This window comes from Streptomyces sp. CNB091, assembly GCF_000377965.1.
The window spans coordinates 283,509-338,832 of record NZ_KB898997.1 but is presented as its reverse complement, the minus strand read 5'-3'; the positions used below and the strand labels follow the sequence as shown (position 1 = coordinate 338,832).

56 protein-coding genes and 2 pseudogenes (1 of these 58 running past the window's edge) are annotated in these 55,324 nt (G+C 72.3%); 21 read left to right on the top strand and 37 right to left on the bottom strand.

Annotation, left to right across the window (positions count from 1 at the left end; genetic code table 11):
- The 4 genes and pseudogenes from D581_RS0116760 to D581_RS0116745 all read right to left on the bottom strand — a co-directional run.
- Nucleotides 1-421, bottom strand: partial view of a DUF4303 domain-containing protein gene (locus tag D581_RS0116760; RefSeq protein ID WP_018958376.1) — the 5' portion only. It extends 161 nt beyond the left edge of the window; the window shows 421 of its 582 coding nt (coding positions 1-421); it begins with the start codon at nt 419-421; its stop codon lies off the left edge, out of view.
- Nucleotides 422-661: 240 nt separating this feature from the next.
- Nucleotides 662-1,468 (bottom strand): annotated as a pseudogene (gene xdhC, locus D581_RS0116755) (xanthine dehydrogenase accessory protein XdhC); the annotation flags it as partial.
- 1 nt (nt 1,469) lies between these two features.
- The gene (gene xdhB / locus D581_RS0116750; RefSeq protein ID WP_018958374.1) at nt 1,470-3,887 is read right to left on the bottom strand and encodes a xanthine dehydrogenase molybdopterin binding subunit; all 2,418 of its coding nucleotides are present in this window, start codon (nt 3,885-3,887) and stop codon (nt 1,470-1,472) included.
- Nucleotides 3,884-5,347: a xanthine dehydrogenase small subunit gene (locus D581_RS0116745; RefSeq protein WP_018958373.1), complete on the bottom strand. Its 1,464-nt coding sequence runs from the start codon at nt 5,345-5,347 to the stop codon at nt 3,884-3,886. Before D581_RS0116745 ends, xdhB begins: the two co-directional genes overlap by 4 nt.
- 860 nt (nt 5,348-6,207) lie before the next feature.
- On the opposite strand from D581_RS0116745, the gene D581_RS0116735 reads away from it, so the two are divergent.
- The 3 genes from D581_RS0116735 to D581_RS0116725 are packed head-to-tail and all read left to right on the top strand — an operon-like array spanning nt 6,208 to nt 9,808.
- The gene (locus tag D581_RS0116735) at nt 6,208-7,536 is read left to right on the top strand and encodes a uracil-xanthine permease family protein (RefSeq protein ID WP_018958372.1); all 1,329 of its coding nucleotides are present in this window, start codon (nt 6,208-6,210) and stop codon (nt 7,534-7,536) included.
- A complete protein-coding gene (locus tag D581_RS0116730) occupies nt 7,533-9,101 on the top strand; it encodes an amidohydrolase family protein (protein ID WP_018958371.1) in 1,569 nt (522 codons plus the stop codon). Before D581_RS0116735 ends, D581_RS0116730 begins: the two co-directional genes overlap by 4 nt.
- On the top strand, nt 9,098-9,808 hold the full coding sequence (locus tag D581_RS0116725) for a sulfite exporter TauE/SafE family protein (RefSeq protein ID WP_018958370.1): 711 nt from the start codon (nt 9,098-9,100) through the stop codon (nt 9,806-9,808). The genes D581_RS0116730 and D581_RS0116725 overlap by 4 nt, the downstream gene beginning before the upstream one ends.
- On the opposite strand, the gene D581_RS0116720 is transcribed toward D581_RS0116725, so the two are convergent.
- Entirely contained in the window at nt 9,792-10,835 is a 1,044-nt protein-coding gene (locus D581_RS0116720; protein WP_018958369.1) for a LacI family DNA-binding transcriptional regulator, read from the bottom strand. The two genes, D581_RS0116725 and D581_RS0116720, sit on opposite strands and share 17 nt — an antisense overlap.
- A 275-nt stretch (nt 10,836-11,110) precedes the next feature.
- Between D581_RS0116720 and D581_RS0116715 the strand changes: the two genes are divergently transcribed.
- Both D581_RS0116715 and D581_RS1000000139725 read left to right on the top strand, forming a co-directional pair.
- Nucleotides 11,111-12,643 (top strand): sodium-dependent transporter, encoded by a 1,533-nt coding sequence (locus D581_RS0116715; protein ID WP_026290583.1) that lies wholly within the window; start codon nt 11,111-11,113, stop codon nt 12,641-12,643.
- Nucleotides 12,643-12,780, top strand: coding sequence for a methionine/alanine import family NSS transporter small subunit (locus D581_RS1000000139725; protein ID WP_018958367.1), 138 nt, complete (start codon nt 12,643-12,645; stop codon nt 12,778-12,780). The genes D581_RS0116715 and D581_RS1000000139725 overlap by 1 nt, the downstream gene beginning before the upstream one ends.
- Nucleotides 12,781-12,812: 32 nt before the next feature.
- Here D581_RS1000000139725 and D581_RS0116705 read toward each other — a convergent pair whose 3' ends face one another.
- Both D581_RS0116705 and D581_RS0116700 read right to left on the bottom strand, forming a co-directional pair.
- Entirely contained in the window at nt 12,813-13,619 is an 807-nt protein-coding gene (locus tag D581_RS0116705) for a potassium channel family protein (protein WP_018958366.1), read from the bottom strand.
- A gap of 164 nt (nt 13,620-13,783) precedes the next feature.
- Nucleotides 13,784-14,524, bottom strand: coding sequence for an SDR family NAD(P)-dependent oxidoreductase (locus tag D581_RS0116700; protein WP_018958365.1), 741 nt, complete (start codon nt 14,522-14,524; stop codon nt 13,784-13,786).
- A 100-nt stretch (nt 14,525-14,624) separates the two neighbouring features.
- Between D581_RS0116700 and D581_RS0116695 the strand changes: the two genes are divergently transcribed.
- Nucleotides 14,625-15,245, top strand: coding sequence for a TetR/AcrR family transcriptional regulator (locus tag D581_RS0116695; protein ID WP_018958364.1), 621 nt, complete (start codon nt 14,625-14,627; stop codon nt 15,243-15,245).
- Between the two features lie 51 nt (nt 15,246-15,296).
- Here the strand turns inward: D581_RS0116695 and D581_RS0116690 are convergent, their stop codons facing one another.
- Nucleotides 15,297-15,554: a hypothetical protein gene (locus D581_RS0116690; RefSeq protein ID WP_020679211.1), complete on the bottom strand. Its 258-nt coding sequence runs from the start codon at nt 15,552-15,554 to the stop codon at nt 15,297-15,299.
- Between the two features lie 108 nt (nt 15,555-15,662).
- On the opposite strand from D581_RS0116690, the gene D581_RS1000000140740 reads away from it, so the two are divergent.
- Nucleotides 15,663-16,477, top strand: a protein-coding gene (locus D581_RS1000000140740) for an IS5 family transposase (protein ID WP_199787803.1) whose coding sequence is annotated in 2 segments (ribosomal slippage) — nt 15,663-16,002 and nt 16,002-16,477 — 816 coding nt in all. Because the reading frame shifts where the segments join, the coding sequence is not laid out codon by codon here.
- Nucleotides 16,478-16,701: 224 nt separating this feature from the next.
- Here the strand turns inward: D581_RS1000000140740 and D581_RS0116680 are convergent.
- The gene (locus D581_RS0116680) at nt 16,702-17,313 is read right to left on the bottom strand and encodes a GNAT family N-acetyltransferase (protein WP_018958361.1); all 612 of its coding nucleotides are present in this window, start codon (nt 17,311-17,313) and stop codon (nt 16,702-16,704) included.
- Nucleotides 17,314-17,606: 293 nt separating this feature from the next.
- On the opposite strand from D581_RS0116680, the gene D581_RS0116670 reads away from it, so the two are divergent.
- On the top strand, nt 17,607-18,872 hold the full coding sequence (locus D581_RS0116670; protein ID WP_018958359.1) for an MFS transporter: 1,266 nt from the start codon (nt 17,607-17,609) through the stop codon (nt 18,870-18,872).
- A 225-nt stretch (nt 18,873-19,097) separates the two neighbouring features.
- Here the strand turns inward: D581_RS0116670 and D581_RS0116665 are convergent, their stop codons facing one another.
- The 3 genes from D581_RS0116665 to D581_RS0116655 form a co-directional block, all read right to left on the bottom strand.
- The gene (locus D581_RS0116665; RefSeq protein ID WP_018958358.1) at nt 19,098-20,447 is read right to left on the bottom strand and encodes a carboxyl transferase domain-containing protein; all 1,350 of its coding nucleotides are present in this window, start codon (nt 20,445-20,447) and stop codon (nt 19,098-19,100) included.
- Nucleotides 20,437-22,002 (bottom strand): acyl-CoA synthetase, encoded by a 1,566-nt coding sequence (locus D581_RS0116660; RefSeq protein ID WP_018958357.1) that lies wholly within the window; start codon nt 22,000-22,002, stop codon nt 20,437-20,439. Before D581_RS0116660 ends, D581_RS0116665 begins: the two co-directional genes overlap by 11 nt.
- A 190-nt stretch (nt 22,003-22,192) precedes the next feature.
- On the bottom strand, nt 22,193-23,416 hold the full coding sequence (locus tag D581_RS0116655; protein ID WP_018958356.1) for a nitrate/nitrite transporter: 1,224 nt from the start codon (nt 23,414-23,416) through the stop codon (nt 22,193-22,195).
- A 127-nt stretch (nt 23,417-23,543) separates the two neighbouring features.
- Between D581_RS0116655 and D581_RS0116650 the strand changes: the two genes are divergently transcribed.
- Nucleotides 23,544-23,975, top strand: a complete 432-nt coding sequence (locus D581_RS0116650; RefSeq protein ID WP_018958355.1) for an Lrp/AsnC family transcriptional regulator — start codon at nt 23,544-23,546, stop codon at nt 23,973-23,975.
- Nucleotides 23,976-24,078: 103 nt separating this feature from the next.
- On the opposite strand, the gene D581_RS0116645 is transcribed toward D581_RS0116650, so the two are convergent.
- The 3 genes from D581_RS0116645 to D581_RS0116635 all read right to left on the bottom strand — a co-directional run bounded on the left by D581_RS0116645 (nt 24,079) and on the right by D581_RS0116635 (nt 27,587).
- Complete coding sequence (locus D581_RS0116645) at nt 24,079-25,737, bottom strand: GAF domain-containing protein (RefSeq protein WP_026290582.1); 1,659 nt, start codon at nt 25,735-25,737, stop codon at nt 24,079-24,081.
- A 49-nt stretch (nt 25,738-25,786) separates the two neighbouring features.
- The gene (locus D581_RS0116640) at nt 25,787-26,824 is read right to left on the bottom strand and encodes a rod shape-determining protein (protein WP_018958353.1); all 1,038 of its coding nucleotides are present in this window, start codon (nt 26,822-26,824) and stop codon (nt 25,787-25,789) included.
- A 193-nt stretch (nt 26,825-27,017) separates the two neighbouring features.
- Nucleotides 27,018-27,587, bottom strand: coding sequence for a hypothetical protein (locus D581_RS0116635; RefSeq protein ID WP_018958352.1), 570 nt, complete (start codon nt 27,585-27,587; stop codon nt 27,018-27,020).
- A 124-nt stretch (nt 27,588-27,711) separates the two neighbouring features.
- Between D581_RS0116635 and D581_RS0116630 the strand changes: the two genes are divergently transcribed.
- On the top strand, nt 27,712-28,575 hold the full coding sequence (locus D581_RS0116630; protein WP_018958351.1) for an SCO2400 family protein: 864 nt from the start codon (nt 27,712-27,714) through the stop codon (nt 28,573-28,575).
- Nucleotides 28,576-28,627: 52 nt separating this feature from the next.
- On the opposite strand, the gene D581_RS0116625 is transcribed toward D581_RS0116630, so the two are convergent.
- Nucleotides 28,628-29,059, bottom strand: a complete 432-nt coding sequence (locus D581_RS0116625; protein WP_018958350.1) for a MarR family winged helix-turn-helix transcriptional regulator — start codon at nt 29,057-29,059, stop codon at nt 28,628-28,630.
- Between the two features lie 132 nt (nt 29,060-29,191).
- On the opposite strand from D581_RS0116625, the gene D581_RS0116620 reads away from it, so the two are divergent.
- From D581_RS0116620 to D581_RS0116605, 4 genes are all read left to right on the top strand, one after another.
- The gene (locus D581_RS0116620) at nt 29,192-30,211 is read left to right on the top strand and encodes an MDR family NADP-dependent oxidoreductase (protein WP_018958349.1); all 1,020 of its coding nucleotides are present in this window, start codon (nt 29,192-29,194) and stop codon (nt 30,209-30,211) included.
- Between the two features lie 181 nt (nt 30,212-30,392).
- The gene (locus D581_RS0116615; protein ID WP_018958348.1) at nt 30,393-30,821 is read left to right on the top strand and encodes an organic hydroperoxide resistance protein; all 429 of its coding nucleotides are present in this window, start codon (nt 30,393-30,395) and stop codon (nt 30,819-30,821) included.
- 144 nt (nt 30,822-30,965) lie between these two features.
- Nucleotides 30,966-31,781: an EI24 domain-containing protein gene (locus D581_RS0116610; RefSeq protein ID WP_026290581.1), complete on the top strand. Its 816-nt coding sequence runs from the start codon at nt 30,966-30,968 to the stop codon at nt 31,779-31,781.
- Nucleotides 31,778-32,386, top strand: coding sequence for a LysE family translocator (locus D581_RS0116605; protein ID WP_018958346.1), 609 nt, complete (start codon nt 31,778-31,780; stop codon nt 32,384-32,386). The genes D581_RS0116610 and D581_RS0116605 overlap by 4 nt, the downstream gene beginning before the upstream one ends.
- 65 nt (nt 32,387-32,451) lie before the next feature.
- Here D581_RS0116605 and D581_RS0116600 read toward each other — a convergent pair.
- Nucleotides 32,452-32,676: pseudogene (locus tag D581_RS0116600) on the bottom strand (galactose-1-epimerase); the annotation flags it as partial.
- 11 nt (nt 32,677-32,687) lie between these two features.
- Nucleotides 32,688-33,596 (bottom strand): SGNH/GDSL hydrolase family protein, encoded by a 909-nt coding sequence (locus D581_RS0116595; RefSeq protein ID WP_018958344.1) that lies wholly within the window; start codon nt 33,594-33,596, stop codon nt 32,688-32,690.
- Between the two features lie 400 nt (nt 33,597-33,996).
- On the opposite strand from D581_RS0116595, the gene D581_RS0116590 reads away from it, so the two are divergent.
- Nucleotides 33,997-34,491 carry a DUF3145 domain-containing protein gene (locus tag D581_RS0116590; RefSeq protein ID WP_026290580.1) on the top strand — a complete coding sequence of 165 codons (495 nt, stop codon included), beginning with the start codon at nt 33,997-33,999 and terminating at the stop codon, nt 34,489-34,491.
- Between the two features lie 106 nt (nt 34,492-34,597).
- On the opposite strand, the gene fabF is transcribed toward D581_RS0116590, so the two are convergent.
- The 5 genes from fabF to D581_RS0116565 form a co-directional block, all read right to left on the bottom strand.
- A complete protein-coding gene (gene fabF, locus D581_RS0116585; RefSeq protein ID WP_018958342.1) occupies nt 34,598-35,860 on the bottom strand; it encodes a beta-ketoacyl-ACP synthase II in 1,263 nt (420 codons plus the stop codon).
- Nucleotides 35,861-35,936: 76 nt separating this feature from the next.
- A complete protein-coding gene (locus tag D581_RS0116580) occupies nt 35,937-36,185 on the bottom strand; it encodes an acyl carrier protein (RefSeq protein WP_018958341.1) in 249 nt (82 codons plus the stop codon).
- Nucleotides 36,186-36,249: 64 nt separating this feature from the next.
- Complete coding sequence (locus tag D581_RS0116575; RefSeq protein WP_018958340.1) at nt 36,250-37,281, bottom strand: ketoacyl-ACP synthase III; 1,032 nt, start codon at nt 37,279-37,281, stop codon at nt 36,250-36,252.
- 9 nt (nt 37,282-37,290) lie between these two features.
- Nucleotides 37,291-38,205, bottom strand: a complete 915-nt coding sequence (locus D581_RS0116570) for an ACP S-malonyltransferase (protein ID WP_018958339.1) — start codon at nt 38,203-38,205, stop codon at nt 37,291-37,293.
- 89 nt (nt 38,206-38,294) lie between these two features.
- Nucleotides 38,295-39,494 carry a PucR family transcriptional regulator gene (locus D581_RS0116565; protein ID WP_018958338.1) on the bottom strand — a complete coding sequence of 400 codons (1,200 nt, stop codon included), beginning with the start codon at nt 39,492-39,494 and terminating at the stop codon, nt 38,295-38,297.
- Nucleotides 39,495-39,711: 217 nt separating this feature from the next.
- On the opposite strand from D581_RS0116565, the gene D581_RS0116560 reads away from it, so the two are divergent.
- Nucleotides 39,712-40,371, top strand: coding sequence for a pirin family protein (locus D581_RS0116560; protein ID WP_026290579.1), 660 nt, complete (start codon nt 39,712-39,714; stop codon nt 40,369-40,371).
- Between the two features lie 171 nt (nt 40,372-40,542).
- Complete coding sequence (locus D581_RS0116555) at nt 40,543-40,932, top strand: hypothetical protein (protein ID WP_026290578.1); 390 nt, start codon at nt 40,543-40,545, stop codon at nt 40,930-40,932.
- Nucleotides 40,933-41,097: 165 nt separating this feature from the next.
- Here the strand turns inward: D581_RS0116555 and D581_RS0116550 are convergent, their stop codons facing one another.
- Nucleotides 41,098-41,442 (bottom strand): hypothetical protein, encoded by a 345-nt coding sequence (locus D581_RS0116550; protein WP_486585838.1) that lies wholly within the window; start codon nt 41,440-41,442, stop codon nt 41,098-41,100.
- 85 nt (nt 41,443-41,527) lie between these two features.
- On the opposite strand from D581_RS0116550, the gene D581_RS0116545 reads away from it, so the two are divergent.
- On the top strand, nt 41,528-41,869 hold the full coding sequence (locus D581_RS0116545) for a hypothetical protein (RefSeq protein ID WP_018958334.1): 342 nt from the start codon (nt 41,528-41,530) through the stop codon (nt 41,867-41,869).
- Between the two features lie 41 nt (nt 41,870-41,910).
- Here D581_RS0116545 and D581_RS0116540 read toward each other — a convergent pair whose 3' ends face one another.
- The 7 genes from D581_RS0116540 to D581_RS0116510 all read right to left on the bottom strand — a co-directional run bounded on the left by D581_RS0116540 (nt 41,911) and on the right by D581_RS0116510 (nt 46,832).
- The gene (locus D581_RS0116540; protein ID WP_018958333.1) at nt 41,911-42,624 is read right to left on the bottom strand and encodes a DinB family protein; all 714 of its coding nucleotides are present in this window, start codon (nt 42,622-42,624) and stop codon (nt 41,911-41,913) included.
- Between the two features lie 105 nt (nt 42,625-42,729).
- The gene (locus tag D581_RS01000000137325) at nt 42,730-43,194 is read right to left on the bottom strand and encodes a hypothetical protein (RefSeq protein ID WP_020679210.1); all 465 of its coding nucleotides are present in this window, start codon (nt 43,192-43,194) and stop codon (nt 42,730-42,732) included.
- A 46-nt stretch (nt 43,195-43,240) separates the two neighbouring features.
- Nucleotides 43,241-43,744, bottom strand: a complete 504-nt coding sequence (locus tag D581_RS0116530) for a GNAT family N-acetyltransferase (RefSeq protein WP_018958331.1) — start codon at nt 43,742-43,744, stop codon at nt 43,241-43,243.
- Between the two features lie 30 nt (nt 43,745-43,774).
- Nucleotides 43,775-45,196, bottom strand: a complete 1,422-nt coding sequence (locus D581_RS0116525; RefSeq protein ID WP_018958330.1) for an MFS transporter — start codon at nt 45,194-45,196, stop codon at nt 43,775-43,777.
- A gap of 159 nt (nt 45,197-45,355) precedes the next feature.
- Entirely contained in the window at nt 45,356-45,634 is a 279-nt protein-coding gene (locus D581_RS0116520) for a hypothetical protein (protein ID WP_018958329.1), read from the bottom strand.
- A gap of 120 nt (nt 45,635-45,754) precedes the next feature.
- A complete protein-coding gene (locus D581_RS0116515; protein ID WP_026290577.1) occupies nt 45,755-46,024 on the bottom strand; it encodes a DUF397 domain-containing protein in 270 nt (89 codons plus the stop codon).
- Complete coding sequence (locus D581_RS0116510; protein ID WP_018958327.1) at nt 46,008-46,832, bottom strand: Scr1 family TA system antitoxin-like transcriptional regulator; 825 nt, start codon at nt 46,830-46,832, stop codon at nt 46,008-46,010. The genes D581_RS0116515 and D581_RS0116510 overlap by 17 nt, the downstream gene beginning before the upstream one ends.
- Nucleotides 46,833-46,914: 82 nt before the next feature.
- Between D581_RS0116510 and D581_RS0116505 the strand changes: the two genes are divergently transcribed.
- Nucleotides 46,915-47,388: an ATP-binding protein gene (locus tag D581_RS0116505; RefSeq protein WP_018958326.1), complete on the top strand. Its 474-nt coding sequence runs from the start codon at nt 46,915-46,917 to the stop codon at nt 47,386-47,388.
- Here D581_RS0116505 and D581_RS0116500 read toward each other — a convergent pair.
- The 6 genes from D581_RS0116500 to D581_RS0116475 form a co-directional block, all read right to left on the bottom strand.
- Nucleotides 47,357-48,169, bottom strand: a complete 813-nt coding sequence (locus D581_RS0116500) for a serine hydrolase domain-containing protein (RefSeq protein WP_018958325.1) — start codon at nt 48,167-48,169, stop codon at nt 47,357-47,359. The genes D581_RS0116505 and D581_RS0116500 overlap by 32 nt on opposite strands.
- 139 nt (nt 48,170-48,308) lie before the next feature.
- Nucleotides 48,309-49,532 (bottom strand): glycerate kinase family protein, encoded by a 1,224-nt coding sequence (locus D581_RS0116495; RefSeq protein ID WP_018958324.1) that lies wholly within the window; start codon nt 49,530-49,532, stop codon nt 48,309-48,311.
- Nucleotides 49,529-50,962, bottom strand: coding sequence for an SLC13 family permease (locus D581_RS0116490; protein WP_018958323.1), 1,434 nt, complete (start codon nt 50,960-50,962; stop codon nt 49,529-49,531). The genes D581_RS0116495 and D581_RS0116490 overlap by 4 nt, the downstream gene beginning before the upstream one ends.
- Nucleotides 50,963-51,176: 214 nt before the next feature.
- On the bottom strand, nt 51,177-51,836 hold the full coding sequence (locus tag D581_RS0116485; protein WP_018958322.1) for a response regulator transcription factor: 660 nt from the start codon (nt 51,834-51,836) through the stop codon (nt 51,177-51,179).
- Nucleotides 51,833-53,257: a sensor histidine kinase gene (locus D581_RS0116480; protein ID WP_106434397.1), complete on the bottom strand. Its 1,425-nt coding sequence runs from the start codon at nt 53,255-53,257 to the stop codon at nt 51,833-51,835. Before D581_RS0116480 ends, D581_RS0116485 begins: the two co-directional genes overlap by 4 nt.
- Nucleotides 53,247-53,540, bottom strand: a complete 294-nt coding sequence (locus tag D581_RS0116475) for a hypothetical protein (RefSeq protein ID WP_018958320.1) — start codon at nt 53,538-53,540, stop codon at nt 53,247-53,249. The genes D581_RS0116480 and D581_RS0116475 overlap by 11 nt, the downstream gene beginning before the upstream one ends.
- 199 nt (nt 53,541-53,739) lie before the next feature.
- Between D581_RS0116475 and D581_RS0116470 the strand changes: the two genes are divergently transcribed.
- Entirely contained in the window at nt 53,740-54,240 is a 501-nt protein-coding gene (locus D581_RS0116470) for a MerR family transcriptional regulator (protein ID WP_032752776.1), read from the top strand.
- Nucleotides 54,240-55,268 carry an aldo/keto reductase gene (locus D581_RS0116465; protein WP_018958318.1) on the top strand — a complete coding sequence of 343 codons (1,029 nt, stop codon included), beginning with the start codon at nt 54,240-54,242 and terminating at the stop codon, nt 55,266-55,268. The genes D581_RS0116470 and D581_RS0116465 overlap by 1 nt, the downstream gene beginning before the upstream one ends.
- The last annotated feature ends 56 nt before the right edge of the window (nt 55,269-55,324 follow it).

Here is a 55,324-nt window from a genome sequence, read left to right as displayed (position 1 = left end):
CCAAGTCCGTCATCGCCTGTGAGATCGAGTCCCACACCCCCGTGCGGAACGCGTGAAGGCCCGGCACTGCGACGGGGTCGGCGCCCGCACCGGTGAAGCGTTGCCGCGCCCGTTCTGCCTCGGCGCGGATCGGCCCCAGTGGGTCGTCGATCCCCTGAACCCCGGCGTTGTCCAGATCCCACTCGCCGAGGTGCCATTTCACGTCGATGGCGAACTCCGGTTCCTCGGAGATCATCGCGTCGAGATGATGCCGCGAGTGCGCGAAGGCGACGATCGACGTGGCGCCGGCGTCGGTCGCGATGCCGACGCCGACCACGTCGTCCGCCGGTGACTGCCCTGCGACCGCCAGGACGGCCCGCTCGAACGCCGGTCCGAGGCGATCGGACCAATCGCGCGCCCACGCGCGGAGCTCAAGATCCATGGCGCCATTGTCGACTCTCTCCGACCGGATCTCGCCCGCGTCGACGCAGATACCGACGCCGACCGTGAACCCGGCGGGGCCCCGACGAAGCCACCCGAGCGCACTCGGTGCCTACCCATCCGCATGAGGTGACTTCTCGGTGAAGGTACTGCTGAACGCGCCCCGGGCGGCCGCGTGGGCCTTCTCGCCGAGGCCGGCGTCCAACGGCTCGTCGCGGTGGGGTTCCCGCTCCTCGCTCCCCTCGGCCTCGGCCTCGAAGGCGCGCAGCAGATCGGCCGCGACGCTCACTGCGATGGTCGCGGGGTCCTTGCCGGTGATGTCGGCCAGCCCGATCGGCGTCTTGATCCGGTCGACGGCCGCCTCGTCGTGACCCCCCTCCGCGAGGAGGCGCTTGCGGAACCGCACCCACTTGGCCGCCGACCCGATCAGCCCGATCGAGCCGAGGTGAGGTGTCCGCAGGGCGGCGTCGCAGAGAGCGGCGTCCTCGGCGTGATCGTGGGTCATGATCAGGACGTGGGTGCCGCGCGGCAACGCGTCGAGGACCTCCTCGGGCAGCAGCGGAGTGTGGTGTACCCGCACCCCCGCCACCGCGTCCGCGAGGACGGCGAGCCGCTCCTCGGCGAGGATGTCCGAGCGGCTGTCGATCAGATGGAGGTCGAGGTCCTGCCGTGCCAGGACGCGCGCCAGCTCCATCCCGACGTGCCCGACGCCGAAGATCGCCACCGCCCGTACCACCGGGAGCGGTTCGAGCAGCACCGAGACCGTGCCGCCGCAGCACTGGACGCCGTGCCGGTTGGTCACCTTGTCGTTCAGGGCGAAATCCAGCAGCTCCGGTTCGGTCGCGGACGTGGCGATCAGCTCCCGGGCCCGGTCGATCGTGACCGCCTCGACGTTGCCGCCGCCGATCGAGCCCCAGGTCTCGCTCCGCCCCACGACGAGTTTCGCACCGGCGTTGCGAGGGGCGTGGCCGCGCACGGTCGCGACGGTCACCAGCACGCCGGCCTCCCGGCGTGCTCGCAGCCGCGCGACCGCGCCGAACCAGGTCATGTCAGGCACCGCTCAACGCCGCTGTCCCGGTCGGAGTCCCGGCTGCGATGGCGAACCCGTCGCCGGCGTGACCGTTCGGGGAGGGGACGGCCCGACGGCTCGCCTCGATCGCCCAGTACACCGCCTCCGGCGTGGCGGGCGAGGCGAGTTCCACGCTCACTCCGGGCGGCCCGAACGCCGCGGCGGCCTGCCGCAGCGCCTCCCGTACCGAGAACGCCAGCATCAGCGGAGGCTCACCCACGGCCTTGGACCCGTAGACCGCGCCCTCCTCGGTGGCGTTCTCCAGCAGCCGTACGTGGAACTCCTCCGGCATCTCCGAGAAGCTGGGCAGCTTGTACGTACTGGCCGCCTGGGTCAGCAGCCGGCCGCGGCCCGGCCCGTCACCGGTGTCCCAGCGCAGGTCCTCCAGCGTCAGCCAGCCCGCGCCCTGCACGAAACCGCCCTCGACCTGGCCGATGTCGATCATCGGGGAGAGGCTGTCGCCGACGTCGTGCACGATGTCCACCCGCCGGATCCGGTACGCGCCGGTGAAGCCGTCCACCTCCACTTCGGCCGCGGCGGCACCATAGGAGAAGTACTTGAACGGTGAGCCCTGGAACGCCTTCGCGTCCCAGTGCAGTCCCTCGGTCCGGTAGAAGCCCGCCGCCGACAGCTGCACGCGCTGGAGGTACGCGGTGCGCACCAGGTCGTCCCAGGCCAGCTCGTCGTCGCTGCCGAGGGCACGCGCGACGCCCTCGACGATGCGCACGTCCGAGGCGTTCGTCCCCAGCCGGCCACCGGCCACCTGGAGCAGCCGCTCGCGGATCTGCTCGCAGGCGTTCTTCACCGCCGCGCCGTTGAGGTCCGCCCCCGCGCTGGCCGCGGTGGCGGAGGTGTTGGGCACCTTGTCGGTGCGTGTCGGGGCGAGGCGCACCTTGTGCGGCGGGATGCCCAGCGTCGTCGCGGCCACCTGGAGCATCTTGGTGTGCAGGCCCTGACCCATCTCGGTGCCACCGTGGTTGATGAGGACCGAGCCGTCCTTGTAGACCAGGACCAGCGCGCCGCCCTGGTTGAAGGCGGTGAGGTTGAACGAGATGCCGAACTTGATCCCGGTGACCGCGAGACCCCGCTTGGTGTTCGGGTGTGCGGCGTTGAACGCCGCGATCTCCCGCCGCCGGTCGGCGACGCGGCCGTCGGCGCACACCTGCCGCCAGACGGTGGAGATCCGTTCGGCGTGCGTGACCACCTGCCCGTACGGCGTCGCCTGCCCCTGCCCCGGCCGGTAGAAGTTGCGCTCCCGCAGCTCCATCGGGTCCAGGCCGAGCAGCGGCGCGCACCTGCCCATGATGTCCTCGATCACCAGCATGCCCTGGGGTCCGCCGAAGCCGCGGAAGGCGGTGTTGGAGACCTTGTTGGTCCGGGCGATACGGCCCGCGACCCGGGCGTTGGGGATCCAGTAGGTGTTGTCGATGTGGCACAGCGCGCGGGCGACCACCGGCTCGGACAGGTCCAGGCTCCAGCCGCCGTCCGCGGTCAGGGTGGCGTCCAGGGCCTGGACACGGCCTTCGGCGTCGAAGCCGATCCGCCACTCCGCGTGGAATCCGTGGCGCTTGCCTGACATGGTCAGGTCCTGGGTGCGGTTGAGCCGGACCCGGACCGGCCGGCCGGTCAGCCGGGCGCCGAGCGCGGCGACGGCCGCGAAGCCGTGCGGCTGCATCTCCTTGCCGCCGAAGCCGCCGCCCATCCGCAGGCACTGCACGGTCACCTCGTGACTGTGCAGGCCGAGCACGTGCGCGACGATCTCCTGGGTCTCGGAGGGGTGTTGGGTGCTGCTCTGGACGAACAGCTGCCCGCTCTCGTCGACCAGGGCCAGCGCCGCGTGCGTCTCCAGATAGAAGTGTTCCTGGTCGGAGAAGTGGAACTCGCCCGAGAACACGTGCGCGGAGTCGGCGAAGCCGGCGTCGACGTCGCCGGTGAGCATCACGGGCCGGGCCCCGTGGAAGCTTCCGGCCGCGATCGCGTCCCGCAGCGCGATCAGGGAGGGCAGTTCGTCGAGGTCGACCTCGACGGCCGCCGCCCCGAGCCGGGCCGCCTCCAGCGTCTCGCCGAGCACCCAGGCGACCGCGTGGCCGTGGAACATCACCGTGTCGGGGAACAGCGGTTCGTCGTGCTTCATGTCGGCGTCGTTGACGCCGGGCACGTCGGCGGCGGTCAGCACGCGGACCACACCGGGCACGGCGAGCGCGGGCCCGGTGTCCAGCCGGCTGATCCTGCCGTGGGCCTTCATGACCTGGACCGGGTAGGCGTGGAGCACGCCCTTCGTGCGATGGACCAGGTCGTCGGTGTAGAGCGCGGTGCCGGTGACGTGCTGGGTGGCACTCTCGTGCGGCATCGAGACGCCGACGACCGGCTTCTCGGGGCGCTGGGACAGCTGGCTCATGAGGAAACCGCCTCGGTGGTCTGCGCGTACAGCTTCAGCAGGCTCTGGCCCAGCATCGCGGAGCGGTAGGCGGCGCTGGCGCGCTGGTCGTTCATCGGCGTGCCCTCCGCCCGGAGTACCCGCGCCGCGGCCTCGACGGTCTCCGCAGCCCATGGCCTGCCCTCCAGGGCCTCCTCGGTGGTCAGGGCACGGATCGGGGTGGCGGCGACTCCGCCCAGACCGATGCGGGCCTTCCGGACGATCCCGCCCTCGACGTCGAGCGCGAAGGCGACCGCCACGCTGGAGATGTCGTCGAAGCGACGCTTGGCGATCTTGTGGAAGGCCACGACCGGCGACAGCGGCAGCGGGACGCGCACCGCGCGGATCAGCTCGCCGGGGCGGCGCACGCTCTGCCGGTAGCCGGTGAAGTACTCCGCGAGGGGAACCTGCCGTTCTCCGTCGGCGTCGGCGAGCACCACCGACGCCTCCAGTGCGAGCAGCACGGGCGGGCTGTCTCCGATGGGGGAGCCGGTCCCCAGATTGCCGCCCAGCGTCGCGCCGTTACGGATGAGCCGCGACGCGAACTGCGGGAACAGCTGAGCCAGCAGCGGGACTTGGCCGTCCAGGCGGCGTTCGATCTCGGTGAGCGTCAGTGCCGCCCCGATCTCGACGGCGTCGGATGCGACGCGCAACTCCCGCAGTTCGGGCAGCCGGTCGACGGCGATCACGCAATCCGCCCTGCGGGCGCGGATGTTCACCTCGACGCCCCAGTCGGTGGAGCCGGCGACCACCACCGCGTCGGGCCGCTCGCGCAGCAGCCGCAGGGTCTCGCCCAGGGTGTTCCTCCGCAGGAACGTGCTGCCGTCCCGGACGTACTCGGTGGCGACGGGCGCGGGCGGGGAGTGCGCACGACGCCGGGCGAGCGGGTCCTCGTCGGTGGGCGCGCCGACGGCGAACGCGGCATCGCGAATCGGACGGTATCCGGTGCAGCGGCACAGGTTCCCGCTCAGCGCGTGCAGATCGAAGCCGTTCGGCCCGTGCTCGGGGTCGGCGCCCCCGGCCGGGTCCGCGTGGGCGCAGCGGTCGGGCCGGTAGTACTCGGCGGCCATGCTGCAGACGAACCCCGGTGTGCAGTAACCGCATTGGGAGCCGCCGCGGACCGCCATCTCCTCCTGCACCGGGTGAAGCGTGCCCGGCGGGCCGGCCGCGCCGATGGTGGCGAGCCCCTCGGAGGTGACCACCTCCTGTCCGTCGAGCGCCGCAGCCGGGAGCAGGCAGGCGTTGACCGCCACCCAGTCGGTGGGCTCGTTCGTCCCGGGGCGGGCGACCAGGACCGCGCAGGCGCCGCACTCACCCTCGGCACAGCCCTCCTTGGTGCCGGTGAGGCCGCGCTCGCGCAGGAAGTCCAGCACCGTGGTGTGGGGCGCGGCCGGAGAGATCGGGGCTTCGGTCCCGTTGACCGTGATGCGTGGCGCCGTCACGACAGGCCTTCGTTCCGCCGCGCGGTGGGCCGGTTCATCAGCGTCGACAAGGTCTTCGTCAGGGTCTTCGTGAATGTCTTCGTCAAAGTCGGACAGCTTTCTTGATTCGGACGCGCCACGGGAGAGGAGCGGGCGCGAAGCGGCGCACGACAGCGGTGCGCCGCGAAAGAAGTGGTGGAAGCCGCGAAGGGAGTGAGGGAAAGGGCAGAGCGGCGAAGCGGGGCAGCCGGAAGGTGTCACGGAGGTGCCACGGAAGGGCACAGGAGAAGGGGGGCGCGCTTCAGCAGCCGTGCGCGATGCGCCCCGGGACCCAGGCGGTGCACTCGGCGAGGCGACCGAGGTCGGAGTAGGTGAGCATCAACTGGTCGCCTCCTTTCGAGGGCCGGGGGTCGGCGGTTCACGGCAACGTAGTTGCTGCCGTCGGGGAGGTCAAGAGGCCGCCCGGCACCGCACCTCACCTCGCGTGAGCCCCCCTCGGGAGCGAGTACGGGGCGTCTCTGTCCCGGTGGGTCCGCTGGGCAAGGCCGTGCGGGCCGCCGTCGCAGCTCTTGACGACGGTCGCGGAGGCTCCCCATACTGACGGCCAAATCGATTTGGCCAAATCGATTTGGCCCTCCGTTCGGGGCTGGATCGCGGCTGATGTCCGAGCGTTCTCCACGCCCGAATGGAGCTCCAACGTGTCCAGTCATCGCCAGCCCGCCCCCGGAGCGGAACAACAACCACCGACGCCGGAGCCGGTCACGCACGACGCCCCGCATCCCGCCGACGCCCCGCCATCGGCCGACGGGTCACGTCCCGCCCCGCCCTCGGCCGACGAGTCGCGCCCCGCCCCGCCCTCGGCCCACGAGTCGCGCCCCGCCGTGCACCCCGTCGACGAGTCGCGCCCCGTGGGGCGGATCGTCCTCTTCGGGATTCAGCACGTCCTCGTCATGGCCGCCACCCCCATCTCGGCCATCTTCCTGATGAGCGCCACCCTCCGCCTCGACGCCGGCCTGACCGTCAACCTGCTCTCCGCGGCGTTCGTGCTCTCCGGCGTCGGGTCGCTGATCCAGTCGCTGGGGCCGTGGAAGTTCGGCCCCCGGCTGCCGTTCGTGATGCTGCCCGGCGGTGCGCCGCTCATCCTGTTCATCGCCATCGCCGAGCAGCACGGTCTGCGTACCGCCACCGGCGCGGTCATTCTCACCGCGGCCTTCTACTTCGTCGTCCTGCCGGTCTTCTCACGGCTGCTCAGGTTCTTCCCGGCCCTGGTCATCGGCACCATGATCGTCATTGTCGGGGTCAACCTGGTGAAGGTCGGGGCGGTCCTCGTCACCGGCCGGCCCGGCGAGCCCGGATTCGCGAACACGACGAACCTCGCGCTCGGCATGGCGACGATCGGATTCACCGTCGTCTTCTACCTGCTGTTCACCGGCATCCTGCGGCAACTCGCGGTCATGCTCGGACTGGTCGCCGGCACGGTGCTGGCCGGGTTCCTCGGCCGCATCGACCTCGGTGGCGCGGCCGAAGGCGGCCTGTTCAGCGTGCCGGAGCTGATGCCGTTCGGCTCGCCCCAGTTCAGCCTGATCGCCGCCCTGCCGCTGATGCTCTACAGCCTCGCCTCCATGGCGGAGGCCACCGGCCAGACGGTCATCAACGCCGAGGCCGTCGGCAAGGAGATCGACACCCGCACCGACGTCCCCAAGACCGTCCGCGGGGACGCGCTGACCTCCCTCTTCGGCGGGTTCTTCGGGCTGCCGCTGATGGTGACCAGCGGCGAGAACATCGGGATCGTCCGGGTCACCGGCGTCCGCAGCCGCTACGTGACCGCCGCCGCCGGTGTGGTCCTCATCGTCATCGGGTTCCTCGCGCCGGTGACCCGCGCGATCAGTGTCGTCCCGTCGGCTGTGGTCGGCGGCACGGCGATGGTCGTCTTCGCGGTGATCACCGTGCTCGGCGTGCAGATGCTCGGCCGTTCCGACCTCGACCGGCACACCTCCACGTTCATCTGCGCCGTCGCCCTGGCGCTGGGCCTGCTGCCGATCCTCATCCCCGGCGTGTACGCCGGCTTCCCGCCGAACGTCCGCATCCTCCTCGAAAGCGGCGTCGCCGTCGGCGCGTTCGTCGCCGCCGTACTCAACATCCTGTTCCACCACGTCAGGCCGCGCGTCGCCGCCCGGCTGACCACCTCACGCACGGAAAGCGACCGATGAACCAGCTCACCCGCGACCACCTCGACTCACCCGGCCCGCTCCTCCTCGTACCCGATGCCGTGCTGCTGCCGGAAGGGCCCGCCGACGGATACGCGGTCGTCGTCGCCGACGGCTCCTTCCGCGCCGTCGGACCCGCCGGGGAACTGGCGCGTACGCACCCGCACCTCGACGCCGTCACGCTCCCCGGCCATCTCCTGATGCCCGGCTTCGTCGACGCCCACCACCATCTGACCCAGAGCTTCGGCTCCGCGCTCGCCTTCGGTGAGCCGTCGGAGATCTTCCGCAGGGTCTGGGTCCCGCTGGAGGGGGCGCTGGACGAGGAATCGGCCTACGCCGCGGCCAAACTGGCGGCGCTGGAGGCCCTGCGCGGCGGCTTCACCACCGTCACCGACGCCGGTACGCGGGCCGACGTGGACGTCGACGTCGTCGCCTCGGCCGCTCGTGACGCCGGAATCCGCTGCGTACTCGGTCTCGTGTGCAACGACGTCGCCGGCGACCCCGCGACCGCCGCCGAGGACCCCACGACCACCACCGCCGTCCTCGAAAGCGCCGGGAAGCACCTCGCCCGGTACGACGGCGATCCGCTGGTCCACGCCTCCCTCGCCGTCTCGATCCCCGAGGCGGCCACCTCGGCGACCCTGCACCGCACCGCCCGTCTCGCCGCGGAAGCCGGCGCGATCGTGCAGATCCACGTCAACGAACACCTGGCCGGGGTCGAACGATCCCTCGTACGGCACGGACTGCGCCCGCTCGAACACCTCCACAGGATCGGCGCGCTCGGCCCTCAACTGCTCGCCGCCCACGCCACCCTGCTCACCCCCCGCGAACTGACGCTGCTCGCCGACACCGGGACCGCCGTCAGCTACAACCCGGTGGCCAGCGCCTGGAAAGGCAACGCCGTCGCCCCGGCCACCGCGATGGCCGAGCGCGGCATCCGCTTCGGGCTCGGCACCGACGGCACCCGCGGCGACGGGTTCCGGCTCGCGGACGCGGCCGAGTTCGCCCAGCGGATCGCCTACGGTCTTGCCACCGGGGACTCGTCGTGCGGCGCCGGCTGGACCTGGCTCGAACACGCCACCGCCGGGGGCGCCGACGCGGTCGGCCTCGGCGCCCGCACCGGCACGGTCGCCGAGGGGCTGGCCGCCGACTTCCTCCTCGTCGACCTCACCACCCCCGAACTCGCGCTCTCCCGGGACGTGCCGTGGGAGCTGGTACGCCGGGGCAACCGCGACCAGATCACCGCCGTGTTCGTCGCCGGAGACCTACGGCTCTGGCGCGGCCTGCCCACCGGCTGGGACGGCCCCGACTTCGTACGGCAGGCGGCCGAACTGGCCCGTACAGCCGTCGAGAGAGCGCCCATCACCCGCGTACACCCCACGTCCACGGCGGCACGGCAAGGGAGCACCGCAACCACGGCGGCACGGCAAGCAAGCACCGCAACCACGGCGACACGGCGGGGGAGCACCGCAGCGTCGGCGGCGCGGCAGGGGAGCACCGCGTCCACGGCGGCACGGCAAGGGAGCACCGCGTCCACGGCGGCACGGCAGGGGAGTACCGCACGGTGAGTACGGAAGCTCTCGCGGTCCTCGCCGTCACGGTGGCCGTCGCCGCGTTCGTCCAGGGCAGCAGCGGTCTCGGCTTCGCCCTGATCGTCGCGCCCGTGGCCGGGATGCTCGACCCCGGTCTGCTCCCGGTGTTCGTCCTGGCGGCCATGATCCCGCTCAACCTGTACGTCGCCTGGCGCGAACGCGCCTCGATCGACCTGCGCGGCGCGGGCTGGATCACCGGGGCCCGGCTGGCCGCCACGCCCGCCGGGCTCGCGCTGCTCTGGCTGATCCCGGACCGCAGCATCGGCCTGTTCGTCGGCATCGCCACCGTGCTGGCCGCGGTCGTGAGCCTGGTCGCCCCCGCCTTCACCCCCGGCCGGGCGGCCTACCTCGGGGCGGGCGTGGTGACCGGACTCACGGAGACCGCGACCGGCGTCGGCGGCCCCCCGCTCGCGCTCGTCTACCAGCACCGGCCGCCCGCGGAACTGCGCTCGACCGTCGCCGCCTGCTTCCTCGTCGGGGAAGTGGCCTCGCTGGGCCTGCTGTTCGCGACCGGGGAGGGCGAGCCCGGGCATCTGGGTCTCGCGGCGGCGCTGGTGCCGGTGATCGCCGTGGGCGCGTGGCTGAGCCGGCTGGTGCACCACAGGCTGGACGCGCGCCGCATGAGGCTGTGCGTCCTCGTCTTCGCCCTGGTCTCCGGTCTGGTCCTCATGCTCGGGCTGTGACCCGTAGCGACGAGGCACGCGGAACGACCCGCGGCTCGGGCGCCGTCGCCACCGTGGCGGCGGCGCCCTCCCCGCGCAGCCGGCCGAGCAGCAGCTCAACCGCGGCTGCCGCCGCACGGTCCAGATGAAGGTTCACGGCGGTCAGCGGCGGCTCGCAGGTGCGCGCACGCAGCCCGTCGTAGCGGGTGACGACCATGACGTCGCCCGGTACGGTCCGCCCGCTGTCCCGGATCGCCCGCACCGCGCCCACCGCGAACGCGTCCACCAGCGCGCAGACCGCGTCGGTCCCGGGGTGCTCGGCCAGCAGGGCGGCACAGCTCTCGTACCCGGCCTGCTCGCCGCCCGCCTCCGGGGCGCTCGCGACGACGGGCTCCCAGCCGTACCGCTCGGCGACCCGCTCGTACGCGGCGCGCGCGTCGACCGACGAGTGGCGTGATCCGGAGCCGACGATCAGCGCGGGCCGCCGGGCACCCTGCTCGCGCAGGTGCGCGAACAGCAACTCGGCGACCGGCCCGCCGCGCAGATCGACGTACGGCGAGGTGTCGTCCGGCGACACCGGCCGGCCGAGTGACACGTAAGGCAGGCCCCGCTCCCTCAACTGGGCCGCGGCGGCGTCGTTCACGTCCGGCTCGACGACGATGGCGCCGTCGATGTCGACGGAGTACAGGGCGGACCCCGACTGCACGGGCGGTACGAGCACCAGCGCGTAACCGTGGAGCAACGCGCTCTCCGCGGCGGCGGCGGCGATCTCCATGTAGAACCCGAGCCGCGACGGCCCACCGGCCACCGCGAAGGGCATCGAGGAGGCGAGCGCGATGGCCTTCGCCTCCCCCCGGCGCAGCCGCTGGGCCCGGAGGTTGGGCCGGTAGCCGAGCTCGGCGGCGACCCGCTTGATACGTTCCCGGGTCCGCGGATCGACCTTGCCGATCCCGTTGAGGGCGTGGGAGACCGTCGTACGCGACACCTCGGCGAGCCGCGCGACATCGGCGATCGTCGGTGGCCGCGAGCCGGGACCGGAGGTTGGCATCGACGGACACTCCTTGCGGGCTGGGGACGGGGCACCCCATCTTCGCCCACCGGCCGCTGGACACCGTCGCCCCCGCCGCCCCGGCCGACACGCGCACCCGTCCGCGCCGACGATCAGGTGCGGCCGCCCTTCGGGTGACGACAAGCGTTCGACGCCAGGCCCCGGCTCTGCGGCCGCCATCTCCCGGGCCCGGTCACCACGCCGTCGGGCCCCTCTCCGCGCTAACGTGCCATCAGCTCGATGCTCAGCGGCATGAGGAGACCTGAGGACCGCATATGACAGTGCAGCCACGTGAGCAATGGTCCACCCGCACCGGCTTTCTGCTGGCGGCCATCGGTTCGGCCGTCGGGCTCGGCAATATCTGGCGGTTTCCCGCCATCGCCTACGAGAACGGTGGCGGGGCCTTCCTGCTGCCGTATCTCATCGCACTCCTCACAGCGGGCATCCCGCTGCTGATCATGGAGTACACCATCGGGCGGAAGTACCGGCTCTCGCCGCCCGCCGCGCTGCGCAGGATGGCGCGGCCGGCGGAGGCCATCGGATGGTGGCAGGTCGTGATCTCCTTCGTGATCGCGACCTACTACGCCGTCATCATCGCCTGGGCCGTGCGCTACGTGGGCTTCTCCTTCGGCCGGCAGTGGGGCGACGACCCGGAGGCCTTCCTCTTCGGCGACTTCCTTCGGGCACCGGAGACACCGGGTTTCCTGGACGGTTTCGTACCGGGGGTGTTCTGGCCGCTCATCGCCGTGTGGGTGGTCGTGCTGGTCATCCTGGCGTTCGGTATCCGGCGAGGCATCGAGCGAGCCAACAAGATCTTCATTCCGCTGCTCTTCGTCCTGTTCGCCGCCCTGGTGATCCGCGCGCTCACGCTGGACGGGGCGGCCCTCGGACTCGACGCCCTCTTCACGCCGGACTGGTCGGAACTGGCCAACGGCAGCGTCTGGGTCGCCGCCTACGGGCAGATCTTCTTCTCGCTGTCCATCGGCTTCGGCATCATGGTCACCTACGCGTCGTACCTGGGCCGACGGGCCGACCTGACGGGCTCCGCGATGGTGGCGGGCTTCGCCAACAGCTCGTTCGAGATCCTGGCGGGCATCGGGGTCTTCGCGACCCTGGGCTATCTGGCTACCGCTTCGGGGGTCGGCGTCGACGAGGTCGCCGGCGCGGGCATCGGCCTGGCGTTCGTCGCCTTTCCCGCGGTGATCTCGGAAATGCCGCTCGGCGACCTCTTCGGCGTGCTGTTCTTCAGCTCCCTGGTGATCGCGGGGCTCTCCTCGCTGATCTCCATCGTGCAGGTGGTCGTCTCCGCCGTGCAGGACCGGACCGGCATGCGTCGGATGCCGGCCGTCCTGGGCATCGGCGGTCTGATCGCGCTGGTGTCGGTCCTGCTCTTCCCGAACGAGTCCGGCATCTATCTGCTCGACGCGTCCGACCACTTCATCAACCAGTACGGCATCGCGCTGGCCGCCCTCGTCGGGCTGATCGTCGTCGTCTGGGTGCTGCGGCAGCTGCCCGGCCTCCAGCAGAACGCCGACGCCACCTCCGCCGTCCGGCTCGGCCGCTGGTGGCGTATCTGCCTCGGCGTCATCACACCGCTGGTACTGGGCTGGATGATGGTCGACAGCCTGCGGACCGAGTTCGAGGAGAACTACGAGGGCTACTCGACCGGCTTCCTGCTCTCCGCGGGCTGGAGCGTCGCCATCGGAGCACTGTTGGTCGGGGTGATCCTCACCCTGATGCCATGGCCGGCCGGTGGTGAGGACATCGACCTGGACATGGAGTCGCCAGCCGACCGGAAGGACCGCTGATGTCCACCAGCGCCATCATCATGATGATCATCGCCATCCTCATCGTCTGGGGTGGGCTGATCGCCGCCATTCTCCGGCTGAGGAAGCACCCGGACGCCCCGGATCCGCTGCCGCCGGGCTCCCACCCGGCCGAGTGACCGGGCCCTGGCGGTAGCGTCGCCCCGCTCACTCACCGGAGACCACGTTCCGGCCCGTGCGCACACGGTCCGGCAGCTGACGACGGGCCGGGCACTCTCGGTGCTTCGAGCCCGGAAGCGCCCGCCAGGCCCGCCACCTCGGCCCGCAGAGCGGTGACCTCCGCCGTCAGGGCTTCCAGGAGAGCCGTCTGCTTTCGTCCCTCGGCGTTGTCCCGGTCGAATCGCGAGATGAACCAGGCCGCGATGTTCGCCGTGACGACACCGAGCAGCGCGATGCCGGAGAGCATCAGTCCCACGGCGAGCAGACGGCCGAGTCCGGTGGTGGGCGCCAGGTCTCCGTATCCCACCGTCGTCATGGTGGTGAAGGACCACCACACCGCGTCCCCGATCGTGCGGATGTTGCCGCTCGGCGCGTCCCGCTCGACCTGGAGCACCGCCAGCGAACCGAACATCATGAGGCCGACGACAGCCCCGGCGACGTAGACGGTCATCGTGATCTGTGGGGCGTGCCGGGCCCGCCGGCCCACCAGCAGCAGTGTGGACACCAGCCGCAGCAGACGCAGCGGCTGGACCAGTGGCAGGACCACCGCCAGCAGGTCCAGCGGGTGGCTGCGGACGAAAGCCCACCTCCGGGGAGCGAGCATCAGCCGCGTCACGTAGTCGCCGGCGAACGCCGCCCATACCGTCCACTCGGCCGCCCGGCACGCCGTGTGCGTCCAGCCCGGTGCGTCAGGAACGAGTACGGGGACGGCGTACGCGACGGCGAACACCACGGCCAGCGCGAGCAAGGGGGTCCGTGTGGACTGTTCCCACTGGTCCAGGGCGATTCGATGCTTCATACGGGCATCGTAGGAACCGGGCGGGCGACGCCCCCGGGGGGCGTCCGGGCGTGAGCCCGTACGGGGCGCCGATCGGTGACATCGGCCGGTAGGTGATCGGGCCCGGTGGTCAGGACGACGGCACCGTCGCCTACCCTTCGCCGCCGTCCGGCGACCGGTCGCGCTCAGGCGGTGTAGCCACCGTCGACCGCCAGTGAGGTGCCGGTGATCCACTGGGCGTCCGGGCCGGCGAGGAAGGCCACGGCCTTCGCGGTGTCGGCCCCCGCGCCCAGCACCTTCGCCGCGGTCCTCAGCCGCTCCTCCTCGGCCTCCTCGGTGCCGTCCGGGTTCATGTCGGTGACGGTGGGCCCGGGGTCCACGATGTTCGCGGTGATCCCCTTGGACGCCACGTCGTGGGCCAGGCCCTTGGTGAAGCCGATCAGCGCCGACTTGCTCATGGCGTACAGCGTCACGTCGGGGACCGGCACGCGGTTGGCCCAGCAGCTGCCGATGCTGATGACGCGGCCGCCGTGTCCCAGGTGGGGGATGGCCGCCTGGGTGGCCAGGAAGACGGCGCGCACGTGGACGGCCAGCGTTCGGTCGATCTCCTCCAGTGTCACGCCCTCGATCGGGCCGTAGGGGAAGACTCCGGCGTTGTTCACCAGGATGTCGAGCCGGCCGAGCTCCGCCGCGGTCTGCTCGACGGACCGGACGACGGCCGCCGGGTCCGCGCTGTCGGCCCGGATGGCCAGGCCCCTGCGTCCGAGAGCCTCGATCGCCTGGACGACCTCCTGGGCCTTGTCGGCCGCGCTCACATACGTCAGGGCGACGTCCGCGCCCTCCTCCGCCAGTCGGAGAGCGGTCGCGGCACCGATGCCGCGGCTCCCCCCGGTCACCAGTGCCACCTTGCCCGCAAGCTGAGGCATCTCGCTCCATTCACGCTAAGGTTGATTTCTGGGTCGAACGATCCAGAAACACTAAACAGGCAGGATGACCACGGGTCAACCCACCCCCGAGGAGGCAGACATGGCCGAAAGAGGCCGACCGCGCGCGTTCGACCGGGCCGCGGCGCTGCGGCGCGCGATGGAGACGTTCTGGGAGCTCGGTTACGAGGGCACGAAGCTCACGGACCTGACCGCCGCCATGGGCATCAACTCCGCCAGCCTGTACAACACCTACGGCTCGAAGGAGGAGTTGTTCCGCGAGGCCGTCGCGCTCTACGACCGCACCGCGGGCTCGGCGACCAACCGCGCGCTGCGCGAGGCGCCGACGGCGCGGTCCGCGGTGGAGGCCATGCTGCGCGGCAACATCGACACGTTCACCGACCCGGAGACCCCGAGGGGCTGCATGATCGTGCTGTCGGCCACGAACTGCTCCCACCAGAACAGGAAGGTCGCCGACCACCTGGCCCAGTGGCGGCGAACCTCGGTCGCGGATCTGGAGAAGCGGCTGGTGCGGGCCGTGGAGGAGGGCGAGTTGGAGCCGGGGACGGACGTCAGCGCGATCGCCGCCTTCTACGCGACCATCCTGCACGGGCTGTCGATAGAGGCCCGGGACGGCGTGCCCCTGGAACGCCTCCGCTCCACCGTGGACCACGCCGTGGCCCTGTGGGACACCCTGGTGCGACAGCCGGCCGGACAGCACTGAGGGGCGCCCGGCCGCATCAGGGCCGGACGCCCCCTTGTACGCCGGGCGGGGTCACCCGCAGGCGGCCGACCCCTCGACCGCCTTGGTGTAGGCGACGAGCAGTTTCTCGATGGCATCCGGGTCGTCGACGCCGGAGTCGCTGCCGTGCGCCTTCGCCGCCGCCTCCACGGCTTGCTCGGTGTACTCCGAGTTCTTCTCGACGCCGCTCTCCCACAGTTCGCCCATGACGGGACCGGCGTTGTCCTTGGCCTTCCCCTCGGCGTCCTCGAAGAACGAGTCGAGCACCATGCTGCTCGCCGTCTCCGCCACACCGCCGGCCACCGCGCCGCCGACGCGAGGGCGAGGGTGTTGCGGCCGGTGTTGTCGTCGTCGCCCTTAGGCGGTGTCCTACATGGTGAGTTGGGGTAGCCGACTCGCATGAGGAGTGGGCGATGGGACTGGATCGTTCCGATCGGTTTGTGGGAGATCGCGGAACCCTTGCTGCCCGCAGCGCGGGTGCGGCCGCAGGGCGGTGGGGTGGCGAATATTGACGATGAGGCAGTCTTCGCCGCGATCATCTATGTGCTGGTCAGCGGCTGCGCGTGGCGGGCGCTGCCGCCGTGCTTCGGAGCGTCGAAGTCGACCGTGCACCGCCGGTTTGTCATCTGGTCCCGTGCCGGTGTGTGGGGCCGGCTGCACCAGAGAGTTCTGCAACTCCTCGACGAGCATGGCCTGGTCGACTTGTCCCGCGCGGTGCTGGACTCAGCGCACGTGCGGGCAAAAAAGGGGGCCAACTTGCAGGTCCGAGCCCCGTGGACCGGGGCAAGCCCGGTTCCAAGATGCACGTCCTGTCGGATGCGGACGGACTGCCCCTACGCGTCGGGCTCTCCGCAGCCAACACCCACGACAGCCTCGGGCTGAAGCCGATGCTGTCCCATTTCCACATGGGACACGAAACCCACGCGGCAGAATCGAAGCCTCGGCGACTGCACGCCGACAAGGCTTACGACATCCCCCACCTGCGGCGATGGCTATGGGGTAAACACATCGGTGTCCGCATCGCGCGCAAGGGCATCGAGTCCAGCGAACGATTAGGGCGCCGCAGGTGGGTGATCGAGCGGACGATGTCATGGCTGACCGGCTACCGCAGACTCAGCCCCCGCTACGAGCGCCACTCCGCCAACTACCTGGCCTTCCTCGGCCTCGCCGCAGCCATCTGCTGCTACAAACGACTCCGCAAACTCACCATGTAGGACACCGCCTTAGACGGGCCCCTCTGCCTCGGGCCAAGCTAGCAACTCGACCAGGTGTTCAAGCAGGGCGGAGCCCGATCCTGGAGCGATGGCTGTGACCATCTCGTGGAGACTTCGGGAGCGGCGATGTCCGATGTTCCGGGATCAAGTGATTGGTCCGCTTCCGTGCCCCGCGGGGCCCGCCGGTACGCCCCCGGCGGGCCCCGCGAGCGGCCCGAGGGACTTCAGGCGGCCGGGTGGCGGGCCGTCCGCCGTCCGCCGTGAGGTGCCGCGACGCCCGGCCACTCGGGCGCGAGCCGGACCCCGGGCCGGGGACACACGTGGAGGGCCGCCTCCTTGTGCGGCAGCCGTACCGTTCCCACCAGGGACATCCCGGCCCGCTCCATCACCCTGCGGCAGGCCAGGTTGCGTACGTCGGGCTCGGCGGCGACGCGTTCTGCCTCGGGGAAGCTCCGGAACAGCGTCCGCACCAGGTCCGAGACGAACGCCGTGCCCAGCCCGCGCCCGGTCAGTGACCCGTCGACGATCGCCAGGTGGAAACCGAGGTCGTGCCGGCTCCAGGGCTGGAACGAGGCGATGTTGGAGTGCAGCGGCCGGTAGACCTCTACATAGGCGAACGGCCTGCCCTCGTACGTGATCAGGAACGGCCCGGCCTCCTCGCTCCCGTGCAGGCGGCGCAGCTCGTCGCTCCAGCGCTCCGGGAGCCAGTCCTGGTGCCAGGTCTGCACCAGATAGTCCTGGCCCATCCAGCGGGACAGCAGGCGGCCCTCCTCGGCGGTGCCGCTGAGCGGACGGGCGGCCCAGGGCGGGGGTAGGTCCAGTCGATCGGCGATCACGACATTCCTCTCTCCTGAAGGTGTGCGTGCTCCCTCGGCCTCCGTGCCGACCAGCCTTGATCAAGTAGAAGGACCCCGTCAAGAAAGCGGCTGAATCAGGTGCTCAGAGGGGCGCAAAGCCGTCCGTGCGGCGCCGGCCCCGTGGATCTCCGGTCGCACCGCGAGGTGTTCCCCGCGGATCTCCGGCCGTACCGCGAGGTGTTCCCCGCGGATCTCCGGCCGCACCGCGAGGTGATGGCGGGGAGCCCCCGGGGCAGGCGGGGGCCCCGCGGCGGGCGCGGCTACCATCGCCTGTGACCGAAACGACCGAACCGCCCGGGCGCCGCGCCTCCATATTCGCCGACCTCACCCCGCTGCGGCTCTCGCCCGACTACCGACGGCTCTGGTTCGGGAACACCATCTCCTGGATCGGCCAGGGCATGACGTCGCTGGCGGTCTCGCTCCAGGTCTACGACATCACCGGGTCCGCCTTCTCCGTGGGGCTCATCGGGTTCTGCTCGCTCGTGCCGCTGGTCGTCTTCGGGCTGTACGGCGGGGCCGTCGCGGACACCGTCGACCGGCGCAAGCTCGGCCTGTTCAGCGCCGCCGGGTCGTTCTTCCTGTCCGTCGTCCTGGTGGCGGCGACGTTCGCGGGCGTCGAGCGGGTCGGGCTGCTGTACGCGGTCGTCGCCCTCCAGGCCGTCTGCCTCGCCCTCAACGCACCGGCCCGCGCCTCGATGATCGCCCGGCTGCTGCCGGTCGAGCAGCTGCCCGCCGCCAACGCACTGAACTCCATGACCACCACGACGGGCATGCTTGTCGGGCCCATGCTGGGGGGCCTGATCGTGGGCTGGTGGGGCTACCGCTCCGCGTACACCGTGGACGCCGTCTGTTTCACCGCCTCCCTGTACGCGATGTGGCGGCTGCCCTCGATGCTGCCCGAGCGGAACGAGGGCGACACGGGCAAGCGGGCTTCCGTCCTGGACGGGCTGCGTTTCCTCGGGACCCGGCCGAACCTGCGGATGACCTTCTTCACGGACCTGTGCGCGATGGTCCTCGCCCACCCCCGCGCCCTCTTCCCGGTCGTCGCGGTCCTCTGGTACGGGGGCGACGCGCGGACCACCGGACTGCTCGTCGCCGCCCCGGCCCTCGGCATGCTGCTCGGCGGCGTGTTCTCCGGCTGGCTCGGCCGGATCCGGCGGCACGGGCTCGCGATCCTGCTGGCCGTCGGCTCCTGGGGCCTCGCCATCGCCGTGTTCGGGCTCACCCGCAACCTCTGGCTGGGGCTGCTGTTCCTGGCGATCGCCGGATGCGCGGACACCATCTCGATGGTCTTCCGCAACACGATGCTCCAGTCCGCCGTGCCCGACGAGATGCGCGGCCGGCTCCAGGGCGTCTTCATCGTCGTCGTGGCGGGCGGCCCCCGCCTCGGGGACTTCCTGGCGGGCTCGGTGGCCGACCTCGCCACCCCGGCCGTCGCCGTCACCGGCGGCGGCGTCCTCTGCGTGACCGGAGTGGCTCTGCTCGCGCTGAAGTGGCGTGCCTTCGCCCGCTACGACGCCCACGACCCGCAGCCGTAGGCCCGGGCCCGGAGTCCGCCCGGAGTCCCGGCCCCCGCCCGGGCCCGGCCCCGAGCCCGGCCCGTAGGTCCGACCCCGACCCCGGCCCCGGAAGCCCGGCCCGACCCCGACCCCGGCCCCGGAAGCCCGGCCCGACCCCGACCCCGGCCCCGGAAGCCCGGCCCGACCCCGGCCGCGGCCCGGAGGCCCGACCCTGGCCCTCGCCCGGCCCCGGCCGCCGCCCGCTCAGCTCACGATCGAGCGGGCGAACCCGAGCTCCAGCAGGTCCTGCGGGCGCAGCCGCAGCTGGTCCGCGGTGGCACCGGTCTCCGACGGCGGCCGCTTGAGGATCGCGGCGGCCAGTTCCGGGGCGATGACGGAGAAGTAACTGTCCGCCGTGACGTGGGTGTTGTCCGGCGCCGCGAGGGCCAGCGCCCCGCCCGAGCCGCCCTCGCCGATCACCAGCGTCGTCACCGGCACCCGGGCCGCCGCGACGGCCGCGAAGACGTCCGCGATGGCCGCGCCCGCGCCCGCCCGCTCCGCCTCGGCGTCGTTGGCCGCGCCCGGGGTGTCGATGAGGGTGAGGACGGGGACGCCGAGCCGGTCCGCCAGCCGGATCGTCCGGGCCGCCGCGCGGTACCCGGCCGGGCGGGTCGGCGTCCCGCACTGGGCGACGTACGCGACGGGCAGCCCGTCCGCGCGCAGCCCGAAGCCGCACAGCAGCCCCGGGTCCGTACCGCCGCAGCGGTCGCCGTGGAGCGGGAGCCGGACGCCGAAGTAGTCGGCCAGATACGCCTCCGCGCGAGGACGCCGAGGGTCGCGGGCCGCCGCCACCGCCTCCCGCCCCGTCTCCGGCAGCCGGGCCGCCGACAGCGCGCGGGGCAACGGGGCGGCGGAGAGCGCGCCGTGCGGGCCGAGCACGCGCAGCCAGTGCGTCAGCGCCCGGACCAGCTCGCCGGGCGGGACGACCGCGTCCACCTGGCCCGCCGCGAGCTGCCCCTCGGCGCTGTACGCCTGGGGATCCGCGTCCGCCGGCCGCACCCGGGACCCGGCGAAGCCGACCTGCGCGCCCGGCAGCGCCAGCACCACATCGGCGCCCGCCCCCACCGTGGCCCAGCCGCCGCCGGTCGTCGGGTCGCGGACCACCGCGATCTGCGGGAGCCCGGCCGCGCGCAGCCGGGTGGAGGCGGCGGCCGCCCGCTGGAGCTGGGTCAGCGCGACCATGCCCTCCTGCATCCGGCTGCCGCCGGTGGCGACGAGCGCGAGCAGGGGCAGCCGCCGGGTCCGGGCCAGCTCGTACGCGGCCACCAGCCGGTCACCCGTCGACCGGCCCAACGAGCCGCCCAGGAAACCGAATTCGAAGGCGAGCAGCACGCACGCGCGGTCGCCGACGACCCCGGTGCCGTACACCACGGACTCCTCCTCGCCGGTCCGTGTCGCGGCCCGCTCCCGCGCCGCGTCGTACCCCGCCCAGCCGAGCGGACCGTCCGGCGGCAAGGGGTGCGACGGCGGGCGGTGCTCGGTGAAGCCCGCCGGGCCGGTGAGCAGCGCGATCGTCTCCCGGGCCGACGCCCGGGCGGGGGAGTCAGCCGGCACGGAGCGACCTCTTCATGATCTTGCCCAGGTCGTTGCGGGGCAGGGCGTCCAGGTAGTGCACGGTGCGCGGGCGCTTGTGCGGGGCCAGCTGGGCCGCCACATGGTCCGCCAGCTCCTCGGCGGCGGGCGGGGAGCCGGGGTCGGCCGCGACCACCCAGGCCACGACCCGTTCGCCCAGGTCCGGGTCCTCCTCGCCGGTCACGGCGGCTTCCCGGACGCCGGGGTGCGTGAGCAGCACGTTCTCGATCTCGCCCGCGCCGATCTTGTAGCCGCCGCTCTTGATCAGGTCGGTGGCCTTGCGCCCGACGATCGTGACGTACCCGTCCTCGTCGACCGTGCCGACGTCCCCCGTACGGAACCAGCCGTCCGCCGTGTGCGCGGCCGCGGTGGCGTCGGGCCGGTTGAGGTAGCCGGTGAACAGGTTCGGGCCCCGGACCTGGATCTCGCCGATCGCCCCCGGCTCGCCGAGCACCGTGCCGTCCTCCTCGGCCAGGCGCAGCTCCACCCCGGCGAGCGGCGGGCCCACGGTGCCGGGGCGCGGGGCGCCGTCCGCCCGGATCCCCGTGTTCATCAGGGTCTCCGTCATCCCGTACCGCTCGATCACCCGCCGCCCGGTCGCCGCCGCGATGCGTTCGTGGTCGTGCACGGGCAGTGCCGCCGAGCCGGAGACCAGCAGCCGGGCCCCGGCCAGCGCCCCGGCCAGCGCGTCCCGTCCGCGGCCGTCCGCCGGGGAGCCGTGTCCGGCCACGGGGGAGCCGTGTCCGCTCCCGCCCTCCGGGGAGCCGTGTCCGGTCGCGCCAGCCGGGCCGTCCAGCACCTCCGCCAGCCGGTGGTACATCGTCGGCACCCCGAACAGCATGGTGCCGCCGGAGGCCAGCTCACGGGCCACGCCCTCGGGTGAGAACCTCCCCAGGTGGCGGACGGAGCCGCCGCGCCGCAGCGGGCCGAGGACGCCCAGGATCAGCCCGTGCACATGGAACAGCGGCAGCGCGTGGACCAGGACGTCGTCGCCGGTCCACCCCCAGGCGTCCTCCAGCGCGTCCAGGGACGCGGCGACGGCCCGCCGGGGCAGGACGGCGCCCTTGGGCGGGCCGGTGGTGCCGGAGGTGTAGACGATCAGGGCGGGGGACTCGGGGTCCTCCTCGGCCGGAGCGGCCCCGCCCGCCGGGTCCTCCGCGAGAGCGCCCGCCGCCCGCGCGTCCACGCTCACACGCCGCAGCTTCTCCAGCGCGGGCGGCAGCACGTCGTCCGGTCCCGCGAGTACGGCCGTGGGCGCGCTGTCGGCCAGGATGTGCGCCAACTCGCGTTCCCCGGTACGAGGGTTGAGCGGCACGGCCGGGACCCCGGCCCGCAGTGCCGCCACCACCGCGATCACCGTCTCCGGCGTCGGGGTGGCCCAGACGGCTACCCGGCCCGCGCCCGCGATGCGGGCGGCGAGCGCGCCGGCGGCTCCGGCCAGCCGGCCGTAGCTCAGGGACAGGTCACCGAAGCGGACGGCCTCCCGGGAGGCCGCCGGGCCGGTGGGGGACTGGAGCGCGGGAAGAAGGAGGGTCACGCCGGGAAGCCTAGGGCTTCCGGTCTGGCCCCGCCCGGACCCGGATGCCGATGAGGGCAGCGTCACCCCCCGGTCGGTTTCCGGACACCTGCTCGGCGTGTCCGACTCGGGGATCGTCGCCGGAACGTCGGGCCATCCCACGGCCGCCGCGTATCGGCGGGGACGCGACCGTTCTTCCGTGCCAGAGGCCTCACTCCTCGCGCTGGACGGTCCGCATCCGCCCGTACGCGTACACACACCCCGCCAGCGCCAGATCGGACAGCAGCATGAAGCCGATCGCGTAACTGTCCTTGGCGCTGTAGATCGCGCCCATCACCAGCGGCGGCACGAAACCGCCCAGCCCGCCCATCGCCCCGACGATGCCCGTCACACTGCCCACCTTCGGCTGCGGCGTCACCTGCGAGACCAGGGCGAACACACTGCCGCTCGCCGTGCCGAGCCCGGCCGCCATGGCCAGCAGCGCGATCGTGCCGACCGGGTTCAGCGGCGGCTCGAAGGCCTGCACGATCGCCATCAGCGCCGCCAGCAGCAGGGCCACCGAGGTCACCAGCGCCGGGTGCGCCCGGTCCGAGAGCCAGCCGCCGATCGGCCGGAAGACCACCGTGACCAGGGCGAACCCGGCCGCCTTGGTGCCCGCCTCGGTCGGCGACATCTCGTACCAGGTCTTCAGATACGTCGGCAGATACACCCCGAACGCCACGATGCCGCCGAATCCGATCGCGTACAGCGCCGACAGCTCCCAGGTCACCCGCAGCTTCCCGGCCTCGCCGAGCCGGTGCGCCAGCGTGTCCGTGGGGACCTTCCGGCCGGGGTGGTCGCTGACCAGGACGGCCGCCACCAGCGCGTACACCACCAGCGCCCCCGCGACCACGAGGAACGGCAGGTTGTCGCCGTGCTTCGCGATGCGCGGGGTGGAGTAGCCCGACAGCGCCACCCCGCCCATGCCCATCCCGAACACCCCCAGGGCGAAGCCCCGTCTGGCGGGCGGGAACCACGAGTTGACCAGCGGAACGCCGATCGCGAACGTCGTCCCGCCGAGCCCCAGCAGGAAGCCGACCGCGAGCATCGCCCCGTAGGAGTTCTTCGCCGGGATCAGCAGCAGCACCGGCACGATCGTCAGCGCCGACACGAGCGGGAACATCAGCTTCGCGCCGTACTTGTCCGTCAGCGCCCCCACCGGGATCCGGCCCAGCGACCCCACGAGCACCGGCACGGCCACCAGGAAGGACTGCTGGAACGAGCTGAGCCCCAGCCGGTCCTTGTACTCCCCGGACATCGGCGCGATCAGGTTCCACGCCCAGAAGGTCAGCGCGAAGCCGACCGTCGCCAGGACGAGGTTGCGGTACGCGGCCGCCGGTGGTGCGGCTGCCGCCGGGGCGGGCGGCTCGGGAGACTGCTTGACGGAGGTGTCCACACCAGCCAGTCAAGGGCGCGGGACATCGCACGGCCCGCCGGGCTGCGCCGACCGGGGGACAGCGGGCGCCCGGCGCTCCCGGTGGCCTCCCTCAGCCGATACCGCCGCGAACTGGGACAATCGCGGTATGGATCGGCTGGACAGGGAAATCCTCGGCATTCTCCAGGAGGACGCCCGGATCTCGTACCGGGATCTGGGCGTACGCGTGGGGCTCAGCGCCAACGCGGCGGGCGACCGCGTCCGCCGGATGCGCCGCGACGGGGTCATCCGGGGCTTCACCGTGATCGTCGACCCGGCCGCCGACACCCGTTCGGGCCTGGTCGTCTTCATCGATGTGACGTTGCGCCTCGACACGACGAACGAGGAGTTCGAACGCTCGGTGCTGATGCTGCCCGGTATCACGGAGGTGGTTCACGTGACGGGCGGCCACGACTACCTCGTACGGGCCACCGTCGCCGACCCCGGGGCGCTGGACACGCTGCTGCGCCGGCTGAAACGGGAGGCGGGCATCGCCCACTCCAACACCCGCATCGCCCTGCGGGCGGCCCCGAAGCACTGAGGCACCGCCCCGCAGCCCTGCCGGAGCCGCCGCCCCGCCGCCCCGCCGCCCTGCCGGGGCCGCCGGGGCCGCCGGGGCCGCCGGGGCCGCCGGAACCACCGGGTCAGGCCGGGGCCTGCCAGGTCACCGTCGTGGGGCGGCCGTCCTCGCCGCGCCCGTCGTCCGCGACCACCAGCCGCACCCCGGTCCGTCCGTCCGGCAGCCGGACCGTGGCGTCCACCTCCACCTCGATGGCCGACACCCCGGGCCTGCGGTGCGCGGCGGCCAGCGCCCCGCGCAGGGCGGCCAGCAGCTCCCGCCCCGTCTCGTCGCCCACCAGCGCGTCCACCGCCCCGGCGAACCGCACCGACGGCGGGAAACCCAGCAGGGCCGCCGCGCCCCCGGTCTCCCGCAGCACCCGGCCCCGGAAGGTGCTCGGAGCCCCGGCCGGCGGCTGCTGGAGCGCGAAGATCGCGGTGCGGACCTCCTGGATGGTGGAGTCCAGCTCGTCCACGGCCCGCCCCAGCAGCTCCCCGGTCTCCGCCTCTCCGCCGCCGCCGGTCTCCGCCTCCCCGTCACCGCGGGTCTCCTCCGACGCGGCCCGGCGGCGGGTCGACTCCAGCATCATCTCGGTGGCGAAGAGCCGCTGGACCACCAGATCGTGCAGGTCACGGGCGATCCGGTCGCGGTCCTCGTACACCGCGAGCTGCTCCCGGTCGGCCTGCGCGTCCGCCAGCACCAGAGCCAGCGCCGCCTGCGAGGCGAACTGGGTCGCCAGCAGCTTGTCCATCTCCGTGTAGGGCCGTTCGCCGCGCCGCCGGGGCAGGGCGAGGGTGCCGATGAGCCGCCCGCCGCTCTGCAACGGCAGCATCATGCTCGGCCCGAAACGGGAGCGGACGCCGGTGGTCATCCGGGGATCTGTGGCCGAGTCCTCGATGAAGACCGGTTCGCCGCCGAGCAGCTGCACCAGCACCGCGGAGCCGGGTTCGATCACCGTGCCGACGATGCCCGCCGGGTCGGCCGGCGTGGACGCGGTGACGATCTCCATCCCGCCCTGCTCCGTCGGCTGGAGGATCACCCCGGCCGACGCGCCCGCCAGCACCCGGGCCTGCTCGGCCACCGTCATCAGCGCGTCGGCCGCGTCGGTGCCGGTCAGCAGGGCCGTGGTGACGGCCGCCGCTCCCGCGATCCAGCGCTCGCGCTGCCGGGCCGTCCCGTACAGCCGGGCGTTGCCGATCGCGATGCCCGCCTGGGCGGCGAGGACCCGCAGCAGGGCCCGGTCCGTGTCGCTGAACGGCCCCGACGGCTTCTCGGCGAGACAGAGATGCCCGAAGACCTCGGTCCGGACCAGGATCGGCGCCCGCAGGAAGCCGCGCGCCGGCGGACCGACGGGGGAACCGCCGGGGGGACGGCCGGGGGAACCGCCGGAGGGAAGGCCGGAGGAACCGCCGGGGGGAAGGCCGGAGGAACCGCCGGGGGGACGGCCCTGCCGGTCCTCCTCGACCAGTGTGGCCGGACCCGCCGACGAGTCGTCCGGGAAGAGGTCGAGATGCTGCCGCCCCGCCTCCGTCATCCCGGCGGTGTACAGCTTCTCGACCCGGTCGCGGTCCGGGTCCAGCACGCCGAGCGCACCGTGGCGGGCCCCGGTGAGGGCGGTGGAGGTGTCCACGATCTGCTGGAGGGTGGAGCCCAGCTCCAGGTCGCTGCCGACGTTGAGGACCGCCTCCAGGAGCATCGGCAGCCGCCCGGCGGCGGCCGGGCCGGGCTCCACGGGCCCTGTCATCCGCGCCGCCCGCGTCGGCTGTTCCACCGCCCGGTCCGTGCCGACGCGCTCACCCCGCCAGCGGGTTGAGGACCATCGGCTGGATCTTGCCGTCGAGCATCGCGCCCAGACCGAGCACCGAGCAGACGTCGGGACGCTCCGCGATGTGCACCGGCATCCCGGTCGCGTCGCGCAGCATCTGGTCGAGGCCCGGGAGCAGCGCGCTGCCGCCCACCATCATGATGCCCCGGTCCGCGAGGTCGGCCACCAGGTCCGGCGGGCAGTCGCGGAGCACCTTGCCCACCCCGTCGAGCACGGCGGTGAGCGGCGTGTGGATGGCCTGCCGCACGGCGGCGGTGTCGACCTGCACCGAGCGGGCCAGCCCGGTCGCCACGTCGCGGCCGTGGATCTCGGTGAGGGCGGGGCCGGTCAGCTGGAGGCCGTTGCCGTGCAGCGCCAGCTGGAGCGGGCGCACGGACTGGCTGGGGAGCACCAGCTCGTGGCGCTGGCGCAGATGCTGGATGACCGCCTCGTCGATCGCGTTGCCGCCCACCGGGATCCGGACGGCGGTCACGATCGAGCCGAGCGAGAGCACCGCGATCTGGGTCGTGGCGGCCCCGCACACCATGATCATGGTGGCGGTCGGCTGCTCGACCGGCAGCCCGCAGCCCACGGCCGCCGCGATCAGGGTGTCCACCAGCTCGACCCGGCGGGCGCCGAGCCCGACCAGGGTCTCCACCGTGGCACGCTGGGCCAGCGGGTCGGCCTCGTGCGGGGTGCAGGCGGCGGCGCGCAGCCGGGGCTTGCGGCGCAGTTGACGGCGGAGCTTGTCGCCCAGCAGGTGGCGCAGCATCCGCTGGGCCATCTCGATGTCGACGACGGTGCCGCCGGAGACCGGGCGGGCCACCCGGATGTAGTCGGGGGTGCGGCCGGTCATCTGCTCGGCGAGCGCACCGACGGCGATGAGGGAGCCGGTACGGGTGTTGACGGCTGCGACGCTCGGTTCGTCGACGACGAGGCCGAGCCCCTTGACGTACACCCGGGTCCTCGCGGCCCCGAGATCGACGGCGACGTGGCAACGCTGCAACTGCTCAAGGCTGACGGTCACGGCGATTCTCCCGAGCGCGCGGATGGAGGGGGGCACCGGCGGCAGCCGGTATCTCTCTTTGCAACTTTGCCGCTCCCCGGCCCGTCGCGCGCGCTGAGGTGCGCCGTAAGGGGGGCCGGAGCTGACGGCTCCTCAGGCCGGCGGGCCGGAAGCAGCCTCCGGGGCAGTGGAAGCCGGGAGAAGCCGCTGGGTGTCAGCGGCGCGGAAGCAGCCGCTGGAACAGGCCCCAGGTGAACTCCGCGACCCGCTCCCCGCCGGTGGCCGGGTCGGTGACGGCCAGCGACCACCGGGTCGGGGCGCTGCCCTCCATCGGCCGGGCCGGGGAAAAGGCGCGGGCCGCCTCGTCCACGGTGCACGACCACGGGAGCAGCGCGTCCGGAGAGGTCAGCTCCGGTCCGGCCGCGCCCGGGGCCCGCACCAGCCACTCGTTCCACACGGCCCCGCCGGGCCCGGCCATCACCTCGAACCGCAGGTCGGGCCAGAGCGGCACCGGCCACAGCAGCGCCTCGCACTCCAGCTCCCCGATCCGGCGCGGCCAGATCGCCTCCGGTTCGCCGAGCACCGAGCGGTAGCGCCGCAGCGACCCCCGCCCCCGGGGCGCCCGGACCATGGCCTGCCAGCAGCGGTTGGCCTCCCGCATATCGGCGAGGGAGGCGCTCAGTTCATGCCGGGCCTCCTCGACCAGACCGGGCTGGTGGTCGGCCATCCGGCGCAGCAGGACGAGCTGGAACTGGAGGGGGCCGAAGGGGGCGGGAGCGGTCATGCCGCCCATCCTCCCGCGTGTCAGGCGTATCGGACCGGCCGTCACCGGAAGCAGCGCTTCGTCACAGGATCCTCACCTGTGCGGCTTCCCTGGTTCTTCCGCGCACGCCTAACCTGCGGGCGCCATGGATTACTGCCACCCGTGCCGACGGCATCTCAACGGAGCCCTGGCCTGCGCCGGGTGCGGTACGCCCGCCGAGGCCCTGGGCCCCTACGCCGTGCCCACCCCGGACGTGCGTGACGCGCCGCGCGGAGTCGCCGCGCCGCCGGACGGGACGGCCGCGCCCGGCGCCCCGGGAAGCCCGCGGCGCGACGCCCGACGCGGCACCCGAGGCGATGACCGGCTGGACGCCCGACGTGGCACCCGACGCGACGCCCGGCTGGACGCCCGACGCGGTGCCGGAGGCCGGCCCGACGCCGGAGGCCCGTCCGACGCCCGCCCCGCGTCGCGGCGGCGGGCCCGCGGCGGTCATCGCCGACGCGGCCGGACCGTCCTGCTCGGCGCGCTCGGGCTGCTCCTCGCGGCGGGCGCCCTGAGCCTGGCGGAACTGGCCGGGGAGCCCGGGCGGGACGACACCGCCGCCGACTACGTACGTGAGTCGCCATCCGGCCCGCCCGGGGCCGCGCCCGAGGATCCGTCCGCCGACGAGCCCCGCGATCCCGCCCCGGCCGGGTCCCGCGCCGGGGCGACCCCGAGCCCCGCCACCGACGCCTCACCGGCCGGCACGCGCCGTGGGAACCCCTCACGCGCGCCGAGCCCTGAAGCCTCGCCCACCGCCGGGACCACCGCCTCCCCGGACCCCCACGACGCGGACCCCGACGACACGGACCCGTCCCGGACCCCCGACCGCCCGCCCGCCGATCCGCCGGAACCGGACGATCCGCCGGAGTCGACGACCGCGCCCGCACCCCCGCCGCCCCCGGCGGAACCGACACCCGCCCCGACGCCGTCCCCGACCTGCACCCCCTTCCTGTGGTGGTGCAGGTAGGCGCGATGCGACGCGACGCGACGCCTAAAGAGCGACCGCTAATGAGCGACCGCTAAAGAGCGTCCTCGCCCAGCATCCGGCGCAGCAGGTCCCGCAGGACCGTGCGCTCGGCGTCGGAGAGGCCGGCCAGCGGCTCCCGGGCGAAGTCCAGCGCGTCCCGCAGCTCACGGGCCGTGCGCCTGCCCTTCTCCGTCGCGGCGGCCAGCTTGATCCGCCGGTCGGCCGGATCGGGCCTGCGCTCGACCAGCTCCCGGGCCTCCAGCCGGTCGACGATCCCGGTGACGTTGGACGGCTCGCACTTCAGCCTGAGGGCGATCTTCCGCATCGGCAGGGGCTCCAGCGAGAGCAGCCCGAGCACCCGCGCCTGCGCCCCGGTGAGGGAGTGCTCGGCGGCGGCCCGGTCGTACTCCTCGTGGTAGCGGGCCACGACGGCGCCGATGAGCTCGACGACCTCAAGGGTCAGGGGGTCTGTGCGAGTGGCCATGAGGCACAGCGTACCGATTTACTTGACATCATGAAATATTCAGGAGCATGGTTGTTTCATGTCATGAAGCTTTTCGCGCCGCCGGGCGCGGAAGCACACCCCCTCGTATGACATTGAGGAGAACCCGAGCCCATGTCTGCAGCACTTCCCACGTCCAGCCGTGAATGGCACCTGGTCGCCCGCCCGCACGGCTGGCCCAAGGCCGAGGACTTCGCGCTGCGTGAGGCCGAGGTCGCCGCTCCGGCCGAGGGCCGCGTCCTCGTCCGCAACAAGTACTTCTCGGTCGACCCGTACATGCGCGGCCGGATGAACGACGTGAAGTCCTACACCCCGCCCTTCCAGCTCGACCACCCCATGGACGGCGGCGCGGTCGGCGAGGTCATCGCCTCGAACGCCGAGGGCTTCGCCGTCGGCGACCACGTCCTGCACGGCCTCGGCTGGCGCGAGATCGCCGACGTGCCAGCGAAGCACGCGGTCAAGGTCGACCCCGACCTCGCCCCGCTCTCCGCCTACCTCGGCGTGCTCGGCATGACCGGACTCACCGCCTACGCGGGCCTGTTCGACGTAGCCTCCTTCAAGGAGGGCGACACGGTCTTCGTCTCCGGCGCGGCCGGCGCCGTCGGCAGCCAGGTCGGCCAGATGGCGAAGCTCAAGGGCGCCTCCCGGGTCATCGGCTCCGCCGGCTCCGACGAGAAGGTCAAGCTCCTCACCGAGGAGTACGGCTTCGACGCCGCGTTCAACTACAAGAACGGGCCCGTCCGCGACCAGCTCGGGGAAGCCGCCCCCGACGGCATCGACGTCTACTTCGACAACGTCGGCGGCGAGCACCTGGAAGCCGCGATCTCCTCGTTCAACGTGCACGGCCGCGCCACCATCTGCGGCATGATCGCCCAGTACAACGCGACCGAGCCGACCCCCGGCCCGAACAACATGGCGCTGATCATCGGCAAGCGGCTGCGCCTGACCGGCATGCTCGTCAGCGACCACTCCGACCTCCAGCCGCAGTTCGTCCAGGAGGTCGCCGGCTGGCTGGCCTCGGGCGAGCTGAAGTACCGGGAGACGACGGTCGAGGGCATCGAGAAGGGCTACGACGCGTTCGTCGGGCTGCTGCGCGGGGAGAACACCGGGAAGATGATCGTCTCCCTGGTCTGACCCGCCCCCCGGTCCGCCCCCCGGTCCGACCTGCCCCCCGGTCCGACCCGCCCCCGGCCCGACCCGCTCCCCGGTCCGAACCCGCTCCCTGCCGGTCGCGGTCACGCGTTAGGCTCGTCCGCAGGCCGTCGCGATCCGTGGGCGCGAGTCGCGGCGCACCAACAGGAGGAATCCTCACACCATGACCATTCAGAAGATCGACGTCGCCTACACCGCCGTCGCCACCGCCGAGAACGGCCGCGACGGACGGGTCTCCTCCGACGACGGTCAGCTCGACGTCGTCGTCAACCCGCCGAAGGCCATGGGCGGCAGCGGCGCGGGCACCAACCCCGAGCAGCTCTTCGCGGCCGGCTACAGCGCCTGCTTCCAGGGCGCGCTGGGCGTCGTCGCCCGCCAGGAGAAGGCCGACATCTCCGGCTCGACCGTGACCGCCTCGGTCTCGATCGGCAAGACCGAGGCCGGCGGCTTCGGCCTGGAGGTCGCGATCACCGCCTCCATCCCGAACGTCGACGCCGCCACCGCGCAGGCGCTCATCGAGAAGGCCCACCAGGTCTGCCCGTACTCGAACGCCACCCGGGGCAACATCAACGTCGCGCTCTCGGTCGCCTGACCCAGGAGTCGCTGCCCCAGGAGTCGCCGACCACAGCGCCGCCGACCACAGCGCCGCCGCCGTCGAAGGCACCACCGCGTGAGGACCGCACCCCGCCCCGGGGTGCGGTCCTCACCGCCTTCCCCCGCCAGTACGCTGACGCCCATGAGTGATCTCGGGGCGGGTTTCGGCTACTTGATGAAGGGGCAACGCTGGGTTGCCCAACACGGACGATGGTTCGGCTTCGGGCTGCTGCCCGGACTCGTCACCCTCGTCATCTACGCCGGAGCACTGATCGGACTCGGCTACGGAGCCGACGACCTCGTCGGCTGGGCGACGCCGTTCGCCGACGACTGGTCCTCGCCCTGGCAGGGCATCCTGCGCACCGGGCTGACCGCTCTCGTCTTCGTCCTCGGCCTGTTCCTCGCGGTCATCACCTTCACCGCCGTCACCCTCCTGGTCGGCCAGCCCTTCTACGAGTCGCTCTCCGAGGAGGTCGACCGCAGCGAGGGCGGCGACGTCCCCGAGTCCGGACTGCCGCTCTGGCGGGAACTGTGGATCTCCGCCCGCGACTCCGTGCGCATCCTGCTGCGCGTCGCCCTGTACGGGATCGCCCTCTTCGCCTGCGGTTTCATCCCCGTCATCGGGCAGACCGTCGTCCCCGCGATCGGCTTCTGCGTCTCCGGCTACTTCCTGGCCGAGGAGCTGACCGCCGTCGCCCTCCAGCGTCGGGGCATGGTCCTCAAGGACCGCCTCGTCCTGCTGCGCGGACGCCGGATGCTGGTGCTCGGCTTCGGCGTCCCGCTGACCCTGGCCTTCCTCATCCCCGTGGTCGCGGTGTTCCTGATGCCGGGAGCCGTCGCCGGGGCCACCCTCCTCGCCCGCGACCTGGTCGACCCGGACGCGGCGTCGGACCCGGGCCCCGGGCCCGGCACCGCCGACAGCGGTGACGCACCGGCCCCCCGGGCCTGGTCCGCGTGACCGAACTGCTGGCCGTCGCCGCCATCACCGTCCGCGCGGTCATCTCGCCGGGCGCCGACTTCGCGATGGTCGTGCGCAACAGCTATCTGTACGGGCGCACCACCGGCGTCCTCGCGGCCACCGGCGTCGCGGCGGGCGTCCTGGTCCACGTCACGTACACCATGCTCGGCGTCGGGCTGCTCATCGCCTCCTCGACCGTCCTGTTCACGGCGGTCAAGCTGGCGGGCGCCGCCTACCTCATCTACATCGGGGTGCGCACCTTCCTGGCCCGCGCCAACCTCGACGTCGACCTGAGCGACCGGCCGGGCCTATCCCCGTTCGGGGCGCTGCGCAGCGGCTTCCTGACCAACGCCCTCAACCCGAAGACGACCCTGTTCGTCGTCGCGACCTTCACTCAGGTCGTCGGGCCCGACACCGCCCTGTGGCAGCAGGCGGGTTACGGCCTGTTCATGTCGGCCGCCCACCTCGGCTGGTTCGCCCTCGTCGCGCTGTTCTTCTCGCACTCCCGGCTGCGCGGTGCGATGCTGCGCCGCCAGAAGGCCCTCAACCGCTCGATCGGCTCGGTCCTGGTCGGCCTCGGCGTCACCCTGGGCCTGGCCCGCTGAGCGGAGCGCCGAAGAAGGCCGGGCGGAGCGCCGAAGGAGGAGGGGGCGAGGCCTCAGCGCACCGAGGGGGCCGGGAACGTCTCGTAGCCCGCGACGTCCGGCAGCCCGAGCGCCACCGGGGCCCGGGAGCCGTCCCGGCCCGGCACCTCCACCGACTGCACGATCGCGCCGTAGGTCAGGACCCGCACCCGGACCCCGTCCCGCTCCAGCGTCCACCGGCGGACCGGCGACCCGTCCGCGAGAGCGCCGAGATCTTCCGTGTACGTCGCCGTATCCGCGCTGGTCGTCATGGTCCTCGACCCTACGCGGGCGGCTCGGGGGCCGTGATGTTGCGGTAGGCGATCTCCGCCAGCCGGGCCTGGCCGTCGCGGCTCGGATGGAACCAGTCCCACTGGCTGAGCTGCGTCCCGGTGAAACGGAAGTCGAACACCGCCCCGCCGTCGTACCGGCAGTACCGGTCCTTCGCGCACACGTCCCGCAGCACCCCGTTGTACGCGACGACCCGCTCCCGCACCGCGTCCCTCCGGGCCACGGCCGCCGGGCCCAGATCGTCCGCGTCGGCCAGCATCGACTGACAGATGCCGAGCTGCCAGATCTTCTTGCCCAGCTCGTTCACCCGCCCCGTCGACCAGAGCCGCTTGAGGTCCGGCACGCTGGAGACGTACACCTGCGCCTTCGGGGCCCCGGCCCGCAGCTGCCGCATCGACGCCTCGAACGACGCCCGGAAGTCCGCGACCGGCGTCATCAGCCGCACCGAGTCCCGGCACGCGTCGTTCGCGCCCGTCATCACCGTGACCAGCTCCGGCCGCTCCTTCGCCGCCAGCGCCATCTGCTCGGGCAACTGCACCATCCGCGACCCCGACACCGCGTGGTTCCAGCTGCGGTCCGCCGCCTTGGACGGGCCGAGCAGCCGGACCGCGAGACTGCGCACCGCGTCGTCCGAACCGGTCGCCCACGACACCTCGGGACAGTCGGCCAGCACCGAACACGCGTCGAAGCCCCGGGTGATCGAGTCCCCGACCGCCGCGACCGAGCCGGGCCGGGGGTTCCAGTCCGGGGCGGGGGAGGGCGAGGGCGACGGCGATGCACCGCGCGTGGCCGCCGGCGCGTTCCGCGACACGCCGCCCTCCGCCCCGTCGGAGCCGCACCCGGCCAACGCGACGACGCCGACGCAGGAGAGCGCCGTCAGCGCGGCGGCGGTAGTACGCATTCGTGGGCGTGTCGCACGCTCCGGCATCACGCGGATCCCCTCCGGTCAAGCAGTGGCCTATGCCTCTGGACATGCCCCCGGCAAGCACACGATCCCCAGGTCGGGGCTCTGCGCGCCCTGCCGGGTGAAAGCCGGCGAATCAGGGGCCCGAGACCGACGGTACGTCACACGGACGGCCCCGGCGCACGGTAGCTTTTCCCCGTCGAACCAGTGGCGTCCCGCCCGCCCGCGCACACACGGGCGGCTCCGGTACATTACGTCACGTCACATACTGTCCCTTTTCAGGAGATTAACTCCCGATGCTGTTTACTGATGACAACCTCGGGAACCGGCCGGAAAGAGACGGTACGGGCGCGAGGCCGCTGGGGAAGGCGTACCTCGTCCCACACGGGAGGTTCCGGTGACGACACGTGGAGTCCTGTACGTTCACTCCGCACCGCGCGCGCTCTGCCCACATGTCGAGTGGGCAGTGGCGGGCGTCCTCGGTGTGCGGGTCCAGCTGGACTGGATCAGACAGCCGGCCTCGCCCGGCACCTGGCGGTCCGAGTTCTCCTGGAAGGGCCGCGCCGGCACCGCCTCGCAGCTCGCCTCCGCCCTGCGCGGCTGGGACCTGCTGCGCTTCGAGGTGACCGCCGAGCCGTGCCCCACCGCCGAGGGCGAGCGCTACAGCTCCACCCCCGGCCTCGGCATCTTCCACGCCGTCACCGGCATGCACGGCGACATCCTGATCCCCGAGGACCGGCTGCGGGCCGCGCTGGCCCGGTCGGTGCGCGGCGAGAGCGACCTGGAGACCGAGATCGCCGCCCTGCTCGGCAAGCCCTGGGACGACGAGCTGGAGTCCTTCCGCCACGCGGGCGAGGGCGCCCCGGTCCGCTGGCTCCACCAGGTGGTGTGACCCGGGGCTCCGCCCCGGACCCCGCTCCTCAACCGCCGGAGGGGCTGCATGCGGAAGCCCGCCTCCCAGGACCCGGGAAGCGGGCTTCACACGTACAGGCGTGGCGTCACACGGACCGGAACGCGAGCACCACGTTGTGCCCACCGAATCCGAACGAGTTGTTGATCGCCGCGATCGGCCCCTCGGGCAGCACCCGCGGCTCACCGCGCACGATGTCCGCGTCGATCGCTTCGTCGAGCTCGTCGATGTTGATGGTCGGCGGTGCGATGCGGTGGTGCAGCGCCAGAACCGTCGCCACGGTCTCGATGCCGCCCGCGCCACCCAGCAGGTGACCCGTCATCGACTTCGTCGCGGAGATCGCGACATGGTCGAGATCGTCGCCCAGCACCTTGCGCAGCGCCTTGATCTCCGCGAGGTCACCCTGCGGCGTCGACGTGGCGTGCGCGTTGAGGTGAACCACCTCGGACGGCTTGAGATCGCTGGAGTCCAGCAGGTTCTGCATCGCGGCGGCGATGCCCCGCCCGGTGGGTTCGGGCTGCGCGATGTGGTGGGCGTCGGCCGACAGACCCTGGCCCAGCACCTCGCAGTAGACCCGCGCACCCCGCTTGGCGGCGTGCTCGGCGGACTCCAGGACGACGACGCCCGCACCCTCGCCGAGGACGAAGCCGTCCCGGCCGGTGTCGTACGGGCGCGAGGCCGTCTCGGGCTCGTCGTTGTTCTTGGACATCGCCATCATGTTGGCGAACGCGGCGATCGGCAGCGGGTGGATCGCCGCCTCGGTGCCACCGGCGACGACCACGTCGGCACGGCCGGTACGGATCATCTCGACGGCGTACCCGATGGCCTCCGCGCCCGAGGCACAGGCGGAGACGGGGGTGTGGACACCGGCCTGGGCGTTGACCTCCAGGCCGACGTTGGCCGCCGGGCCGTTGGGCATGAGCATGGGAACGGTGTGCGGGGAGACGCGGCGTACGCCCTTCTCCTTCAGCACGTCGTACTGGTCGAGCAGGGTGGTCACGCCGCCGATGCCGGAGGCGATGACGGAGCCCAGGCGCTCGGGGGCGATGCTCTCGTCCTCGCCCGCCTTGGCGGTGAAGCCCGCGTCCGCCCAGGCCTCGCGGGCCGCGATCAGCGCGAACTGCGCCGAGCGGTCCAGCTTGCGGGCCAGCGGGCGGGGGAGTACGTCGCCCGGGTCGACGGCCGCGGGGGCGGCGATCCGGACGGGCAGTTCGGCGAAGCGCTCGCCTTCGAGAGGCTTGACGCCGGACCGGCCGGCCATCAGACCTTCCCAGGTCGATGCGGAGTCGCCACCCAGCGGAGTGGTTGCGCCGATACCGGTGACGACCACGGTGCGATTGGTCGAGTTCACTGGAAAATCTTCTCCACGTGTAGAGGGTCGTGAATCAGCGGCGCCACCGCCGGGTGGCGACACAGCCGGGCTGGGATCAGCCCTGGTGCTTCAGGATGTAGCCGGCGGCGTCGCCGACCGTCTTGAGGTCCTTGACGTCCTCGTCGGGGATCTTGACGTCGAAGCGCTCCTCGGCGGCGACGACGACCTCGACCATGGACAGCGAGTCGACGTCCAGGTCGTCGGTGAAGGACTTGTCCAGCTGGACGTCCTCGACCGGGATACCGGCGATCTCGTTGACGATCTCGGCGAGACCCTTGACGATCTCTTCCTGCGTGGCGGCCATCTGGCGCTCCTTCGGTGGGTTTTTCTTCAGGGTTCGTACGTACGGACCAGAAGGTCCGGTGTGCCTAGGGGAGGGTAACGACCGTCGCGGCGTAGACGAGACCCGCCCCGAAGCCGATGACGAGCGCGGTGTCGCCGCTCTTCGCCTGACCGGTCGCCAGGAGCCGCTCCATCGCGAGCGGGATCGAGGCGGCGGACGTGTTGCCGGTGGACTCGACGTCACGGGCGACCGTGACGTGCTCCGGCAGCTTCAGGGTCTTCACCATCGAGTCGATGATCCGCATGTTGGCCTGGTGCGGAATGAAGACGTCCAGGTCCTCCGGGGCGATCCCGGCCGCGTCCAGCGCCTGCTGGGCGACCTTCGCCATCTCGAAGACGGCCCAGCGGAAGACCGCCTGGCCCTCCTGGGTGATGGCCGGGAACTTGATCTCGCCCTTCGAGTCGAGCGGCAGCTTGGAGACGTCACCGATGTGCAGGTCGTTCCAGGCCACCGTCTGCTTGATGGTGTCGGACTTGTCGCCCTCGGAGCCCCACACGGTCGGGCCGATGGCCGGTTCCTGGGAGGGGCCGACGACGACCGCGCCCGCGCCGTCACCGAACAGGAAGGCCGTCGCCCGGTCCTCCAGGTCGGTCAGGTCGCTGAGCCGCTCGACGCCGATCACGAGGACGTACTCCGCGGAGCCCTCGACGACCATGCCCTTGGCGAGGGTGAGGCCGTAACCGAAGCCGGCGCAGCCGGCCGAGATGTCGAAGGCGGCGGGCTTGCCCGCGCCGATCTTGTGGGCGATCTCGGTGGCCACGGCAGGGGTCTGCTTGAAGTGCGAGACGGTCGAGACGACGACCGCGCCGATCTGCTCGGGATCGATGCCCGCGTCCGCGATGGCCTTGCCGGACGCCTCGATCGACATCGCGGCCACGGTCTCCTCGTCGGAGGCCCAGTGGCGGGTGACGATGCCGGAGCGGGAGCGGATCCACTCGTCGGACGAGTCGATCGTCTCGAGGATCACCTCGTTCGGCACGACCCTGGTCGGACGGTAGCCGCCGACCCCGAGGATCCGTGCGTACGGGGCGCCCTTACTGGGCTTGATCTTCGACATGCTCGCTCCTTAGGCGCCTGCGTGCTCGGAAATGAGCGCGCGGGCCGTGTCGAGGTCGCCGGGGGTCTTGAGCGCGACCGTCTTCACACCGGGCAGCGCGCGCTTGGCGAGCCCGGTCAGCGTGCCCCCGGGGCTCAGCTCGACGAGTGCGGTGACGCCCAGCGACTGGAAGGTCTCCATGCACAGGTCCCAGCGGACCGGGTTGGCGACCTGCCCGACCAGCCGGGCGATGACCTCGGTGCCGGTGGCCACGGTGTGGCCGTCGGCGTTGGAAACGTAACGCACGGTCGGGTCGGAGACCGTGAGGTCGCCGACCGCCGCGCGCAGCTTCTCCACGGCCGGGGCCATGTGGTGCGTGTGGAACGCGCCGGCCACCTTCAGCGGGACGACCCGGCGCACGCCCTCGGGCTTGTCGGCCTCCAGGGCGGCGATCTGGGCGGCGGTGCCCGCGGCGACGATCTGGCCGCCGCCGTTGACGTTGGCCGGGGTCAGACCGAGCTTCTCCAGGTGCGGGACCGTCACGTCGGGGTCGCCGCCGAGGAGGGCCGCCATGCCGGTCTCGGTGGCCGCGGCGGCTTCGGCCATGCCGAGTCCCCGGGTGCGGACGAAGCGCAGTGCGGCCTCGTCGTCGATGACGCCCGCGAGCGCGGCGGCGGTGATCTCACCGACGCTGTGGCCCGCGACGACGGACGGCGAGGCGTCCAGGGCGGCTGCCGAGAGCAGTCCGGCGGCGACCAGGAGCGGCTGGGCCACGGCGGTGTCGCGGATCTCGTCCGCGTCGGCGCGCGTGCCGTAGTGGGCAAGGTCGAGCCCGATGGCGTCGGACCAGGCAGCGATGCGGTCGGCGGCACCGGGGAGGTCGAGCCAGGGGGTCAGGAAGCCTGGCGTCTGAGCGCCTTGGCCGGGAGCGACGAGTACGAGCACCCTCACACTCTCTCTTGTGGACGGCTCCGCGCGCCCGTGGGGACAGGGACGAAGAACCGTCGGGGGAATTGTTGAAGTCCAACAAAAGTCTAGGACTGAGGATCCGCTGCGGCCAAGCGCCCCAGGATCAGGGCGATCCGCAGCGTGAACGCGGAGCGCACATCGGAAGGGGACCATCCGGTGACGTCGGTCACACGTCGTAGCCGGTAGCGCACGGTGTTGGGGTGCACGAAGAGCATCCGGGCGGCGCCTTCGAGACTGCTCGCCTGTTCCAGATAGACGCTGAGCGTTTCCAGCAGCGCCGAACCGGCCTCTTCCAGCGGTCTGTAGATCTCCTCCACCAACTGGTCCCGCGCGGCCGGGTCTCCGGCCATCGCCCGCTCCGGAAGGAGATCGTCCGCCAGGACCGGCCGGGGCGCGTCCTGCCACGCCAGGCACGCCTTCAGCCCGGCAGCCGCCGCCTGCGCGGACCGGGTCGCCGCCAGCAGGTCCGGCACCACGGGACCCGCGACGACCGGCCCGGCGGCGTACGGCCCGATCAGGCCCTTCGCGACCTGGAGCGGGTTGTCGCTGCCGCCCGCGATGACGACGAGGCGGTTGCCCAGGACGCCGGTGAGGACCTGGAGCTTGGCGTGCCGGGCGGCGCGCCGGATCGCCTCCACGGTCAGCTCGCTGTCCCCGTCGGGCGCGGTGCCGAGGATCACGCACACGTGCTCGGGCGAGTTCCAGCCGAGCGCGGAGGCCCGGGACACGGCCCCCTCGTCGGCCTCGCCGGAGAGCACCGCGTTCACCACGAGGGATTCCAGCCGGGCGTCCCAGGCGCCCCGGGCCTCGGCGGCCTGGGCGTAGACCTGGGCGGTGGCGAAGGCGATCTCGCGCGCGTAGACGAGGAGCGCCTCCCGCAGCAGCGACTCGTCGCCCGGGGCGGCCACCTCCTCGATCGCGGCCTCCATGACCTCGATCGTGGTGCGCACCATCTCCACGGTCTGCCGCAGGGTGATGGCCCGGGTCAGTTCGCGCGGCGCGGTGCCGAACACATCGGTCGAGATGGCCTGCGGGGTCTCGGGATGCCGGAACCACTCGGTGAACGCGGCGATGCCGGCCTGGGCGACCAGGCCGATCCACGACCGGTTCTCCGGAGGCATCGCCCGGTACCACGGCAGCGATTCGTCCATGCGGGCAATCGCGTTCGCGGCCAGCCGGCCGGAGGACTGCTCCAGCCGTTTCAGGGTCGCGGCGTGCAGGTGGGCGTCGTGGGCGGGGGGCAGCTCAGGATCGGGTCGGGGCACGAGGACAAGACTGCCTTATCGGGCCGGACGATCGGTGGGCCGGGGCGACGGTGCCCCGTACCGGCGGGTAGACGAACACCTGACGCAACCGCTCCGCTCCGGCGGCCGTACGGCGGGCGTGACCGGTCCCGTTTCCGAGGCCGCAGGCCGCAGGCCGCCGCGCCACCGTCCCGCTCCCGCGGCCCTGCGGCGGGCGCCCCCGGGCTACCGTGGCCGGGTGATTTCCGTGCACCGGTCCGATGACCGTTACCGGGGCGGGGACGAGACCGCCGGGATCGTCACCCGGCACGCCCTCTCCTTCGGTCCCCACTACGACCCCGACAACCTCCGCTTCGGCCCGATCCTGGCCTGTAACGAGGAGCGCCTCGCCCCGGGCGCGGGCTTCGAGGAGCACCCGCACAGCCACACGGAGATCGTCACGTGGGTCGTGCAGGGCGAGCTGACCCACCGCGACTCGGCCGGCCATGCCACCGTCGTCCGCGCCGGGGACGTGGCCCACCTGAGCGCCGCCTCCGGGGTCCGCCACGTAGAACGCAACGACGGCACAGGCCCGTTGACCTTCCTCCAGATGTGGCTGGCCCCCCTGGAGCCGGGCGGCCAACCCTCGTACACGGTGGTCCCCGGCATCGCCGACTCCACCCCGTACGCCCTGCCCGGCGCGGGCGCGATGCTCCATGTCCGCCGCCTGGCCATGGGCGAGCGCATGGCGGTCCCGGACGCGGTGCGCGCCTACGTCCACGTGGTGCGCGGGCGGGTGGCCCTGGACGACGAGGAGCTGGGCCCCGGCGACGCCGCCCGGATCACCGGAGCGGAGGGCCTGGAGGCGGTCGCGGTGGCGGGGGCGGCGGAGCTGCTGGTGTGGGAGCTGGCGGGGTGAGGCACTCACGGAGGCGCGCTCGCGAAGGAGAGTGACGGCCTGGTCAGCGATCCTGCCGGACGCCTCCACCTGGACAGTGGTCGTGGCCGGTCCGCCTCCCGCCTCGGATACCGTGTTCCTCTACGGGGTGCCATAACGGATGTGACGCCCCCTACCGGAGGCAGTCAGCGTATGAGTTCAAAGCGCAGCAAGAATCCAGCCCTGCCCGTGCTGGACGACGCCTACCGACTCGCGTCGGTCAAGGAGGCCGAAGAGTCCACCCGTGACGCGGCCGCGCGGCTGGCCACCACCGAGCTGCGCCGCGCCTCCCACCCGGGCCGGGTCACCTGGGATCCCATCGATCAGGCCGAGCCCGTACCGGTCCCGCCGACGGTGGTCGACGGTGACGGGGACCTGTGGCTGCGGGACCGGGGCACCGGCACCTGGACCATGCCCGAGTTCAACCCGAAGGAGTTCCCGGCCCGCTGTGGCGAGGTTCTGACGTGGAACGAGCTTGCCTGCGAGTTCGGCCCGCTGACCGGACTGGCCGACGACCGCCGCATGGGCGGCGGCCGGCGCTGACCGCGCAGCCTTCCGGGACGACCGCACCCCTGAAGCGCCCGCTACGGGTAGCCGGGAGCCGGGAGCTCCAGCGCACCGCGCGGCTGACGACGGCGGCGGGCAGGTGAGCGTGGTGGTGGCGCGCGACCGCCACGAGCAGCGTGGTGCGGGCCTCCAGCCACGATCTCATTCGAGTGGGCAGATTCTCGTAGACCCGTGTGAGCGGCGGATCCGTGCGACGCCCTTGTCCAGGTCCACGCCGAGCGGCGGGCCCTCTGCCGGCCGGACGTTCTTGCGGATCCGCTCCTGCTCCATCGCCCGCTTCACCGCTTGTGCTGCCGGAGAGTACTCCTCCGCCAGCGCCGCGGTACGTCCCTTCGTCGTGCGGTAGTAGATCCATCCCCGGCGCTCTGCCCACAGCAAGGCACGGTCCGCCAGGATCAGGCAGATGCCGGCAGCGACGCCGACTGTCACCACAACCAGAGCGCTTCTCATGCCGCTGGAACGCAGCAGCCCTGTGCTGCGTTCCACGCTCCAGCCGTGGGTCACACAACCGCGGACGGCAGAAATAAGGGGAACGCACAACGGCCTGGCCGGTCCACGGCAGGATCCGGTTATGGAGAACGAGCTGATGATCGCGTTGATCGGGGCGGGCAGCGCCCTCACTGGCGCTCTGATCGGCGGTGCCGCTGCTGTGGTCGGAGCGTCGAAGGCGGCCCGCAGCGCTTATCTGGGATCGCTCGACGTCACGCGCCGTACGGCGCAACGGGAGGTGTATTCCGAGCTCCTGAAAGCCGCACATGCCTACGAGGCGGGGACCAGGGCAGTGCTGGAAGGCGCGGGCTTCCTTCTCGATGACCTGTTCAACGAAGTCGAAGGCCTCCAGGTCCGGCACAGCAGCTCCGAACGGGCTGACCTTCGACGGGCGGTCTCCCACGGGAGCACTCCGAGTTCCTGAAGCCAGCTATCAGCGCGTTCGCCCCGCCGGCCCCTGGTGTGTCACAGGGAGCGGCGGGCCCGCCAGAGGTCGCGGAGCAGCGCGATCTCGGCCATGTGGTGGATGAGCTCCAGGTTGGCGTTGGCCAGCACGCCGATGTACGGGTCGTCGGGGTCGGAGCCGTACGGATACCGCGAGAGACCGACCGTGTCGAGCTGCTCGTCGGTGAGCGCGGCGATGCTCGCGCGGTGACGGTCGATGGTCTCCCAGAAGCGGTCCAGCGCCAGGGAGGCGGACGGCGTGAAGTCGACCAGGAGATGCGGGTCCCGCCGCCGTTCGCCGAAGGTCCACTCCCAGCGCCCCGCGAAGTCGGAGTGCAGGTGACCCAGCCGCCACGCGATGGTGGTGATCGGCACGACGTCGGGCTCCGGCTCACCGGTGAACGCGAGGACCTCCTCGACCCGTTCGGCGCTCACGCTCCAGTCCTCGGCGATCTTCGCCACGGACATCCCGCCCGCCGCCTGCCGCGCGACCTCGGCGTACTCGCTCGCCGGGATCTGCGGCGCCCCCTTGTCGATGACCCACGCGCCGGGCCCGTACGCCCGGGGGGTCACCGCCTCGTCCCGGCGTCGGATCGACCAGCCGCCGGGGGCCGGTTCCCACAGGTACTCCTCGTCCCCGAGGCCCTTCAGCCGGACCTGGGCCATCTCCCGCGCCTGGTCGAACTGCTCGATCAGGATGCTCAGCCGGTCGGTCCGTCGATCGTCGTCGTTCATGCGTGGCTCCCTCGTCGGCGCGCCACGCGATCCACGGCGCACGGAGGGAAGTTAACGGCTCACCTCGCGGCGCGCGACCGAATTCCGGGGTGGGTCGGGGGCGGGTCAGGCCTCGGAGCGCTTCTCGCGCTCGTCCGCCTGCTCCTCCTGCTCCCGCTCGTCCGCCGACTCGTTCAGCTCGCGCTCGTCCGCCGCCTCGTTCAGCTCGCGCAGGGCCTGGGAGTGCCCGCTCATCCGCCGGCTCACATGGCCGGTCGTGAACAGCACGGTCCCCACGAGCGATACGGGAAGGGACAGCCCCAGGATGGCCAGCGCCTCGGGCCAGTCGCGTTCCTCCGCACACCAATCTCCCTGCCAGGCACCTTCGTTGGCCGTGCCACCCTCCGTGAACAGTCGCGCTTCGCACGTGTCGGTGAGGCCGTAGGGGACGCTTTCGGCTGTGTAGCCGGTCAGAAGCAGAATGGCGCACCAGCCCCACAGAAAAGCCGCCAGGATCAACAGGCCGGTCCCGCAGTCGCGTATGCGGGTGGATCGCTCACGGAATTCGAGGTCGTACTCTCGTGATCGCATGGCGTACGAATCTAGCAGCGCGCGGCGTGCGGCGGGCCGACCTGCCTCATGCCAACGCCCGGGTGAGCCACGCCAATTCGCCGTTCTCCTCCATGGAAAGGTGGTCCCGTTCGAACGCGAGCTTCTCCAGGACGCGGAGCGACGCGGTGTTCCACGTGGCGACGGTCGACCAGAGCCTTTTCCGCCCGGTCGCGACGGCGGCTTCGAGTACCGCGCCGGCCGCCTCGGTGGCGTAACCGTGTCCGTGGGCGCGCTGGAACAGCTCGTAAGCGATCTCGGGCTCCTCCAGGGTGGAACGGCCGATGATCAGCCCGGCGTACCCGATGAAGTCGCCCTCCTCGCGGCGCTGGATGGGCAGCAGGGCGATCCCCGTGGTCTCCGTCGCGGCCAGCAGCTCCCCTATGGACGTCCGGATGCGCTCGACCGGGGGCTTCCCCTTGCCGCGTTCGGCGAGCAGGTCGCTGAACTCGGCGGCGTCCGACTCGGCCCACGGCCGCAGGATCAGCCGCTCGGTCTCCAGGTGGTAGGGCATGGTCTCGTAGGTCGACATGGGCCCACTCTGCCACTCTGTCTCGACCGGTCATCCGGGCCCGGGAACGTCCTTGCGTGCGCGGACGGCCAGGACGGCGACCAGCAGGGTCGGTACGAGCAGGAGCGAGAAGGTGATGGCGTAGCCCCCTAGCCGGCTGGCTCCGGCAGCCAGCCCGGCGTTGAGGACGGCGGTGGCGAACGCCAGGACGACGACCTGCCCGAGGTTCATGTTGGTCTGCATGGCACTGGTGGTGTGGCCCAGCCGGTCCGGTGCGCTGTGCGAGAGCGACAGCACCGTGACGCACGGATCGAGCATCCCCATCCCGACAGCCGCCAGCGGCATGGCCACCATGGCGAGCAGCGGGGATACCCCGGAGAAGCTGCCCACGACGGCGAACGCGACGGACGCCGCCATGATCAGGGCGCCGACCGTGACGAGCCGGTGCCGGGCCACGTCCTGGAGGAGCTTGCCCTGCGCCCAGGACGCGACCGCCCACAGCACGGCCGAGGCGGTGAACGCCACGCCTACCGTCACCGCCGCCACCCGCCGCTCGGTGATCAGCATCAGCGGCACCAGCGCCTCGACGGTGAAGTACGTACCGGAGGTCAGCCCGCGCAGCAGAACGGCGGTGGGCAGGCCCCGGGCACTGCGCCACGTGCCCTGCGGCAGCAGACGGGGCGCGAAGACCACCAGGAGTACGACGCCGGCGACGACGAACAGCAGATGGCGCGCGTCCCACCCCGAGACGCCGTACTGGCCGAGCGCCGCGCCCAGGCTGAGCATCCCCGCGACCACCAGCGGCGGCCGGGAGGCGCGTTCCTCGACGGGCGGGGCCTGGGTCTCGTCGCCTGCGGGGGCCCTGCGGAGCACCGCCACCAGGGCGATCGAGGGCAGTGCGGTCAGCACGGCCAGGCCGTAGAAGACCGTCCGCCATGACCACACCTCGGCGACCACTCCTGCGATCGGCGGCCCGACCAGGGACGGGATGATCCAGCTCGCGCTCATCATCGCGAGCATCCTGGGCCGCAGGTACTCCGGATACGACTGGCCGATGGCGGTCGTCACGGATACCGCCACCATCCCGGCCGCCAGACCGTCGACGAAGCGGCCGATCACCAACTGCCAGATCGAGCCGCTGGACGCCGACACCAGCAGCGTCACCACGGAGAGGATCATGCCCAGGGCCAGCGGACGCCGGGCGCCGGAGCGGTCCGCCCAGTGCCCGCCCAGCACGCCGCCGAGCAGACTGGCAGCCACAAAGCTGCCCGCCACCAGGGGGAACAGCGACACCCCGTTCAGGTCCTCGGCGGCGGTCGGCAGCGTCGGCACCACGGCCAGCGCCGCGAAGCCGGTCAGGAACATCACCGTGGCGAAGGTCAGGGTGGCCGCCGCGTACGGTCGGGAGAAGATGCCCGGCAGGGTGTCGCCCGAGTCGCTCGGTGAAGGTCGGAGGGCCTGTTCCGCAGTCATGGATGTCCCGTTGACGTGGCTCGACACCCCGAGGCTTGGTCTGGACCACCCGGAGCCAGCGAGAAGCTATGTCAGGGGCCGGCCACCGGGCAATCCCTTTTTGGCGTCGTCGCTGGCGGCGGCTCACGACGTGAGGCAGGCAGCGGGCGGCTGTCCGGATCAGCGCCACTGCGGCGGGATGTTCGCCAACTGTTTCAGCAGATCCCAGTCGGACGGCCGCCGCTTCGGATCATGCCAAGGGGCTCCGGTGCCGACCCAGTAGCCACGCAGTTCACGGACCTGCGACACGGTGTCGTCCCCGATGCCGGACTCGTTGTAGCAGCACGGGCAGATGACGTACCGAGGGACGCCGTACGCGTCGAACACGGGCTCGCCGTCGTCATGCCCGCAGATCCGGCAGGCAGTCTCGGTCCTGTCGTCTTCGTCCCGCGCGCTCATCTCGGTTCCCTGCTCCCGTCCATTGATTACCGCACCCTGCGACAACGTATCGGCGCGACGCCGAGCAGGGCGGTACGGGGGCCAGTTGCCCGTACCGCCCTGCTCCCGGTGACGGTCGTGTCAGCGCAGCCCGTCCACGAACGCCTGCCAGGCGTGGGCTCCGAGGACGATGGCGGGGCCGGTCGGGTTCTTGCTGTCGCGGACGGGGACGGACCCGCAGGCGGAGCCGTCGGCGACCTCGACGCAGCAGCCGCCGGTGTTGCCGCTGTACGAAGAGGTCCGCCAGGCCGCGCCGCCGGTCACGGTGCACTCGACGCAGTCGCCACCACTTGTTCCGCTGTACGAGGACTTCCGCCAGTGCGCTCCTGTGAGGTCATGACTGGTTCCCATAGCGTTCCTCCATCACACGAGTGATCAGCGTCGCCGAGTCCTCGGGGGAGAGGGCTGAGGCTTGCAGCCGAGCGTAGCCGACCGAACGCTCCTTGATCACAGACGGGTTGGCGGTCATATGGCCTTGGTCGTAGCTCTCCACATAGAACAGATCCGGGTCGTCGTCGAACCGGAGGAGGTTGAACGACCCCATCATCGCCGTGTGCTCGCCGACCGTGAAAGGCAGTACCTGGATCTGCACCCACGGGTCGTTCTGGAACTCCAACAGCCGGGCGAGTTGGTTTCGCATCACGGCGTGTCCGCCGACTTCCTGGAGGAGTGCTGCCTCGCTGAGCACGACCCACAGTGCGGGAGGGCTCTCCCGTGTCAGGATCCGTTGGCGCTCCAGTCTGGCCGCCACCATCTCGTCGACGCGGCGCGGGTGCTCAACGCGGAGCAACGCCCGCGCGTACTCCTCTGTCTGCAACAGCCCGTAGACCACCTGCGCCTGGTATGCCGAGATGTACGCGGCCTTCGCCTCCATGTCCGCGTACGGCTGGAACCACGTCGGCAACTGGCTCCGCAGCACCAGCCCCACCAGCCGCGAGAACGTTCCGTCCGTCCCCAGCGCCGCGTCCACGCGCTCGGAGAAGTCACGGGTGGGGATCTTCTTCGTCGTCTCGATCTGGCCGATCAGGGAGCCCGTGCAGAAGATGATGGTGCCCAACTGCGGCTGGGTCAGGCCCTGGGCCTCGCGTTGGCGGCGCAACTCCCCGCCGTAGTAGGCGAGCGGGGAAGCGTCGGGATCGAGCGTCTGGATGTTGGCCACGGATGGACCTCCGGGTGCAACGCCTCGCGGCGTTCGTTTCGGTACGTAGCCGAGCGTAGCCATCGCATCGCAGCCTGGTGACATGAATCACGTACTTGTCCCCCGGAGGAATCCCGGGGAGCCCGTCTACCGCGCCGACTTCGCCCTCGGCGCGCACTCCGCCCGGCATCTGCGCCGTGTCCTGCGGCTCTACCTCAAGGCCTGGGAGCTGCCCTTCCTCGTCGACGCCGCCGAACTGGCGCTCACCGAGCTGATCGCCAACGTCGTGCAGCATGTGCCCGACCGGCGCGGCAAGACCTTCATCTTCCGGCTGCCGCGCGGCGAGGGCGTCCGCGTCGAGGTGTCCGACAGCAGTCCGGCCGTGCCCCTCGCCATCACCGGCGATCCGTTGGACGACGGGGGGCGGGGGCTCGTCCTGGTCGACGCCGTCACCGACGAGTGGGGCATCATCAAGCGGTGGGACGGCAGCGGGAAGACCGTCTGGTTCGAGTGCCTGACGCCGCCGGAGAAGGGCGGCAGCCGGTTCAGGACAGCTCGGCCAGAACCGCGTCCGTGAACGGCGTCCACGCCTCCGCCGCCCACGGCCCGAACGCCCGGTCCGTCAGCGCGACGCAGGCCGCGCCCGCCACCGGGTCGATCCACAGGAACGTGCCCGACTGGCCGAAGTGCCCGAAGGTCGCCGGGGAGGACGAATTCCCCGTCCAGTGCGGGGACTTGGCGTCGCGGATCTCGAAGCCGAGGCCCCAGTCGTTCGGGCTCTGGTGGCCGTAGCCCGGCAGCACGCCCTTGAGGCCCGGATGCACGACGCTCTGGGCCTCCAGGACCGTACGCGGGTCGAGGAGGCGGGGGGCCTGCACCTCGGCGGCGAAGCGGACCAGGTCGGCCACGGTGGAGACGCCGTCGCGGGCGGGGGAGCCGTCGAGGGTCGTGGACGTCATGGACAGGGGCTCCAGGACCGCCTGGCGCAGGTACTCCGCGAACGGGATGCCGGACGCCTTGGCGATGTGGTCGCCCAGCACCTCGAAGCCCGCGTTGGAGTACAGGCGGCGGTTGCCGGGCGGGGCCGTCACCCGGTGCTCGTCGAAGGCCAGGCCGCTGGTGTGGGCGAGGAGGTGGCGCACCGTGGACCCCTCGGGCCCGGCCGGCTCGTCCAGCTCGATCGCCCCCTCCTCGTACGCCACCAGCGCCGCGTAGGCCGCGAGCGGCTTGGTGACCGAGGCGAGGGGGAAGCGGTGGTCGGCCGGCCCGTGCGTGCCGAGGACCGTGCCGTCCGACCGTACGACGGCGGCCGCCGCCGTCGTGACCGGCCAGGTGTCGATGATGCGCAGGCTCTCCATAGCTCCGAGCCTAACGGCCGCGCCCGGCGTCCCGTCCCCGGCCCCGGGAGGCCCGGGACGGCGACGGGACGCCGATGGCCCGCCGCGCACCCCGCTGCGTCCCGGGCCCCCGGGGAGCCCGGGACGTAAGGCGTGCGAGTCAAGCGGCCGCCAGCGGCGCGAGCCGGGTCCCCAGCGCCATGATCCGCATCGAGCGCTCCGCGGCGTCGGCCAGGAACTCGCCGCTCCTGCCGATCGCCTCCACCAGCGTCATCGGCGCGGGCAGGATCGAGCTGTACGCGTCCACGCCCACCGCCCGTACGTCCTGCGCGCCCGGCCCGATCGTCCCGGCCAGCACCAGGACCGGCACCCCTGCGGCATGGGCCCGCCGGGCGACCTCCGCCGGGATCTTCCCCCGTACGGTCTGGTGGTCGAGCGCCCCCTCCGCCGTGATCACGAAGTCCGCGCGGGCGAGGCGCGCGTCGAGGTCGAGACCGTCGAGCAGCACGTCGTAGCGGGGGAGCAGGCGCGCGCCCACGGCGGCGAGGCCGGCCCCGAGGCCGCCGGACGCGCCCGTGCCGGGAGCCGTACGCAGATCGATCGCGGCACCGGTCGTCGGCGCGAAGGCCGGGGCCAGGTCCCGGGTGAGGACGTCGGCCAGCCGCTCCAGGCCGGCCGAGAGCAGCTCCACCTCCGCCGGGGTCGCCCCCTTCTGCGGCCCGAACACCCGGGCCACCCCGCGCTTCCCGCACAGCACGTTGTACGGGTTGCAGGCCACGAGCAGTTCGGCGTCGGCCAGCCGGGGGTCCAGGCCGGACGGGTCGATGCCCTCCAGCTCGTGCAACGCCCCGCCGCCCCTGCGCAGTTCACGGCCGTGCCGGTCCGTCAGCCGGGCCCCCAGCGCCTGGAGGGCGCCCGCGCCCCCGTCCGACGTACCGGAGTCGCCGCAGCCGACGAGGATGCGCCGGGCCCCCGCGTCCAGGGCCGCCCGGATCAGCTCGCCGACGCCGTACGTGGTGGTCGCGCCCGGGTGGCGCAGGCCCGGCGGCACCAGGGCGAGGCCCGCGACGGCGGCCATCTCCACGACGGCGGTCAGCGGACCGGGCCCGCCCAGCAGCGCGAAGTGCGAGGCGACCGGCTCGCCCACCGGGCCCGTCGCGGTGACCGGGACCAGCCGGCCGCCGCCCGCCAGGGCCAGCGCCTCCGCCGTGCCCTCGCCGCCGTCCACCAGCGGGATGAGGTCGAGGTCGGCGTCGGGGATCACACGCCGTACGCCGACGGCGATGGCCTCGGCGACCCGGGCGGCCGAGAGGGACTCCTTGAAGCCGCTCGGGGCGATGGCGATGCGGTGGGTACGGAGGGTACGGAGGGTCGGGCGGGTCATGGCTGGGTCTCCAGGAGGACGGGCACGCCGAGCAACGGCCAGACGGCGAGGGCGAAAACGAGGACGAGGGCCGCGGTGAGCGGGGCGAGGAACGCGGACAGCCGCAGCAGGTCGCGCGGGGTGTAGGTCGGGGTGCCGGGCACGTCCGCGAAGAGCGCGACCGGCTTGGCCGATGAGGGCAGCGTGTGGCAGAAGCCGGCGGCGGCCGTGGAGGCCAGCGCCGCCGTGACCGGGTTGACCCCGGCCCCGATCGCCGCCGCGATCACCAGCGGGACCAGCACGGAGGACCGGGCGGAACGCGACTGGAGCGCCAGGTGGGCGGCCGTGCTGACGACGACCACGCCGGTCAGGAACACCCAGGGCGGCGTGGACGCCCCCAGGGGTATCCAGTCCATCAGCCAGTCGGCCGCGCCCGAGTCGGAGAGGGCGACGCCCATCGCCATGGTGGCGGCCATGAACAGCAGCAGCGGCCAGGGAACCGTCTTCAGACCGTCCTTGAAGCGCACGGTCCCCAGCGCCGGAGAGGTCGCCACCAGCGCGCCGATGAGCGCGACCACGGCAGGTGACACCCCGTGCAGGGGCTCGCTGCACCAGAGCAGGACGACCGTCGCCAGCAGGAGCAGGCACCGGGACTCCTCCGGGCTGAACGGCCCCTCGACGGCGGTCTCGGAGTGCTCCTGGATCTGCGCCGCCGTGATGGTGACGGGGCCCTTGCGGTCGGAGCGCCGGGTCGTCGTCATCAGCACCAGTTCGGCGGCCAGATGGGAGGAGACGACGGCCAGCGGCAGCCCGAGGACGAGCCACTGCACGAAGCTCAGCTGCTCCCCGGTCTGCTCCCACAGGACCCCGACGGTGATCAGGTGCGCCCCCGCGCCGATCAGGGTCGCGACGGCCGACAGGAGGATGACCGTGGGGAAGAGCAGCGCCAGCATCACCACGAGACGGCGGCGCTCGCGCAGGGCGGCGGCCAGTGCCAGGAACACGGGCAGCGCGAGGGCGGCGCGCCCCGACGTGGCCGGCACGGCGAACGCGGTCACGACCAGCCCGGCCGTGGTCAGGTGCACCAGCTGGCGCACGGTCCTGGCCCCGCCGACCAGGAAGACGGCGGCCCGGCCGGCCAGACCGGTCCGGGTCACGGCCGCCGCCAGGACGAAGGCGCAGATCAGCAGCCACACCGTCTCGTCGCCCAGGGTGGCGAACAGGGCCTCGCTGCTGATCACCCCCGTGACCGTCAGCGCCAGGCCCGCGCCGAGCGCGATGTAGGCGTCGTCCACCGGAGTGGCGATCCAGGCGGCGGTGGCCAGGGCGAAGACGGCGAGGGAGATCCGCCCGTCGACGCTGAGGCCGGGGGCGGCGCCGGGGACGGCGAGGAGAGCGCAGAGTCCGAGGACGGCACAGAGGCCGACGGTCTGCCGGAGTGGAAGAGGCACGCTGTACAGCCTCTGAAGGCGGGGTGAGCGCCTGATGAGTGTCCGGTGAAGGCCTTTTCATCAAGTTCGCCGGCGCTCCGAAACCCGCAGCCCGAGGCGGCCCGGGACAGCGGAGGACCCCGCCCCGGGAACGCGGAAGCCCCGCCCCCGGGAACGCGGGACGGGGCTCCGGCCGAGGTCGGGGCCGGGGGTGAGGGCAGGAGGGGACAGAGGCTCAGGGCAGGCGGTAGCCCATGCCCCGGATCGTCTCCAGCCGCTCCGCGCCCAGCTTCCGGCGCAGCGCGCGCACATAGACGTCCACGATGTTGGAGCCGGGGTCGAAGTCGTACCCCCACACATGGGACAGGATCTGCTCGCGCGACAGCACCTGGCCGGGGTGGCGCAGGAACATCTCCAGCAGCACGAACTCGCGCGCCGTCAGATCCACGGTCTTCTCGCCCGCGCGGGCCCGGCGGGTCCGCAGGTCCAGGGCGAGGCTGCCGCTGCGCAACATGGTGACCTCGGGCGCGCGGGCGGCGGTGCGCTGCCGCAGCCGTACCCGGGCGAGCAGCTCCTCGAAGCGGAACGGCTTCGTCATCCAGTCGTCGGCCCCGCCCTCCAGCCCCGCCACCGTGTCCCGCACGGAGTCGCGGGCGGTGAGCACGATGACCGGCAGCGTGACGCGCGCCTCGCGCATCTCCCGCAGCACGGTGAAACCGTCCCGGCCGGGCAGGCCGATGTCGAGCACCATCAGGTCGAACCCGCCGGACAGCGCGTGGCTCAGCGCCAGGTCCCCGTCCTCGGCGACGACCGTGGTGAAGCCGTTGGCGCGCAGCCCCTTCTGGACGAACGAGGCGATGCGCTCCTCGTCCTCGGCGATCAGGATGCGGTTCATGTGGCGGTCTCCAGCGTGAGTACGAAGGTGGCTCCGCCGCCTTCGGTCCGGCGTAGTTCGACGCGGCCGTGGTGGCCCTCCGCGATGGCCTTGACGATGGCGAGGCCGAGCCCCGCGCCGCTCGTGCGGGTCCCACGCCGGGACGTCCCCCGGCGGAACCGCTCGAAGATCACCTCGGCGTCCTCCGGCGGAATCCCGGGCCCGTGGTCGGCGACGTACAGCTCGACGCGGTTCTCCTCGGCCCGCGAGCCGATCCGGATGCGCTGGCCGGGAACGGTGTGCTGGACGGCGTTCTGCGCGAGCTGCACCATCGCCTGGGTCATCCGCTGCTCGTCCAGGCGCACTTCGAGGTCCGCGACGCCGTCGAGCTGCCACTCCCGGTCGCCGAGGGTCCGCACCTTCACGTACACGTCGGCGGTCAGCTCCGCGAGCTGGACGGGTTCGGGGCGCACGAAGTCGGGGCGCTCGGCCCCCGCGAGCAGGAGCAGGTCCTCGACGATGCGGCTCATCCGGTCCAGCTCGTCCGTGACCAGCCGTACCGTCTCCTCCCGGTCCGCCGGGTCGTCGCCCATCAGCTCCAGGTGGCCCCGGACGATGGTGATGGGGGTGCGCAGCTCGTGCCCGGCGTCGTCGACGAAGACCCGCTGCGCGGCGAACGCCCGCTCCAGACGGTCGAGCATCGCGTTGAACGTCTCGGCGAGGGCCGCGATGTCGTCCCGGCCCTCCACGGGGATGCGCCGGGTGAGGTCCTGCTCGGTCAGTTCCGCCGCCGTCTGCCGGACGAGCCGTACGGGCGCGAGGATGCGACCGGCGACGGCCCAGCCGATCCCGGTCGTCATCAGCAGCGCCACACCGGACAGGGCGAGCAGCGTCCAGAACGTCTTGTCGGCGACGGCCCGCTCGCGCTCCGGATGGAAGGCGACGACGAACGCGCCGGGCTGCTTGCCCGCGGACGGCCCGATGACGACCTTGGCCCAGCGCACCTCGCCCTGCGGGCGCTCCAGGGTCCCGAAGGAGTCCTTGGAGGCGTGGATCCGGTCGATCGCGGCGCGGTCCCGCCACAGGGCGGTGTCCGGGGGCAGCTCGCGGCGCTGCCGGATGACGAGGGGGCGGTCGCCGGGCGGGCCGGACAGGCCCAGCAGCTCCTCGTCGGGGTCCGCGTACTGCCGTTGCAGATAGACGCGGAGCAGCTTCTCCGCGGTGTCGAACCGGCCGCCGGTGTCCGGGTCCACCCCCTGCGGCACGAAGTTCGCGAACTCGCCGGTCTCCTGGGTGAGCAGCTGGCTGATGCGGTGGTCCACGTCCCGCTGGAGGATCGAACGCACGGTGACGGCGACCGCGCCCAGCGCGACCGCCATCACGACCAGCAACCACAGCATGATCCGTACGCGGGCGGAGATCCTCGGAAAGCTAACCGTCATCACCGAAGTCGTCGTCATCGTCGTCGTCGGCCGCCGAGGGGCCCGGAACGACGGAGCTGTCCGGTGTACGGGACGGAGAGGAGGAACCGCTGGGCGTCGGGGCGTCGGGCGGCGACGTGACACCGCTCGGCGACGGTGTGCCGCGCGGACTCTCCTCCAGTTGGACGGTGGGAGGCACCTTCGGCGCTTCCGAGGTGTCGGTCATGGCATAGCTGGTGGCCGCTATGCCGAGGGGCACGGCGACGACGGCTGCCAGGGCCGCCAGACGAGGTGAGAAAGCCATGTATTCACCCTGACTGTCCCGAGCGGTACGAAGATGAAGCCAAGATGAACAATCCTTCATTTCGGGTGTGCTTTCCGTCCCTCTGTGGGAACGCCCAGCCCGAGAAGCCCCGCCGTTCCCGCTGGCTCCGAGCCATTCCTCGCGCCCCGAGCCGTTCCCTCTTGCTTCGAGTGCACTCCAAGGATTTAGCGTGGAGGGCATGACGGTGATCGGCAGAACCTCCCGGAGCACTCCCGCGACCATCGCACATCCGCCGCCCGCGCCGGCGGTGGACCTCTGCGCGGCCGCCCCGAAGCCGCACCCCCGCCCCGCGGGCAAGGACAGCTACACGATCAGCGAGGTCGTCGCCTTCACCGGACTCACCGCGCACACGCTGCGCTGGTACGAGCGCATCGGGCTCATGCCCCACGTCGACCGCTCGCACACCGGCCAGCGCCGCTTCAGCAACCGCGACCTCGACTGGCTGGCCTTCGTCGGCAAGCTGCGGCTGACCGGGATGCCCGTCGCCGACATGGTGCGGTACGCGGAACTGCTGCGCGAGGGCGCGTCCACCTTCGAGGCACGGCAGGAACTGCTGGAGGCGACCCGCCGCGATGTGATCACACGGATCGCGGAGCTCCACGGCACCCTCGCCGTCCTCGACCACAAGATCGAGTTCTACGCGGGCGCCCGCAGGGCGCCGGAAAGGCAAAGCGCCTGATGACCGACCACGACAGGAACACGCTCGCCACCGTCGAGCTGGGCGGCGTCGGCGGACCGCGGGTCGGTGTCCAGGGCCTCGGCTGCATGGGCATGAGCGAGTTCTACGGCGACACCGACGAGCTCTCCGCCCGGGACACCCTGGACGCGGCCCTGGAGGCGGGCGTCACGCTCCTCGACACCGCCGACACCTACGGGCTCGGGGCCAACGAGGAGTTCCTCGCGCCGTTCGTCGGGGCTCACCGGGACGAGATCACGCTCGCGACCAAGTTCGCGATGGTCCGCACCGAGGACCCGCACTACCGGGCCATCCGCAACGACCCCGCGTACCTCCGCACCGCCGTCGAGGCGAGCCTGCGCCGGCTGAACACCGACGTCATCGACCTCTACTACATGCACCGCCGCGACCCGGCCGTCCCGTTCGCCGAATCGGTCGGGGCGATGGCGGAACTGATCCAGCAGGGCAAGGTCAGGCAGCTCGGTCTGAGCGAGGTCACCGGCCCCGAGCTGCGCGAGGCGCACGCGGTGCACCCGATCGCCGCCCTCCAGTCGGAGTGGTCCCTCTTCAGCCGGGACGTCGAGAAGAGCGCGCTCGGTGCGGCGGTGGAGCTGGGCGTCACGCTCGTCCCGTACTCACCGCTCGGCCGGGGCTTCCTCACCGGGGCCTTCACCGACGCGGGCAAGGACCTCGCCGCGGACGACTTCCGGGCCCGCCAGCCCCGGTTCAACGGCGACAACGCCCGCACGAACGCCGCCCTGCTGGAGCCCGTCCACAGGATCGCCGCCGCGCACGGGGTCACCGCCGCGCAGGTGGCCCTCGCCTGGGTCCACCAGCGGGCCCGGGTGCACGGAGTGACCGTGGTCCCGATCCCCGGCACCCGTAAGCGGAGCCGCCTCCTGGAGAACGTGGCGGCGACCGGACTGACCCTGACGGCGGACGAGCTGGCCGTGCTGGAGCCGATCGCGGGCCGGGTGGCGGGGGACCGCTACCCGGACATGAGCAGTACGTCGGCGGCGCGGGAGGAGTAGCCCGGAGGCGTACGCGGTGATCGCTTGGTTGGCGTACGCGGTGATCGCTTGGTTCA

What these genes read in the sequence shown, in the direction of transcription:
- D581_RS0116630 (WP_018958351.1), top strand. Translation starts at nt 27,712, where the DNA reads ATGGATTACTGCCACCCGTGCCGACGGCATCTCAACGGAGCCCTGGCC.
- D581_RS0116495 (WP_018958324.1), bottom strand. Translation starts at nt 49,532, where the DNA reads ATGACCCGCCCGACCCTCCGTACCCTCCGTACCCACCGCATCGCCATC.
- D581_RS0116615 (WP_018958348.1), top strand. Translation starts at nt 30,393, where the DNA reads ATGACCATTCAGAAGATCGACGTCGCCTACACCGCCGTCGCCACCGCC.
- D581_RS0116595 (WP_018958344.1), bottom strand. Translation starts at nt 33,596, where the DNA reads ATGCGTACTACCGCCGCCGCGCTGACGGCGCTCTCCTGCGTCGGCGTC.
- D581_RS0116635 (WP_018958352.1), bottom strand. Translation starts at nt 27,587, where the DNA reads ATGACCGCTCCCGCCCCCTTCGGCCCCCTCCAGTTCCAGCTCGTCCTG.
- D581_RS0116720 (WP_018958369.1), bottom strand. Translation starts at nt 10,835, where the DNA reads ATGCCAACCTCCGGTCCCGGCTCGCGGCCACCGACGATCGCCGATGTC.
- D581_RS0116620 (WP_018958349.1), top strand. Translation starts at nt 29,192, where the DNA reads ATGTCTGCAGCACTTCCCACGTCCAGCCGTGAATGGCACCTGGTCGCC.
- D581_RS0116465 (WP_018958318.1), top strand. Translation starts at nt 54,240, where the DNA reads ATGACCGACCACGACAGGAACACGCTCGCCACCGTCGAGCTGGGCGGC.
- D581_RS0116530 (WP_018958331.1), bottom strand. Translation starts at nt 43,744, where the DNA reads ATGTCGACCTACGAGACCATGCCCTACCACCTGGAGACCGAGCGGCTG.
- D581_RS0116650 (WP_018958355.1), top strand. Translation starts at nt 23,544, where the DNA reads ATGGATCGGCTGGACAGGGAAATCCTCGGCATTCTCCAGGAGGACGCC.
- D581_RS0116625 (WP_018958350.1), bottom strand. Translation starts at nt 29,059, where the DNA reads ATGGCCACTCGCACAGACCCCCTGACCCTTGAGGTCGTCGAGCTCATC.
- D581_RS0116525 (WP_018958330.1), bottom strand. Translation starts at nt 45,196, where the DNA reads ATGACTGCGGAACAGGCCCTCCGACCTTCACCGAGCGACTCGGGCGAC.
- D581_RS0116505 (WP_018958326.1), top strand. Translation starts at nt 46,915, where the DNA reads ATGAATCACGTACTTGTCCCCCGGAGGAATCCCGGGGAGCCCGTCTAC.
- D581_RS1000000139725 (WP_018958367.1), top strand. Translation starts at nt 12,643, where the DNA reads ATGTCCACCAGCGCCATCATCATGATGATCATCGCCATCCTCATCGTC.
- D581_RS0116575 (WP_018958340.1), bottom strand. Translation starts at nt 37,281, where the DNA reads ATGTCGAAGATCAAGCCCAGTAAGGGCGCCCCGTACGCACGGATCCTC.
- D581_RS0116645 (WP_026290582.1), bottom strand. Translation starts at nt 25,737, where the DNA reads ATGACAGGGCCCGTGGAGCCCGGCCCGGCCGCCGCCGGGCGGCTGCCG.
- D581_RS0116700 (WP_018958365.1), bottom strand. Translation starts at nt 14,524, where the DNA reads ATGCCTCAGCTTGCGGGCAAGGTGGCACTGGTGACCGGGGGGAGCCGC.
- D581_RS0116475 (WP_018958320.1), bottom strand. Translation starts at nt 53,540, where the DNA reads ATGGCTTTCTCACCTCGTCTGGCGGCCCTGGCAGCCGTCGTCGCCGTG.
- D581_RS0116470 (WP_032752776.1), top strand. Translation starts at nt 53,740, where the DNA reads ATGACGGTGATCGGCAGAACCTCCCGGAGCACTCCCGCGACCATCGCA.
- D581_RS0116610 (WP_026290581.1), top strand. Translation starts at nt 30,966, where the DNA reads ATGAGTGATCTCGGGGCGGGTTTCGGCTACTTGATGAAGGGGCAACGC.
- D581_RS0116730 (WP_018958371.1), top strand. Translation starts at nt 7,533, where the DNA reads ATGAACCAGCTCACCCGCGACCACCTCGACTCACCCGGCCCGCTCCTC.
- D581_RS0116695 (WP_018958364.1), top strand. Translation starts at nt 14,625, where the DNA reads ATGGCCGAAAGAGGCCGACCGCGCGCGTTCGACCGGGCCGCGGCGCTG.
- D581_RS0116485 (WP_018958322.1), bottom strand. Translation starts at nt 51,836, where the DNA reads ATGAACCGCATCCTGATCGCCGAGGACGAGGAGCGCATCGCCTCGTTC.
- D581_RS0116705 (WP_018958366.1), bottom strand. Translation starts at nt 13,619, where the DNA reads ATGAAGCATCGAATCGCCCTGGACCAGTGGGAACAGTCCACACGGACC.
- D581_RS0116715 (WP_026290583.1), top strand. Translation starts at nt 11,111, where the DNA reads ATGACAGTGCAGCCACGTGAGCAATGGTCCACCCGCACCGGCTTTCTG.
- D581_RS0116555 (WP_026290578.1), top strand. Translation starts at nt 40,543, where the DNA reads ATGAGTTCAAAGCGCAGCAAGAATCCAGCCCTGCCCGTGCTGGACGAC.
- D581_RS0116515 (WP_026290577.1), bottom strand. Translation starts at nt 46,024, where the DNA reads ATGGGAACCAGTCATGACCTCACAGGAGCGCACTGGCGGAAGTCCTCG.
- xdhB (WP_018958374.1), bottom strand. Translation starts at nt 3,887, where the DNA reads ATGAGCCAGCTGTCCCAGCGCCCCGAGAAGCCGGTCGTCGGCGTCTCG.
- D581_RS01000000137325 (WP_020679210.1), bottom strand. Translation starts at nt 43,194, where the DNA reads ATGCGATCACGAGAGTACGACCTCGAATTCCGTGAGCGATCCACCCGC.
- D581_RS0116540 (WP_018958333.1), bottom strand. Translation starts at nt 42,624, where the DNA reads ATGAACGACGACGATCGACGGACCGACCGGCTGAGCATCCTGATCGAG.
- D581_RS0116580 (WP_018958341.1), bottom strand. Translation starts at nt 36,185, where the DNA reads ATGGCCGCCACGCAGGAAGAGATCGTCAAGGGTCTCGCCGAGATCGTC.
- D581_RS0116500 (WP_018958325.1), bottom strand. Translation starts at nt 48,169, where the DNA reads ATGGAGAGCCTGCGCATCATCGACACCTGGCCGGTCACGACGGCGGCG.
- D581_RS0116480 (WP_106434397.1), bottom strand. Translation starts at nt 53,257, where the DNA reads ATGACGGTTAGCTTTCCGAGGATCTCCGCCCGCGTACGGATCATGCTG.
- D581_RS0116545 (WP_018958334.1), top strand. Translation starts at nt 41,528, where the DNA reads ATGGAGAACGAGCTGATGATCGCGTTGATCGGGGCGGGCAGCGCCCTC.
- D581_RS0116520 (WP_018958329.1), bottom strand. Translation starts at nt 45,634, where the DNA reads ATGAGCGCGCGGGACGAAGACGACAGGACCGAGACTGCCTGCCGGATC.